This is a genomic window from Burkholderia sp. YIM B11467 (assembly GCF_052952715.1).
This window is the reverse complement of record NZ_JBQVSQ010000001.1, coordinates 851,959-909,629: the sequence shown is the minus strand read 5'-3', so window position 1 is coordinate 909,629 and position 57,671 is coordinate 851,959. Positions and strand designations below refer to the sequence as shown.

The window sequence follows — 57,671 nt, the reverse complement described above, 5'->3', positions numbered from 1 at the left end:
GACGTGCCGGAACTGCCGGCGTTCGCGGATGCGGTGCGCGGGTACGGATCGGCATCCGAAGCGGATGACGTGCTTCGCGCGACGGCGGGTTCCGAAGCGGGCACGCTGGCCTGGGACGACGACGAGGAGTCGCTGCGTGTGCTCGTCGCCGAGGATCATCCGGCGAGTCGCGCATTGCTGCGCGACCAGCTCGATGCGCTGCATTACGACGCCACGATCGTTTGCAACGGCGTGGAAGCGATGCGCGCGTTTTTCGAGCATCCGTTCGACGTCGTGCTGACGGATCTCGGCATGCCGGAACTCGACGGGTTTGCGCTGGCGAATTTCCTGCGGGAGCAGGGGACGACGGTGCCGGTGATCGCGATGACCGCGCACGCGACCGATGAGGATCGCCGGCGCTGTGAGCGGGCGGGGGCGGTGGAGGTCGTGTTGAAGCCGTTGTCGATCACGACGCTTGAAGCGGTATTGCGCAGGCATGGCGGGCGGCGGGGTGTGGCGAGCGGTGATGCACATGCGCCGGTGCATGGCGGGCCGCCAGTCGTGACCGACGAGATGCGGCAGACGTTACACGCGGCGACGCTGCATTCGCTGGCGGTGATCGGAAGCGCGCTGGCGGCCGGCGAGATCGATCTGATAAGGATCGAATTGCACTCGATGCGTGGCGGCTTTGCGCTGGCAGGCGACACCGAGGCGAGTGACGTGTGCGCGCGTGCCGAACGGACCGTGACCGAAGACGGCATCGAAACGATGAAGGCGGAATGGCAGGCGTTCGACGCGCGGATCGAATGCGCGCTGGCGCGGCTGTCCGGAAGTGGGTCGTGCGGCTCGCCGGAGCCGATCTGATTTACGACGGAGTGTGACGCGGCGTGGGCGCGCCACGATCGTCGATCCGCGGGCCCGTCGCGTGGCGTATTGCTCGAACAACGACAAAGCGCAGTGCCGGAGAGCCGAGATTTGACTGTTCGGTCGAGGCGTTTCGGCGCGTGACCCGTTTCACAGCCGCGCGGGTCGACTTCACCTTTTCACGGCTGTTCTGAAATCTTCGAACGTCGACCGCCGTGCATTCCGGCATCGCTCGTTGCCCGTCGGGTGCTTGCGCGCCCCATTTCCTTCCCTGAACTCGACACGCATGAACGCGTGATTGCGCACATCTGCGCGATGTGTCAGATGCCGACGCGTGCGCGGATGTCAGTTTCCGGCGTTACGCCGAACGGAACTCGCCGTGCGCCTTGCCGCTTCACTCCTTCTGTTGTCTTCCGATAACCGCCGCCATTGACCGTGAGGTGATCGCCATTCCCGATGCCCGGGCTTGCGTGATGCGCGTGGACGGGAACCTCGTCACCCGGTGCGATCAGGGGTTCAAGAGAGTAGTTAGGATGACTTGGCAATAAGTGGGGCCGGCTTGCCGAAAAGACGAGATTCGTACTCGTACTATTTGTTTGAAGCCGAATATAAAAATCGTCCTATTTCTCGCTTTGAGAGATTTCTTGAAAATATTGTCAGTGGAAATGATCTTCCACGCGGCGAATGCGGGTTTAAACCTTGCATTCATTATCGCAATAATCCTTTAAAACTGAGCGAAACCGAAATGAAAAAGATTGCAATGATGATGTCGGCTGCCGGCCTCGCATTCGCGGCGATGAGCGCTGCCCATGCTGCGGATGGCACGATCAACTTCACGGGCGAGATCGTCGCTGCGTCGTGCGGCATCACGGGCGGCAACGGCACGTCGGTGACCGGCGGCAAGGGTGACCAGTCGATCGACGTCAAGATGGGCAAGGTCAGCGTGGACGCGCTGGGCAGCACCGCCGGCGGCGGTATCGCGGCCGGTACGGCGATCAACCTCAATCTCGATTGCGGTGCGACCGGCAAGGGCCTGAACACGGTCAAGGTGCGTTTCGACCCGGCCAGCGGTTCGGGCGTGGACAGCAACAACAACAAGCTGCTGAAGACCACCGGCACGGCCAAGGGCGTGGGCATCGGTATCTACAACACCGATGGCTCGCTGCTGAACCTGAACGCCAACGAAACGTTCGACGCACCGCTGGTCCAGGGCGGCACGCCCGAAGCGCCGACCTACACGGCCGACCTGGCGCTGCGCGCCGGCTACGTGAAGGCTGGTAACGACGTCGAGGCCGGTACCGCCAACGGCACGCTGCCGTTCACGCTGACCTACGAGTAATCCACCTCCGGGCGGGGGAGTGCCCTCGCCCGATCAACAAGATCCCATTCGACATGAAACGATTCCACTTTGCTGGGCTGGCCCTGGCCGGCTCGCTGTTGTTGTCTTCGGGCGCTTCGCTCGCTGGCGTCACGCTCGACGGAACCCGCGTCGTGCTGGCCGCGCCGAGCAAGGAGGCGTCGATTCTGGTCCGCAACCGCGCGCCGGCCGACGTGATGATCCAGTCGTGGATGGACGCGAGCGACGGGAAGGCGGATGTGCCGTTCGCGATCACGCCGGCGCTCAACCGCCTCGGCGCGGAGAAGCAGCAGACACTGCGCGTCCTCTACTACGGTCAGGGCCTGCCCGCCGATCGCGAGTCGGTGTTCTGGCTCAACGTGCAGGAGATCCCGCAGAAAGCCAAGGGCGACAACACGCTTCAAATTGCCGTGCGTCAGCGCATCAAGTTCTTCTACCGGCCCGCCGGCCTGCCCGGCAAGGTCGAGGAGGCGCCCGCGCAACTCCGCTGGAAGCTCGTGCAACGCGACGGTCGCACGCAGCTCGAAGTCAGCAATCCGTCGGCTTACTTCGTGTCGCTGGCATCGATCAACGTGCGTAGCGGCGGCCGGGACTATGCCGCGGCCGCCGAGATGGTGCCGCCGTCCGCCACCCGCCATTTTGCCGTGAAGGATTTGCCGGCTGGCGCCGCCGCAGCGGGCGTCAAGGTTCACTTCGAATCGATCAACGACTACGGCGCAGTCGAACCGCACGACGGTACCACCGCTGGTTGACGCGACCAGCTCGACACATCGCATTCCTCTTCATCTTCATTTTCCCCGGGCCGGTGCCGCGGGGCGGGGCACGTTCGCGCTTGCGATTTCGCTCAGGAGGTGAATCAACATAGAGAAAGGGTATGGAGAACGTCAGAAAGGAAGTGGATATCTGGACGCCCGCGCAGATCGGTGCGCCGTGCCTTGCGTTGCTCGGGCTGGTGCTGCCGGCGCAGGGCCACGCGGTGGAATTCAACGAATCCTTTCTGCGCAAGGGCGAAGCGCCCGTCGAGCTGAGCTATTTCGAGAAGGGCAGTTCGGTGCTGCCCGGTAGCTACGACGTCGATGTCTACCTGAACCATACCCTCGTCAAGCGCCAGGACGTCGTGTTCCGTGCGGATGCCGGCGGCGCCGTCAAGCCGGCGGTGACCCTCGGGTTGTTGCGCACCGCCGGCGTCAACGTCGCGCGGCTGGAGAAGGACGGGCGCATTGCCGCGGATGCGGACGACGCGACGATCGTGGACCTGCCCGCCGTGGTGGACGGTGCTTCGGTAGAGTTCGAATCCAATACGCTGTCGCTTAACATCAGTTTTCCGCAGTTGTACGTGTCCCGAACCTCGCGCGGCTATGTGGACCAGTCGCTGTGGGACGACGGCGTGCCCGCGTTGTACAGCGACTATCAGGTCAGCTACAGCCGCAACGATAGCCACGGCCGCAACAACGAGTATTACTTCGTCGGTTTGCGCAACGGCTTCAATGCCGGCGGCTGGCGTTTCCGCAACGAATCGTCGCTCACCGGCACCACGGGTGCGGGCAGCCGCTTTTCCAGCAACCGTACCTACGTGGAACGCGACATCCGGCGCCTGCGCAGCAAGGTGGCGGCCGGCGAGCTGTATACGTCGGGCGACATCTTCGACAGCGTGCGCTTCGTTGGCGCGCAGATCGGCACCGACCTCGGCATGCTGCCCGACAGCGAAGTCGGCTTCGCGCCGGTCGTGCGCGGGATTGCCGAGAGCAATGCAATCGTGGAGGTGCGGCAGAACGGCTATGTGATCTATTCGACGCCGGTGCCGCCGGGCGCGTTCGAGATTTCCGACATCTATCCGAGTGGCTCGAACGGCGACCTTGAGATTCGGATCACCGAGTCGGACGGGCGCGTGCGCCGGTTCACCCAGCCGTACTCGTACCTGCCGGTCATGGTTCGTCGTGGCAGCCTGCGTTACGCGTTCGCTGCCGGCCAGTATCGCGTGCAGGGCCAGTCGAGCCCGAAGTTCACGCAGGGCACGCTGGTGTACGGCGTGTCCGACAACTTCACCGGCTACGGCGGGATTATTGCCGCCGACAACTACGTGGCGGCCGCCCTCGGCATCGGCATGAACACGCGCATCGGCGGCATGTCGCTGGACGTCACGACGAGCCGGTCGCGCACGTCGACGGGCGCGCGGCAAGGGCAGAGCTTGCGGTTCCTGTATTCGAAGACGCTGTATCCGACCAACACCACGTTCACGATGGTCGGCTACCGCTATTCGACGGACGGCTACCGTACGTTGAGCCAGCACGTGGAGGACACGGACCATACGTATGGGCCGCGCCTCATGCGTCAGAAGAGCCGCCTGGACGTGAACGTCAACCAGCCGCTCGGCAGCGGCTCGATGTTCGCCGGCATCGGCGACACGACCTACTGGAACGGTGAAGGACACAGCCGGCGCTTTCAGGTCGGCTACAGCAACAGCTACAGGAACGTCAGCTACAGCGTGTCGGCATCGCACATCCAGGAGTCGGGGCCGTTCGCGCGCCCGGACACGCAGTTCAGCGTGTCCGTGAGTATTCCGCTGGGCAAGGCGTCGAGTTCGCATCGCCTGTACGCGAACGCGGTGTCGTCGACCCGCGGCGACTTCAACGTGCAGACCGGCGCGTCGGGTTATCTGAACGACAGCAATACCGTCAACTACGGCGTGCAGGCCGGCTACAGCCGGGACGGCGGCGGCTCGGGCGGCGTCAGCGCGGGCTGGGATACGCCGAACGCGAAGCTGGCCGGCAACTTCACGCAGGATCGCTCGGGCCGGCATTTCGATGCGAGCGCATCGGGCTCGGTCGTCGTGCATGGCGGCGGTGTCACGCTCGGCCAGCCGCTCGGCGAGACGTTCGCGGTGGTTCAGGTGCCGAAGGTGAGCGACGTGACGTTCGGCGGAGCGCCGACAGTGCGCACCGACCGGCGCGGCTACGCGATCGTGCCGTATCTGCAGCCGTACCGTCAGAACTGGCTGAACATCGATCCGTCGAGCGTCGGCACGCATACGGAGATCACCGACAACGCGAAGATGGTGGTGCCCACGCGTGGCGCGATCGTGAAGACCCGCTTCGAAGCGGAGTCGGGCCGGCGCGTGCAGTTCGAGCTGAGTACGGACGAGGGCGGCAAAGTGCCATTCGGCGCGCAGGCGTACGACGCGAAGGGCAAGCTGCTCGGCATGGTGGACAACCAGTCGCGGCTGCTTGTGTTCGGTGTCGCAGACCAGGGCAGCATCGACGTGAGCTGGGGCGACAAGCAATGCACGATCGGCTACGCGCTGAAGCCGCAGAACAAGGAACTGGCCTATGAGCGACAGGCAGCGAGTTGTGTACGCGCCGGGACAGTCACCAGCGTCAAGTGAGCATCATTCGGCGCGCGTGCTGGATTGATGCCACGCTTTGCTGATAGCCGCTCGTACGAGCTGCACATCGTGCGGCTCAGGCGGTGAGCCTGATGGAAAACCGGTCCCGCCTGCGGGTGCTCGGCATCGGGAATCACGGGCCGTATCGATGTGTGCTGGAGCGACGGCGCTTGCGCACGAATTGAATGGTGGGCGCGAGGCGCGACGCTGCCCTGCGGTCGCCGCGTCCTGCCGTTACCGAATTACAGAGCCGCAACTCTGACAGCTATGGAGCCGATGCAATGATCCTCAATACCATGCGCAAGCTGATTCTGTTTGGCTTGACGCTTTCCGCCAGTCTGGCGTGGAGCAACGCTTTCGCCGCCTGCACCCTCCTCAAGCCATCCACAACGATGGAGAAAACCATCACGTTTCCTGCAAAGATGTCCATCAAGGCCGCCAAGATTGGCGAGGTGATGGCATCGACTTCATTTACCCTCTGGGATATGAGTGAAGGCTATAACTGCGATAGTTACACTGCACACTACACCAAGTTCGATAGCGGGCTCGAACTCTCTAGCTACCAGAATGTCTACAAGACCAGCATTCCGGGCGTCGGGATCAGGGGCAAATTAAGCTCGGTTTATCTGCCCTACACGGCTTACGGCGGTCCCGAAAGCAATCCATACAGCCCTACGCTGAGGAGCCTTACCTTCCAACTGATCCGCATCGATACCGGCGTAGCCTCCGGAACTTTGTCCACCAACTTCAAAGTAACGCATTCTGCGGGTGGAGTGACTTACACCGTAAAGTCCACCGGCAGCACCGAGGTGGTCAACGATGTGATGTTCACCGGTTGCGAGGGGGTCGATACCATGGTCAATGTGCAGATGGGCAGGGAGGCCATCGCTCACATCAAGTCGGGGCAGGCCGCGGTGCACCCGTTCAATTTCGATGTGCGCTGCACTGGACTGAAACCCACCACCACTGCCCCGGTAAAAGTCTATTTCGCCGGCGATTCCAGCACCGACGGGCTGCTTGCGCTTTCAGGCAAGGGGAAGGAAGGCGTGGCCAGTGGTATAGGTATTTCCCTGGTCAACGACAAGGGCGTGAAACTGCCCTTCGACCAATCGCGTTCGATCAAGATCGATCACTTCCGGTCGGATGTGGAAGGCGAGATCTACCGATTCTCCGGTGTTGCCAAGTACGTTCTGACCACGGGCGCAGTCAAGCCGGGCAAGGCCGATGCCACCATGACTTATGTGATCGAGTACAACTAGGCCGGGTGTTGGGCGACAACGCGGTGGCCTGCCGCGGGCGGAGTGACTCGGTCCACCATCGACACCCATACCGAGATCACCGACAACGCGAAGACTGTGGTGCCTACGCGCGGGGCGATCGTGAAGACCCGCCTCGAGGCCGAATCGGGCCGGCGCGTGCAGTTCGAGCTGAGTACGGACGAAGGCGGCAAGGTGCCGTTCGGCGCGCAGGCGTACGACGCGAAGGGCAAGCTGCTCGGCATGGCGGACAACCAGTCGCGGTTGCTGGTGTTCGGTGTCGAGGACGAGGGTTGTATCGATGTGTGCTGGGGGATAGCTGCAAGGTCGACTACTGGCTGCAGCCGCAGAACAAGGCGTTGTCCTCGGAGCGGGTGCCGCTCACTTGCCGCCAGCCGTCTGGCACAGGGGGACAAGTTGCGCCGCGCTGCAATTTGCTTTCCCGATGAAGCCGGGCGGACGGCTGCCAGACCCCGTAGCCAACACACGTTGGAAAGCCGGAAAACACGAAATCAACCATGGACACGGAAAAATGAAATTCATCGGTTTTTTGATTTTGGTTCTCTTGTCAAATTTTGCCCATGCGAAATGCACGGTCACAAGAAACGATAACGTCGTCGTGGATAATCTCGTCATCACGCTGCCGAAATTCTCTCCGCCTGCATTTGATCCCAATATCGCTGAGGGAACGGTGATCTACACGTCATCGGGGACGTCAACTGGATTGGGAGGCATGGTGAAATGCGACTCACCCGTTGGTCTTGTCGGCTATTTCGGAACGACAAGCGTTGCTCCCGGGAAATACGAAACGTACCCCACACCAGTTTCCGGAGTGGGAATTAGAATAAGAGGGGGTATCAATACGGATCTGTGGTGGCCGCAATCGATTACCTCGGCCAACACCAGCTATGGGCTGGACGGGGCATCGAATTTTACGATTGAGCTCGTAAAAACTGGCGATATCACGGCGGCAGGCGTTTTGAGTGGAGAGATTGGTATGACTTATTTTATTGCGCATGAAAAGAAAGTTCGATCAATTGTGACGAATGGCTCGATAAATATCATCCCAAAAGTGCCGACCTGCAATGTGTTAACCAAGAATATAGCGGTCGACCTCGGGAAGGCATTAGTCGGTGATATGAAAAACATCGGCGCAACGTCATCACCAAAATCATTCGAGGTGCGTCTCAAGTGCTCTGGTGGGAATCCGGGTACGTCGACGAAAATGTTCATGACGCTGACGGATTCGGCAAATCCCGCTAACGAGTCCGATACGCTCTCCCTTGCGCGCGGCTCACAAGTCAAAGGCGTCGGCATTCAGATACTTCATGGTTCGGATGACACGCTGGTCAGTTACGGTCCGGACTCTGCGGCGGTAGGCAATCCGAATCAATGGAGCATCGGGAGTTTCGGCAATGTCGACGTGACCATTCCGTTCAAGGCTCGTTATGTGCGAACGTCTTCCACGGTATCGCCTGGCAAAGCGGATGGCGCCGCCACGTTCACCATGAGCTATCAATAAGCGGGACGTGCTTCCGGACTGCCGAAAGCGGGCTCGCATCGGGGGCCGGAGCGGTATCGCTACGCGCCGATGATCGACACTTCGAATCCGCTGAATTCAGCCGATACGCTGGGCCTTGGAGTCGATTCGACTGCCAGCGGTGTCGGCATTCGGATCTGCTGCGACAATGAAACGACGCCTGTCAGCTATGGGCCGGATTCGGCGGCAAGCGGAAATTCCAAACAATGGTAGGTCGGTACGGCCGATCGAATGGCGTGGCAATCATCCGATGAACCGGGGGAAAGCGCACTGGTCGCTGAATCGGTTTCGAGCTGGTTCAGGCAGATGCGGCGCGGGGGTGCGACGTTTCGGGTGCAATTACGGAGAACGCTTCGAGAAGCGCGACTGTCGGAGCCATCGATTCAATACTGACACGATCGGCCGTTCAATCCAGATATGGCAAACCTGTCCGGACAGGAAGATCACGCCGAGCATTGCGCACGCGGTAGCGACGCCGGGCCACGTGTGAAGATTCGCGCGCACGCCGACGATCTTCTCGGCGACCCCGATGACATACGGATGGATCAGATAGATCGAATAACTGGCGGCTCCGAGCGAAGCCACGATGCGGTTCGAGATCGTCCGGTTCAGCATGTCGAGCGCGACCAGCGAGACGATCAGCACGCATGCCGGCATGCCCCACAGCACAATACGCGCGAACGCTTGTGGTGTGCCGTGCGCGGCATGAGATAACGGAATCGCCACGACGGCGCCGATTGCTGCGAAGGCCCAAGCCGGCGCGGCGATTCGGCGCACGATTCCGGTTTGCAGGACCCGGTACGCCAGGACACCCAGGCCGAACTCCAGCACGAACGGTTGCCCGAGACGGTGGGCGACGGTGCCAGGCGTGCCATCGATTGCCGCCCACAGGCAAAGCGACGCGAGCATCAGCGCCGCGAATGCAGTCGCGTAGCGCGTGCGGACGACCCCAAGGCTTGCCGCAACGGCGAGATAGAACAGCATCTCGTACTCGAGGGTCCAGCCGTTCAGGTTCAGCGGGCCCCAATGGCCGTTTTCCTTGACGTAAGGCACGAACAGCAGCGATTTGACGAGGTATTCGGGCGCTGCCGTCGTCGTGTTCAGCCAGTGCGGATGCAGCACGGCGATCGCGTAGATGCCGAGCGTCGTTACCCAGTAGAGTGGCACGATCCGGACCAGGCGCTTGCGGAAGAACGCACGACCTTCGTCCGGCGCGACCCACGACATGATGAACCCGCTGATCACGAAGAAGACGTCGACACCTGCCTGGCCGAACGGAAGCACGTGCATGTGATACGCGACTACCGCGAGGGCCGCGAACGCGCGGGCAGCCTGGATATTAGGGAAGAACGCGCGTTGGCGCACGGTGTCATGCATGGCGATCTCCCGACGGGACTGCTCGCGATACCGCAGGACGGTCGCGGTGGCCGGCGGCGATGTCGGATGCGCCGGACGTACCGGATCTCCGCCCCGGCCGATGCGCCGCACGCGCCGCACCCGCGAACTGCACCGCGCACAGCAACGACACGCTCGACAAATGGCGCGTATAGCTGCCGAGATCGGGCTCGAACAGCATCGATACGACAACATGTCCAATGACGAGGGCTGCAAGCACCTCGCGGCCGGGACCGCCATCGCCCCGCGCACGTCGCCACACGGCGGCCAGCGCGATCCACACGAACACCTGCATCGCGATTTCCTTCGGGCCGGGCGAAAACAGTACCGGCAGATTCAGGCGGAGCACTGCGTACAGGTAGTTGACGCAGAACGCGATGAACGAAACCGGTTCCGCCGGGTTGCGGAAGCTGGTGCGAGCGCCGAACGGTGAGCCGTATTCGAGATAGTCCGCGGCCATGTCGCGCGGATGCTGCAGCAGGTAGTACACATCGTTCGGCAGCAGGAAGATCGCCAGCAGCACGGCAAGCATCAGCACCATCCTGCGCGACCACGCGCCTCGCCGAAACAGCAGCACGCCGAACGCGATCGCGGGAATCAGCGCGAAATAGCTGCGTACAAAGGCTGCATAGGCGCTGTACAGCACGACGGCGGCCGCGATCGCAACAAGCGCGGCGCGACGCTGCGCGATTCGCGCGAGCACGATGGCCATCAGCACGACGAGCGTGTCCTTGCTCGCGACGAACAGGTTGAAGAACACACACGGCGCGAGCAGCACCATGCAGGCCGCCATCGAGCCAACGCGCTTGCCATGGTGGAGCACAAACCAGATGCAGAGCGCGCCGACCGACGCGACGAACAGATGCGTACCGGTCGCGCCGAGCGCCGCGTAGAGCCGCGCGACCGCATCGAACGACGTGCCTTCGTAGGTGCTGGCGCCACCGATCTGGCTCTGGATCTTCTCCGCATCGCGGAAGATGAACTCGGGCAGAACCGCACCGGCTTTCGCATAGATGCCCCAGTAAGCCAGCACGGCCAGCGTGGCGACGGCGCGTATCAGGCCGTGGCTGAGCCGCGGGCCCGCGCAAATCAGCCTATCCAGCATGATGCGGCTCCGTGGCGGGCGGGATGTGTCGATGTCGGCGCGCGAGTCGCGCGACGCTCAGCGCGAGCATCGCGGTGACCGCGACGCTCGTCGCCAGATGGGCGAGCGCTGCGCCCATGACACCGTCGCGCGCGATCAGTTGCGACGCAACCGGCAGGTACAGCAGCGCGATTATCGTCAATGCGGCCAGCACGACACCGCCGCCGCGCAGCGCGATCGCTGCGGCCCACAGCACGTCTGCCACCGCGCGCAGGACGAACGACACGAGCAGCACCGCGAGCAGCGCGGCATGGCCGGTGTCCGCCGGCTCGTGCGCGAACGCGAACAGGTCGCGGTACACGACGGCGATGGCGGCCGATGCGAGCAGCGTCACGCCCACGCTGGCCGCCGCCGCATGGCGTACCTGATGCAGAAACGCGCCGGGCGTATCGGCCAGCGTTCGCACGAAGCGCGGGCCGGCCGTCGCGACGACCGTCGCGAACGCGACCGTCTGCACGGCGTTGGCGAGCGACCATGCGAATACGTACTGGCCGAGTACATCCGCGCTCACATGGCTGCCGGCGATGAAGCGTTCCGCGTATTGCAGCACCACGAGGAGCACGCCGGCCGCGTAGAAGGGCAGCCCGTGCAACCAGACCGGGAACACGCCGCCCGAATCGGCCGCGCTCCCGGGGAAACGGATGCCGCGCGCGCGGTGCGCGAACGCATCGATCCGGCGCAGGCACGCGATCACGACGAGTATGTTGGTCATGACCCAGATCGCGAACACCGTCTCGATCGATTGCACGACGCCCGCGAGCAGCCCCGCGCACGCGATGCCAGCCCACGCGCCGGTGCGCGCGAACAGCAGCAGCGACGCGGCACGCGGCCGGTGCAGCGAGAACAGCCATCCGTTCGTCTCGAATGCCGCGTGCTCGGACAGCGCGACGAGCAGCACGCTCCACGCGAGCGACATCGGCAGCCCGAAGCGCGCGAGCAGCGCGGCGGCGGTTTCGTTCAGCGTCGCCACGGCAAGCGCGGCGGCGAGCAACAGGTAGAGCGCGCCATAGACGACGCACAGCCGGCGCGCATTGCCGATGGCCGCTAGCGGGTTGGCTTCGCTCAGGCGCCGATTGAGCTCGGGGCTGAAGCCGAGGCCCAGCACTTTCGACGCGATCACCGACGCGGCGACCGCCAGCCCGTACGCGGCGATCGCGTCGAAGCCGAGCGTACGCGCAACGACGATCGCGAGCGCGAATTTGAGGCCGAGCGCCGAGAACCGCAACAACAGGCGCGTCAGCATCGTTCGCCCTTGTCGGTATCGAGCGCGGCGCGCAGCGCATCGATCACGCGCAGGCGCGCCGCGCGAATGCGGGCGAAGCCGGTTTGCGCGGTGTCCCAGAACGCCGCCGTCGCGCCGGGCGCGAAGATCGTGTCGGCGACGGACGCGGGATCGAAGTCCGCGCCGTTGACGACCCAGTCGCCGAGCTGCATGTCCGCATAGGCGCCGAAGCCCTTGCGCTCGTAGCTGACGTGGAATGCCGGCACGCCGTGCAGGATCGATTCGAGCGCGCCGTGCAGCCGCACCGACACCGTGACGTCGGGCCGGTCGTGCTCGAGCAGCGCCCTGAGCGGTACCAGTGCATCGCGGATGCCGAGGCGGTGGTAGTACGCCAGATCGTCGTTGCCGCGCCCGGTGCTCTGTACCGCGAAACTTACCCGGCATGATGCGCTTACCTGTTCGACGAGCCGCCGGATCGATGCGTCGTAGCGCGCGCGTTGCGCGGCGGACCATGCGGGTGCGCGGCGCAGCACGAACGCGACGTGCCGCACGTCGCGATCCGCGCGCGCCGCGCGCCGCAGGATCGCGTCCTGGCGATGCTCGAAATCGAGGACGGCGAGATCGGGGGCGCGCCGCGTATTCGGATTCGCGGCGAGGAAGGCCGCGGATCGGTCGTCGCGAACGAACACCGTGTCGAACGCGGCAAGCAGCGTGCGCAGGTGCGCGCCGACCGGGCCGGCCGACAGCGCGGGCCCGATGCTTTGCGGCAGATACACGGCCGGCTTGCCCGACGCACGCGCGGCGCGCATCTGCAGCAGGTGTCCGGCTTCGAGCTTGAGCGCCTCGAGGGGATTGCGCGCGCGCAGGTAGCCGCCGCCGACGCCGACGATCAGGTCGGCCTGGTCGAGCAGGTCGCCGAGCGGGCGCAGCCCGCCGTTCGCGGGCAAATGCAGCGCGGCGCCGGCAGCGGCGGCCAGCCGGCGCCAGCCGCCACCGGCGAGCACGGGGGCTGCGCGCACGTCGTCGTGGCCGGGAAACGACGCGGGATCGGCGGCGACGATCGACACGCGTGTCGCGTCGCCGAAGGCCTCCCGCAGCAGCGAGACGGACAGGTCGACCAGCAGGCCGTCGCCGGCGTTGCTGGCGCTGTACGCGTGCAGCAGCGCGACGTGGGGAGAGGAAGTCATGCGAGGTGTCCTTGAACGAGTGCGCGATACAGGTCGTGCGTGCGCCGGACCATCGTCGCGGCGGAGAAATGGTCGAGCGTCGCCGCGCAGTGCGTGCGCATCGCGAGGCGTCGTTCCGCGTCGCGGGCGAGCGCGACGACGGTGCGGGCGAATTGCGTCGTGTCGTCGTCGTTCGGCACGACGATGCCGATGCCGTGCGTGTCGACCAGTTCGGTCACGCCCGCGACACGCGATGCGACGATCGGCACGCGCGCGGCCATTGCCTCGAGGCAGACGTACGGAAAGCCTTCGTAGCGGCTCGGCAGCACGAACAGATCGAAGGCGGAGAAATAGCGGCTGGCGCGCTCGACGGGGCCGGCGACATGAAGATTGGGCGGCACGTCGTCGGCCTCAGGGCCGGCCGCGGCCGGGAAATCGCCCGGGCCGATCGCGATGAAGCGCACGTCGAGGCCGCATTGGCGATAGACGCCGCGCGCGATCCGCACGAGCCGATCGACGCCTTTCTGGTGGCTGAAACGCCCGACGAAACCGACGACGATCGCGTCGTTCGGCAGGCCGAGCGCCAGCCGCGCGTCGCGGCGCGGCAGCGTCGCGGTTGCCGGGACGCCGTTGACGATCGTCGCGACGCGATGCGCGGGGATGCCGAGCGCGTCGTGCAGATGCCGCGCTTCGTCGTGCGAGACGGCGACGATCCGGTGCGAGCGGAAGTGGCCGAGCAGCGCCTCGATCGCGCCGTACACGCAGTGTTGCAGGCCGCTCAGGGCCGGGTTGAGCGTGTAGATTGCATGCGGCGTGTACACGTGTTGCCACGGCCCGATGCACAGGCGCGCGATCGCGCCGGCCTTCGAGCTGTGGCTGTGCACGATGTCGGGGCGAATGCGCAGCAGGCATCGATACACATGCGCGACGGCCAATGCATCGCGCCAGCCGACCGCGCGCCGCATCGGCACATGGTGCACGCTCGCGCAAAGCGACAGCACGCGCGCGTCGAGGATCGTACCGTCGAAGCGCGGCCCGCGCGGCACGATCAGGTGCAGTTCGATGCCGCCGGCCTTGCTCAGTCCGTCGATCAGGTCGGCGAGATGGACGGCCACGCCGCCGCCCGCCGCTTCGACGACAAGCGCGACACGCAGCGGCGGCGTGCGGTTCGCGCGGAGCGTCACGGGTGTTCCTGCGGCGGGTCGTGCCGCGATGCGCGCGGCTTCGCCGGCGGCTGGACGTTCGAGATGACGGGTATCGTTCATCGCGGCGCACCTCGCCGCAAGCGTGCGGCGAACGCGCGCAGCGACTGTCCGATCGACGCCGCGATGCCGCAGCGCGATGGCGCATAGCGGTACTCGGTGTAGCGATACGCGCCGTAACGCGAGCCGTAGCCGCCGGAACGCGGATCGACGCCGTTGAGTAGCACGCCGCTCGCGTCGACGCCGTTGTGCGCGAGGCGCCGGATTGCTTCGCCGAGTTCGGCGACGCGGGTCGATGCCGCGCGGGCCGCGAGCAGCACGGTGCCCGCATGGCGGGCGAGCACGGCGGCGTCGGTGACGGCGAGGATCGGCGCGGCGTCGATCACGACGAGGTCGTAGCGGGCCGACAGCGTATCGAGCAGCGCGCCGACGCGATCGTCGACGAGCAGTTCCGCCGGATGCGCGGGGATCGCGCCGGTCGAAATGAAGTCGAGGTTCGGAATCACGTCGCGGCGGATCGCCGCATCCGGCTCGGCCGTGCCCGACAGCAGCTCGGCGAAACCCGGCTCGCGCCCGACGCCGAGCGCGTCGTGCAGGTAGCCGCGGCGCAGGTCGCCGTCGACGAGCAGCACGCGCTCGCCGTTGGCGGCCAGCAGCGCCGCGAAGTTCGACGCGACGAACGACTTGCCGGCGCCGGGCACCGGGCCCGTCAGCAGCAGTACGTTGTTGCGCGCACGCTGCATCGCGAAGCGGAGCGCGGTGCGCAGGCTCCGCAGACTCTCGACCGCCGGATCGTGCGGATGAAGCACGCTCAACAGATGCGGCCCGGGAACGCACTGTGCGATGCGCCGTGCGACCTGCCGCTGGCCGGTCGATTCCGGAACGGTCGCATAGACATCGATACCGAGCGGCCGCTCGATCTCGTCGGCGCTGCGTACGCCGCCGAACAAGGTGTCGCGCACGAACGCGAGCGCGACGCCGAGCGCGAGGCCGAGCAGCGCGGCGGCCGCGATCACGACGGGCCGGTTCGGGCGCACCGGGTCCTCGGGCGCGACCGGCGTGTCGACGAGCCGCACGCTGCCGGTCTTGCCTGCCTTGACCAGCTCGAGCTGCTGCGCGTTGGCGAGCAGCGCCGTGTAGAGATCGGTATCGACCTTCACGTCGAGCATCAGGCGCACGGCGTTCTGCTGCAGGTCAGGCAAGCGCCTGACCTGCTGTTCGAACGACTGCTGCTCGCGCGCGAGCGTCGCGATCTGCGTGTCGAGCGCGATCATGTCGGGATGGCCCGGCGCGAAGCGCGAGCCCATCGCATCGCGCTTCTGTTGCAGTTCGAGCCGGCGCGTCTGCGCGTCGGCCGATTGCTGCAGGATCAGCTTCGCCTCTTCGTCGAGGTCGATGGCGCCGTTCGCGTTGCGCATGTTCGTGTAGCGCTGTTCGGCGTCCTGCAATTGCTTTTTGAGCACCGGCAACTGCGCGTTGAGGAACGCGAGCGATTGCGCGGCATCGGCGGACTTGCGCTCGATGTGCTGGCGCACGTAGTGGTTCGCGATGGCTTGCAACTGCGCCTGCACGCGCTGCGGGTCAGCGCCGCGCAGCGTCGCGACGATCACGCCCGATTGCTTGATCTTTTCCTGGACGTCGAGCCCGCGGCGCAGCGCATCGATTGTGCCGGCGCGCGATTCGCGCACGAGCGTGAAGCGGGTGTCGGGATGCGCGTCGATGCGGGTGACTTCGATGGCGATCGGGCCGTAGGCGGTCGCGAACGTCTCCGGGTGACCGAACGTACCCGTGACCGGCTCCGGCAGCGCGGCACCCGTCAGCCGGTAGCGCCACGAGTCGAGCAGCGAGAGTTCGAAACGCTCGCCTTCGAGCGGCTTTGGCACATCGAAGCGCGCCAGTTCGGCGCTTTCGTCGCCCCATGCGTAGCCGCCGAGGCCCAGCAGGCCGGGGCGCGAGATTCCCGTGTTGAAGCGCGACACGAATTCGCCGACGACCGGGAAGCGCTTCGGTTGCGCGACGATGTAGCTGCGCAGCTCGTCGACCGCGCGCGTGATGACGAGTCGCGACGCGAGGATCTGCGCTTCAGCGGCCGCGCTCGACTTGATGTCGAACAACGACGACACGTCGCCGAGCACGCTCCTGGCGGCCGACGAATCGCCGCTGTCCTCGACTTGCACCATGATGTCGGCCTGGTATTGCCGCGGGGCGAGGAACGCATACAGCGTACCGGCGCCCATGCAGGCGGCGGTGACGATGGCGATCAGCCAGCGCCGGGAAACGAGCACGTCGATCGCGCCGGCAAGATCGAGCTCGCCGTCGCGGTCGTGCGGATGCTCGTGGGAAGGTGTGGAAGTCATCGGGTCGAATCGGAAAGGACAAGCGTGGAAGGGGCGGCCGGCGCGATGCGCGCGCACCATGCGTCGACACCGCGCTCGATGTGCCGCAGGCTGTGTTCGAAAGACGCGCGCGGGCCGAGGTACGGGTCCGATACGTCGAAGCCGCGTGTGCGGCCGTCACGCGGATCGGGCATGCCGAGCAGGAACACGCGGCCACGCAGCGCCGGCAGGCGGCGCTCGAGCCCGCGTTGCTGGTCGACATCCATCGTCAGGATCAGGTCGGTGCGCGTGGCGAGCCCGGGCGGCACGCGGCGCGCGCGGTGCGCGGCGATATCGAGACCGCGCTCGCGCATCAGGTCGACTGCATGCGGATCGGCCGGCTGGCCGTCACGTGCGCCGAGGCCGGCCGATTGCACGTCGACGCCCGGCAGCCGCGCACGGAACAGCGCTTCGGCCATCGGGCTGCGGCACACGTTGCCGATGCACACGACGAGCAGCGTGGCGACCGCGCTCATTTGACGGCGAGCGCCGCGGTGGCGCTGGTGTTGACGCCGGGCAGCAGCAGGCTGAGCACGCGGCTGAAGCGCACGAGGCCGCTGCCGTCGACGTAGACGATGTCCTTCGGCCGCAGTTCGAATTCGTTCGCGAGCACCATCGACACCGGCGAGCGCGCGTCGAGATGAAACACCTGCGGGCTGTCCGTGCCCGACCCGCGGATCACGAACATCTGGGCCGCGTCGGCCGTGCCCGCATTCACGCTGCCGGCCTGGGACAGTGCGTCGGACAGCGTCAGGCGTCCGTCGCGTTGCGGCACCGCGAGCGACGGCTTGTTGACTTCGCCCATCACGTACGCGCCGTAGTCGCTGCGGGCCGGCACGTGCAGGAGGTCGCCTGCGGCGAGCACGATGTCGGCCGGGTTGCGGCCGTGCCTGAGCATCCGGCTCAGGTCGAGCGGATAGGTCACGCCGCCGCGCACCAGCGTCATGCGGCTCTGGTCGGCGGCGGGGCCGAGGCCGCCCGAGCGACCCAGCGCCTCATAGAGCGTCATCGGCACGTCGTTGACGGGCTGCGCGCCCGGCGTACGAACCTCGCCGTCGATGTAGACCTGCTGCGAACGGAACGACGCGACGCGCAGCGTCACCTGCGGATTGCGATAGACGCGCGACAGTGCCGCGGCGATCCGCGCTTGCGCGGCGTCGGCGGTCAACCCCGCGACATGCAGCTTGCCCGCGAACGGGAACGACAGGGTGCCGTCCGGATCGACGACGAACCCGGACGCCGGGTCCGCTGCGCGCGGCGCGTTCTGCGGCGCGGCGCCTTGCGAAGCGGCGAGTTCGGGGTGATCCCACACGGTGACCTGCAATACGTCGCCGGGGCCGATCCGGTACGGGCCGGGCGGCGCGACGAGGCGGTCGGATTGCCCGGACTGTTGCCGGGCCGATTGCGCATCGAGTGCGCGAATCAGGCCGGCATCGATCGGCGTGATGCGGAACGAGGGGGCGCCGCTGCCAGCTTGCGTGTCGGCCGCGTCGGAGGGCGGGCTCATCCGCATGCCGGGCGCGAGCGCACAGGCCGACAGCGCGACGCTTGCGGCCATGGCCAGCAGCATGCGCGCGCAGCGCGGGCGGGCATGCTCCGTGCGGACGTCGTTTGGATTTGTCATAAGTAATCCTTATCAGGTGGCGGCGCGGAATGAATCCGGTGCCGCGTGCGTGTCAGTACGCGTTGCCGTGCATCCAGCCGCGTAAGACCGTGGCCGCGACGATGCGCATGTCGAGCGAGAACGACCAGTTGCGCAGGTAATGGAGATCGGCCTCGACACGGCGCTGCATCTTTTCGATGGAGTCGGTTTCGCCGCGCAGCCCGTTGATCTGCGCCCAGCCCGTGATGCCCGGCTTGACGCGATAACGGTGGATGTAGCCGTCGACGATCGGCTGATACAAGTTGTCGTGCTGGAGCGCATGCGGGCGCGGCCCGACGACGGACATCTCGCCGCGCAGCACGTTGATGAACTGCGGCAGTTCGTCGAGGCTCGTGCGGCGCAGGAACGCACCGATGCGGGTCACGCGGGGATCGTCGCGCGTGGCCTGCCGGATTTCGCGGCTGTCGTCGTGCAGCCGCATCGTGCGGAACTTGAGGATCGTGAAGGAGTTGCCGTTTGCGCCCTGGCGCTGCTGCCGGAACAGCGCGGGGCCTTTCGACGACAGCCGGACCGCCGCCGCGATCGCGAGCAGCAGCGGCGCCGTACCGATCAGGACGGCCGCGGAGAAGAACCGGTCGAACACGGCTTTCTGAAGCAGCGCTTGAGACGACAACGGCGACGCAACGAGGTTGATCGCCGGCGCGCCGACCAGGTTGACCATCCCGGTGTCGAACATCGACACGGTGCTGACGTCAGGCATGAGCCGGATGTTGACGAGATCGTTGCGGAACGCGTCGATCACGGCCATGACGGTGCGCGCGTCGCCGATCGGCAGCGCGAGCCAGACTTCCGGAATCGCATGCGTCCGCACATGATGCGCGAATGCGTCCAGCGCATCGAAGTGCGGTACGCCGGTGTGGCCTTCGCGGCATGCGACGCCGGGATCGAACGTGGCGGCGGCGCGGAAGCCTGCCGACGGCATCCCGGCGATCCGGTCGCGCACGGCGTCGCAATGCGCACCGGTGCCGACGATCGCGACCGGGTAGCCGCCTTCGGGCGGACGACCGATCCGGTCGAGCGTCCGGCTGGCGACGAGCCGCGCTACGCAGAGCGCGGCGCCGCTCGTCACCGTCCAGAGCAGATACCAGTTCGACGGCGTGCTCGAAGAGGGCGACAGCGCGCGCATCACGAGCGCCGCGCAGGCTTGCGCGAGCAGCCACGCGAGCGCGGTCAGGACGGTGGCGCGTCGTTTCGAACGGCCGCGCGGCATCCGGTAGATGCCGAATGCGGGGAACAGCACCAGGGCGAACGTTGCCGCGCATGCGACGGCGGTCAATTCGGGCGAACGGTCGATTCGCGTGTCGGGCAGGACCAGCGCCGCGGCGAGCGCGCCGATCGAGATCAGCGCGACATCGGACGCGCGTGCGATCGATCCCCCCGCGATTGGCGACACCTGCGTGTGCCGGACTTCGAATGACGTATCCATATGCCCCGTTGCTGTCGTTCTGTCGGATAGGTGGCGTCGGCCGTTGTCCCGACGCGGCGCAGCACGACACACCCGGACCGGGCCGGGTGTCGCTGCTGCTTCCAATGCGTGGGGTGGGCAATCGCTGGACGATGACGCTGCTTGATTGGCCGGACGGTCGCGCGTCTCGCATCGGCGGTTTCAACCGTGCCGTTGCGGGCGAATGTTTGCGAAACGTTGCAATCGACTCGACCGGGTCAATTTTCGGCAAGCAGGGGGGCGATTTAAATAGAACGCCTACTAAATGAGGCGCTCATAGACTCGGACAGGTACGAATGATTCAAGACTGCGTCGTAGGGTCAATGTGTCGACGCGGACGAGTCCCGTTCGGCGTGGGCATCCGTCGAGACGCGCGAAGCCGGTCGAACTCGGCGACGGAGGTAGTCGGATGAGCAGGGGAAAGGGGGAGCGTGACGCGACCGAACGGCGCGCGGCGAACGGCGGGCAGGCGGATGGCAGGGGGCGGGATATGGGACAAAGCGGCGCCGGCCCGACGTCGATGGTCGTCGATCGGGCCAGCTCGGCGACGGCGTGCGCAGTCGCGCGCGCCGGGCTGCGATCGGGCGGGCATCACCCGTTGCGGAAAATCTCCGCGTAAGCGCTCAACGCCGGCACCCCGCCCAGATGCGCATACAGCACCTTCGACCCCGGCTCGAATTCGCCGAGCCGGACCTTGTCGATCATGCCGTGCATCGACTTGCCTTCATAGACGGGGTCGGTCAGCACGCCCTCGAGCCGTGCGCACAGACGAATCGCTTCGAGCGTGCCGTCGTTCGGCAGTCCGTATTCCGGGCCTGCGTAGCGCGTGTCGAGCACGACGTCCTGTTCGTCGATGCGACGCCCGAGCTCGACGATTTCAGCCGTATGCCGTGCGATGCGCGTGATTTGCGCATGCGTCTGCTCCGGCTTCGCCGACGCGTCGATGCCGATCACGCGATCCGCGCGCCCGTCGGCCGCGAAGCCGACGACCATGCCGGCCTGCGTGCTGCCCGTCACCGAGCACACGACGATGTAGTCGAACTTGAAGCCGAGTTCGGCTTCCTGCTGGCGCACCTCTTCCGCGAAGCCGACGAAGCCGAGCCCGCCGAGCGGATGCTCGGAGCAGCCGGCCGGCACCGGATACGGCTTGCCGCCCGCCTGCCGCACGCTTTCCATCGCTTCTTCCCAGCTTCGGCGAATGCCGATGTCGAAACCGTCCGCGACGAGTCGCACGTCGGCGCCCATCATGCGCGACAGCTGGATGTTGCCGACGCGATCGTAGACCGGGTCTTCGTAGTTGACCCAGTGCTCCTGCACCAGCACGCATTTCATGCCGAGATGCGCGGCGACCGCAGCAACCTGACGGGTCTGGTTCGACTGGACGCCGCCGATCGACACCAGCGTGTCCGCGCCCTGCGCGAGCGCGTCGGGGATCAGGTATTCGAGCTTGCGGGTCTTGTTGCCGCCGAACGCGAGGCCGCTGTTGCAGTCCTCGCGCTTCGCATACAGCTCGACCTTGCCGCCGAGGTGCGCGCTCAGGCGCTTGAGCGGCTGGATCGGCGTCGGGCCGAACGTCAGCGGATAACGGGGGAAGCGTTGCAGGTTCATCGAAGCGGTCTCCGGTAAGGGGGGATGTGCATGGGAATCGGTGTGCTCGGGAGAGGCCGGCACGACGTCTCCCGATAGAAAAATGATAGGCATGCAGGCGAGAAATGAGCTTGCGAAATAAATGGCGTTGACCTACGTTGATGACGTTGAAATCGATGACAGCGCAATACGAGTTCTCCAAAACGGAGGAAAACGCAATGAAATTAAGCAGCAGATCGGCAGCGGCACCCGACGCCGCACCCGCGCTCGATCGCATCGATCGCGCGATCCTCAGGCAGCTTCAGCAGGACGCGTCGATCTCGAACGTGAGCCTCGCCGCGAAGGTGAAGCTGAGCGCGCCGGCGTGTCTGCGGCGCGTCGAGCGGCTCAAGGAGATGGGGATGATTCGCGGGATCGTCGCGCTGCTCGACCCGAAACCGCTCGGGGCCGGCATGCTCGTCGTGATCGGCTTCGTGCTCGACCGCTCGACGCCGGAAGCGTTCGCGGCGTTCGAGAAGGCCGCGCAGAAGGTGTCGGGGTGCGTGGAGTGCCACGTCGTGACCGGCGAGTTCGATTACTTCATGCTGGTGCGCACGCGCGACAACGAGAGCTTCAATCGGCTGCACGCGGAACAACTGATCTACCTGCCCGGCGTGCGGCAGGTGCGATCGTTCATGGTGCTCAAGGAGATTCTGTCGACGCACGCGCTGCCGGTGTAGCGTGGCGCGTTGGCGGTTCCCGGTGGTTACGTTTATGCCATTTGGTCGATTGAGAATTCTCGATTGGTTGTATACAATGGGAATTCAAATTAACCCATTTGGGAGTCGCAATGGCAGCAACCACACCTGCGGCCCGTCAGCCTGCCAAGCGGGCTGCCGCGCCCCGCGCCGCGACGCCGGCGGGCAGTTCGAACGGTCTGGGCGCCGGCAAGGGCGATTTCGACACCTTTCGCCGGATGGCGCCGATGTCGCAGCGGCGCACGATCGCGGAGGGTTTCGATGCGGTCATCATTGAGCGCGTCGCGCGCGAGTTGCTCGGCGTGCCGGTTCAGTCCCTCTTGAGTGCGCTGAGCCTTCCCAGCTCGACCATTCTGCGGAAAATCGCCAAACACGACCGGTTGTCGCAAGGCGAGTCCGATCGCGTTGCGCGCGTGCTCTATGTGCTGGATCTCGCGACCGATCTGTTTGAAGACCGCGAGCGCGCAGCGGTGTGGATGAGCCGGGCGAACGCGGAGCTCGACGGGTTGAAGCCGCTCGAAGTGCTCGACGTACAGCCCGGCTACGACCGGGTGCGCGACATTCTGAATCGTGCCCAGTTCGGGGTCGCCGCGTGAGGTTGTATCGTCTCGCGAAAGAACGAAAGGGGCACTACCTGGCCGACGACCTGAGCGGGAACGGCGCGGCGATCGCAGGTGGCCGCTGGAATCCTCGCGGCATGCGTGTGCTGTACACCTGCTGCCATGCGTCGACGTCGTTGCTCGAGGCGCTTGTCCATATGTCCGGCTTGCTTCCCGCTGGCGGATTTTTTCTAGTGACGCTGGAAGTGCCCGACATCGTTCATGACAACGCGTACCAGCCGGACCTGCCGGACGATTGGGCGGTCCTGTCGCAGGATCCGGAGTCGACCGCCCGGATCGGGCAGGTCTGGCTTGAAGCGGGCGAGCCGTTGGCGATGCGCGTACCGTCAGTCGTTTGCCCGACCGACTTCAACTTGTTGCTGAACCCGCTGCATGCGGATTTTGCTTCGAGTGTGAAAGTGATCAGCAAAGAAGCGTTCGCGCTGGATCCTCGCCTCTTTGGCTGATCGGTTGTATTGCCTGGATCGACGAACAGTCGTCGACTGCCGAGCGGTCGCGTCGCCCGATCAGCGCTGCCATGGCGCGACGCCTGGCTGCGCGGACTTGCCGAGACGCGCTCGCGCATCACGCACGACAGCCGCATCGAGTTCCCCATCATCCGCCAGCGCCTTCAGCGCGGCGAGCACGATGCTCGCGCGATCGACTTCGAAGAACGCGCGCAGCGCGTCGCGCGTGTCGCTGCGGCCGAACCCGTCGGTGCCCAGCGTCACGTAGCGGCGGGGCACGTACGCGCGGATCAGTTCCGGCACCGCGCGCACGTAGTCGGTCGCGGCAATCACGGGCCCGCGCGTTGCGGCGAGCGCGGCGGTCACGTACGGTGTTGTATCGGCATCCTCACCAAGTCGCGTGCGCCGTTCGGCTTCCATCCCGTCGCGCTGCAGTTCGGTGAAGCTCGTGACGCTCCACACGGCCGCGTCGATCCCCCAGTCGTCCTTCAGCATCCGTTGCGCGGCGAGCACCTCGCCGAGGATCGCGCCCGCGCCGAGCAACTGCACGCGCGCCGTCGCATTCGATTCGGCCGGCAGCAGATGAATGCCCTTCAGGATGCCGTCGCGCAGCGCGTCGGGATCGCCGTCCGGCGCGGACGGCTGCGCGTAGTTCTCGTTCATGACCGTCACGTAATAGAACACGTCGCGCTGCTGTTCGACCATCTCGCGCATGCCGGCGTCGACGATCGCAGCGACTTCGTACGCGAACGCCGGATCGTATGCGCGGCAGTTCGGAATCGTCGACGCGGCGAGATGGCTGCTGCCGTCCTGGTGCTGCAACCCTTCGCCGCCGAGCGTGGTGCGCCCGGACGTCGCACCGATCAGGAAGCCGCGCGAGCGCTGGTCGGCGGCGGCCCAGATCAGGTCGCCGATGCGCTGGAAGCCGAACATCGAGTAGTAGATGTAGAACGGCAGCATCGGCAGGTCGTGCACGCTGTACGACGTCGCGGCGGCGATCCACGACGAGATCGCGCCTGCTTCCGAGATGCCTTCCTCGAGGATCTGGCCGCGCGTGTCTTCGCGGTAATAGAGCATCGAGCCGAGGTCTTCCGGCTCGTAGCGCTGGCCGAGCGGCGAGTAGATGCCGACTTGCCGGAACAGGCTGGCCATGCCGAAGGTGCGCGCTTCGTCGGCCACGATCGGCACGACGCGCGAGCCGATGTCGCGATCCTTGATCAACGCGGCGAGCATGCGCACGAGCGCCATCGTCGTCGACATCTCGCGGCCGGCCGCGTCCAGCGCGAACGCTCCCCAGGCCGGCATCGAAGGGACGGTCAGCCCCTTCGATGCCGCCATCCGCCTTCTGGGCAGATAGCCTCCCAGGGCAGCCCGGCGGGCATGCAGGTAACGCATTTCCGGGCTGTCTTCCGCTGGCTTGTAAAACTTCAATTGCTCGACGTCGCTGTCCGACAGCGGCAACCGGAAGCGGTCGCGGAACGCCTTCAGATCGTCGACGTCGAGCTTCTTCTGCTGATGGGTCGTCATCCGGCCCTGGCCGGCCGTGCCCATCCCGTAACCCTTCATCGTCTTCGCGAGGATCACCGTTGGCTGGCCGCGGTGCGCAAGTGCGCGCGCATACGCGGCGTGCAGTTTGCGCGCGTCATGGCCGCCGCGGCGCAGGCGGTCGATCTCCGCATCGGTGAGCTGCGCGGCGAGCGCTTCGAGTGCGGGATCCTGGCTGAAAAAACGCGCGCGGTTGTATGCACCGTCGTTCGCGGAGAAGGTCTGGAACTGCCCGTCGACGGTGTCGGCGAAGGCGCGCGCCAGTGCGCCCGCGTGATCGCGCGCGAACAGCGGATCCCAGTCGGAGCCCCACAACACCTTGATGACGTTCCAGCCTGCGCCCGCGAATTGTGCTTCGAGCTCGTCGATCACGCGGCCGTTGCCGCGCACGGGGCCGTCGAGCCGCTGCAGGTTGCAGTTGATCACGAACACGAGGTTGTCGAGCCCCTCGCGCGCGGCGAGCGACAGCGCGCCGAGCGACTCGGGTTCGTCCATCTCGCCGTCGCCGAAGAAGCCCCACACGGTGCGGCCCGCGGTGTTCGCGAGGCCGCGATGCTGCAGGTAGCGCATGAAGCGCGCCTGGTAGATCGCGTTGATCGGGCCGATCCCCATCGAGCCGGTCGGGAATTGCCAGAAATCGGGCATCAGCCACGGATGCGGATACGAGCACAGGCCCGGGCCGGCGATTTCGCGGCGATAGTGCTTCAGGTGATCCTCGCTGAGGAAACCTTCGAGATACGCGCGCGCATAGACGCCCGGCGACGAATGCGGCTGGAAGTACACGAGATCGCCGCTGGCCGTGTCGGTTGCGTCGCCGTTCGCGGGCGACGCCGCGCGGAAGAAGTGGTTGAAACCCGTTTCGAACAGGTCGGACGCCGACGCATAACTCGCGATGTGGCCGCCGAGCTCGCCGTACGCGCGGTTCGCACGCACGACCATCGCAAGCGCGTTCCAGCGCAGCGCGGCCGACAGCCGATCCTCGAGGTCGAGGTCGCCCGGATACGGCGGCTGCTCGGCGAGCGCAATCGTGTTCAGGTAGCGCGTGACGGGCGTGCGCGACGACGCGAGGCCGGTCGCGCGCGCATGCTCGGCAAGCCGGTCGAACAGGTACTGCGCGCGGTCGCGACCGACATGCGCGACCACCGCGTCGAGCGCCTCGAGCCATTCGGCGGTTTCTTCCGGGTCCGCATCGACGCGCGCGAGGGCCGCGCGCTGCGCGTGTTCGATACCGTTCGACAGATCCGTCATGCCAGTCTCCCCGCGCGCCGGCGGCGGCACGCATCAATGGGACTCATGCTACGCGCCGATCCGCAGAATATGCGTCTGATTTCATTCAGAATTTGTCGCTGTATAGTGTAAATATTCTGGAATCGTTACGAGAGAAGGAATATTCAGACCATGAGCACTTCCCCGAAGCGGCTCGACCGCATCGACATCAGCATCCTGAACCAGCTTCAGCAGAACGCGCGGATCACGAACGCGGAACTGGCGCGCGCGGTGAACCTGTCGACGACGCCATGCTTCAACCGCGTGCGTGCGCTCGAAAAGCTCGGGTTGTTCCGGCAGCAGGTGACGCTGCTCGATCCCGAGCCGCTCGGCCTGCGGATCAACGTGTTCATTCAGGTCAGCCTGGAGAAGCAGGTCGAGGACGCGCTGCAGCGTTTCGAGGAGGCAATCTCGCAGCGGCCCGAGGTGATGGAGTGCTACCTGATGTCGGGCGACGCCGACTATCTGCTGCGCGTCGTGATGCCCGACATGCGCACGCTCGAACGTTTCATCATCGAGCGGCTGACCACGATTCCGGGCGTGTCGAACATCCGGTCGAGCTTCGCGCTGAAGCAGGTGCGCTACAAGACCGCGTTGCCGCTGCCGGCGGCGGGGCTCACGCTCGTCGATCCGGACGAGTCGGCGTCCGACTGGAGCTGAGCGCACGACCTGTCCGCCTGTCCGTTCGCTGACGGAACCATGACGCCGGCCGCAGCGGATCGAGCCCGTCGCGCGCCTGCGCGTCCTACGGCAGTCGGCCCGCCTTCACCGTCACGACGCGGCGCGGACCAATCGCGTATGCTCGTTTGGTCGCTGCCGGCTGCGCATGCACGTCCGGCTCATGCGTGTCTCGATCCATCAACAGCGAGGGCATCATGGCAAGACAATCCATGGCGGAATACCTGGCGAAGACGCTCGCGGCGGCGGGCGTCGAGCGCATCTGGGGTGTGACGGGCGACAGCCTGAACGGCCTGTCGTTCAGCCTGGCCCAGATCGGCTCGATCCGCTGGATGCACACGCGGCACGAGGAAAGCGCCGCGTTCGCGGCCGGCGCGGATGCCGCGTCGACCGGGCGGCTCGCGGTGTGCGCGGGCAGTTGCGGGCCCGGCAACCTGCACCTGATCAACGGGCTGTACGACTGTCACCGCAATCACCAGCCGGTGCTCGCGATCGCGGCGCACATCCCGTCGACCGAAATCGGTCTCGGCTACTTCCAGGAAACTCATCCGCAGGAACTGTTCCGCGAGTGCAGCCATTTCGCGGAACTCGTGACCAATGCGTCGCAGTTCCCGCGCGTACTGGCGCGTGCGATGCGTACCGCGATCGAGGAGCGTGGCGTCGCGGTGATCGTGCTGCCGGGCGACATCGCGCTCGGCGACGGACCGGAAGAAGCGCCGGCGTGGAGCGCATCGGCGCCGCCGTCGATCCTGCCGGCCGATACCGATCTCGACCGGCTCGCGGCGCTGCTCAATGCGTCCGACGCGGTCACGCTGCTGTGCGGCAGCGGCACGCAGGGCGCGCACGACGAAGTGGTCGCGCTGGCCGACACGCTCGGCGCGCCGGTCGTGCATGCGCTGCGCGGCAAGCAGTTCGTCGAATGGGACAACCCGTTCGACGTCGGGATGACGGGGCTGATCGGCTTCAGCTCGGGTTATCACGCGATGGAATCGTGCGACACGCTGCTGATGCTCGGCACGGACTTCCCGTACCGGCCGTTTTATCCGTCGAACGCGAAGGTTGCGCAGATCGACTGGAAGGGCTCGCAGCTCGGGCATCGCGCGCCGCTCGCGCTCGGCCTCGTCGGCACCGTGAAGGAAACGATCGCGGCGCTGCTGCCGCGCCTTACGCGCAAGACGCAGCGGCGCTTCCTCGAGAATGCGCTGAAGCACTATGCGGCCGCGCGCAAGGGGCTCGACGATCTCGCGGTGGCCGAGCCGCCGGGCCGCGCGATCCATCCGCAATACCTGACGAAGATCGTCGACGAAGTCGCGGCGGAAGACGCGATCTTCACGGCCGACGTCGGCACGCCGACGCTGTGGGCCGCGCGCTACCTGACGATGAACGGCAAGCGGCAACTGCACGGCTCGTTCAATCACGGCTCGATGGCGAACGCGATGCCGCAGGCGCTCGGCGCGCAGGGCGCGCATCCGGGGCGGCAGGTGGTGTCGCTGTCCGGCGACGGCGGGCTGTCGATGCTGCTCGGCGACCTGCTGAGCGCGCGCCAGCTCAAGCTGCCGATCAAGATCGTCGTGTACAACAACAGCCTGCTCGGCTTCGTGTCGATGGAGCTGAAGGCGGCCGGTTATCTCGATACCAACGTCGACCTGAGCCCGACCGACTTCGCGGCGATCGCGAAGGGCGCCGGCATCTTCAGCGTACGCGTCGAGCATTCGGAGAACGTCGAGGAAGCGCTGCGCATGGCGTTCGAGCATGACGGGCCGGCGGTGGTCGACGTCGTCACGTCGAAGTACGAGCTTGCGATGCCGCCGAAGATCGAGCTCGCGCATGCGAAGGGTTTCAGCCTGTTCATGCTGCGCGCGATCCTCAGCGGTCGCGGCGACGAAATCGTCGAACTGGCGAGAACCAACCTGCGGTAACGCAGTGCCGCGCGCGATGCGCCATGTAGCGCGCGCGGCTTGCCTTGTGTTCCCGATCGGTCAATCCGGCGCTGCTTCGCGCGCGCCGGCCGCCCATTCGCGTACAGCCTCGACAAAAAGTCGCAACGCGGCCGGCGGATGACGGTTCGCCGGATAGTAGAGGCACATGCTGTCGAAGGTCTGGCCCCACTCGGGCAGCACACGCACCAGTCGTCCGGCGGCCAGATGGCCGGTGACGTGCGCTTCCGCGACCCACGCGATCCCGATACCGGTCAGTGCCGCGTCGACCATCAGGGTCTGGTTGCCGAGCGTCAACGGCCCGTCGACGTCGACGCTCACGCGCTTGCCGTCGCGCATCAGGTCCCAGCGATAAAGCGCGCCGCTTTCGAAGCGGAAGCGGATGCACGGGTAACGCGTGAGGTCGTGCGGGCTCTCCGGCGGCGCGTGCCGCGTCAGGTAGTCGGGCGATGCCACCGCGACGAAGTGCATCGGGCCGCCGAAGCGCACGGCGATCATGTCGCGCGGCACGTCTTCGTGAACGCGGACGCCAGCGTCGAAACCGTGCTCGACGATGTCGATCAGCCGCGAATCGACGACGAATTCGACGTGGATGTCCGGGTAACGGGCGACGAAGGCCGGCAGCACGTGCCGGATCAACGGACGCGATCCGGCCTCCGACGCGCTGATCCGGATCTGGCCGGACGGCCGGTTGCGGGCGGTCGCGGCGTCGTTCAGCGCGTCCTCGAGATCGGCCACCGCGGGCCGCACGCGCAGCAGCAACTGTTCGCCGGCCTCCGTCAGCGCGACCGAGCGCGTCGTGCGGTTGAACAGCCGCACGCCGAGCCGCGCTTCGAGGTGGCGGATCGTATGGCTCAGCGCCGACGGCGACACGCCGAGAATCCGGGCCGCGCCGCTGAAGCTGCGCTGCTCCGCGATCGTGATGAAGGTCGTCAGTTCGCCGATGTCGGTGCGCCGCATTTGTGAAATTTCCTCAATAACGCATGAAATGGTACGCCGATTGTTGAGCGGTATCCATCAACCTACACTGGCTTCCTCGGCATCCCGTCGATCGTCTTCATCTTTCTGCAGGAGAAATTCATGCAAACGCGCGTGCTTGGAAAGAGCGGCCTCGAAGTCTCGGCAATCGGGCTCGGCTGCATGGGATTGAGTTTCGGCCTCGGCCCCGCCATCGACAAGGCGAGCGGCATCGCGCTGATTCGCGCGGCGTTCGAACGCGGCGTGACGTTCTTCGATACCGCGGAAGCGTATGGCCCGTTCGTCAACGAGGAACTGCTGGGCGAGGCGCTGGCGCCGTTTCGCGACCAGGTCGTGATCGCCACCAAGTTCGGTTTCGAGAACGCCGAGCCGATGAAGGGTGTCGACAGCCGGCCGTCGCATATCCGTGAAGTGGCCGACGCGGCGCTGAAGCGGCTCAAGATCGACCGCATCGACCTGTTCTACCAGCATCGCGTCGATCCGAACGTGCCGATCGAGGATGTCGCGGGCACGGTCAAGGACCTGATCCGCGAGGGCAAGGTCGCGCACTTCGGGCTGTCGGAAGCCGGTGAGCAGACGATTCGCCGCGCGCACGCGGTGCAGCCGGTGGCGGCGCTGCAAAGCGAGTATTCGCTGTGGTGGCGCGAGCCGGAGGAGCACATCCTGCCGACGCTCGAGGAGCTCGGCATCGGCTTCGTGCCGTTCAGCCCGCTCGGGAAGGGCTTCCTGACCGGCGCGATCGATGCGAGCACGACGTTCGCCGCGAACGACTTCCGCAATATCGTGCCGCGCTTCTCGGAGGAAAACCGCAAGGCGAACGCGGGCCTCGTCGATCTGCTCGGCCGCATCGCGACCGACAAGGGCGTGACGCGCGCACAGATCGCGCTGGCATGGCTGCTCGCGCGCAAGCCGTGGATCGTGCCGATTCCGGGCACGACGAAGCTGCATCGGCTCGATGAGAACGTGGGCGCGGCCGCCGTCGTGCTGACGGCCGACGATCTCGCCGCGATCGAGGTGGCGCTCCAACAGGTCAGGATCGTCGGCGAGCGTTATCCGGCGAGCTTCCAGCAGCGCGTCGATCGTTGATCCGTCGCGGGGTATTAGGGACAATCTTCACGTCGCCTTAAGTTTGCGTTTCCTAGAATCCATTTGATCGTCGCGCTTCCTGCGACGGAGCGATTCGTACAGGAGGATGCACGTGAAAGAATCCCGCATTGCCGTTGCCCTGCCCCGCGAAGTCAGCGGCACATCGAGGCTGAACGCGCAACCGATCGGGGCGTGCCGATGATCTGGCCGAACGCGTGGCGTGTCTCGGCACTGTTCGTGCGCGAGTGGGTCGGCCGTCCGGCCGCGGTGGGCGCGTTGTGTCCCAGTTCGCGGCATCTGGCGCGCGAGATGGCCGATGCAGTGCCGGACGGAGACGGACTGGTCGTCGAACTCGGCGGCGGCACCGGCGCGATCACCGCGGCGCTGCTCGAACGCGGCGTCGCGCCACGGCGCCTCGTCGTGGTCGAGCGTTCGCCGGCGTTCGTGCAGCACCTGCGGCGGCGTTTTCCGGATGTGTCGGTCGTGTGGGGTGACGCGCGCCAGCTCGAACGGCTGCTGCCGCCCGCCGCGCGGGTCGATGCGATCGTGTCGTGCCTGCCGTTGCGCACGCTGCCGCGCCAGGACGTGACGGCCATCGTCGATCAATGCCGCCGCGTGCTGTCGGTCGACGGCGTGATGATTCAATTCACCTACGATTTGCGATCGCCCGGCCGTCATCCGTTGAGCGATTCGGCATTTGTTGCGTGCGGCAGCCGGATCGTCTGGGCAAATATTCCGCCCGCGCGGGTCGTGACCGTGCGCAACGCCACGGCCGAAGCCGAGCGTTGACGCCGCCGTACGCGTGGCGTCAACGCTCGACGCCGCGGCGACTTCTTTCATAATCCATACCAATCCTTCCAAACACCATTCATATTGCCGTCACATCAGGTTCCTAACATCGCCTTTCATTTCGAAAGCATCAACACCGGGGGGAACCGGCAACATGAATCGAATCAAAATGGCGGCGCTGCTGTGTGCCGGCGCCTTTGCGCTTGCCGGATGCAACAGCGACGACGGCCCGACCAGCTCGACGCCCGCGCCCGTGCAGGCGGCGGCGCGCAACGTGATCTTTTTCCTCGGCGACGGCATGGGGATGACGACGCTGACCGCCGCGCGCATCTATGCGGTCGGTGAAGACGGCGCGCTCACGATCGACACGCTGCCCGAATCCGCGTTCGTGAAGACCTATTCGAACGATGCGCAGGTCACGGACAGCGCGCCGTCGATGTCGGCGTACATGACCGGCATCAAGACCAACAACGAAGTGATTTCGATGTCGCCCGACACGAAGGCGATCGAGCCGACCGCCGGCCTCACCGGCAACTGCGGCGCGAACAACGGCAAATCGGCGACGACGCTGCTGGAGATCGCGAAGGCGAAGGGGATGGCCACCGGGGTCGTGACGACCACGCGCGTCACGCACGCGACGCCCGCCGCGACCTACGCGCACGTGTGCCATCGCGATGCCGAGAACGACATCGCGGCCCAGCTCGTGCCGGGCGGCGCGGGCTACAACGGCGCGCTGGGCGACGGCGTCGACGTCGTGCTCGGCGGCGGCACGCAATTCTTCGTACCGAAGGACGGCGGCGGCAAGCGCACCGACGGACGCAACCTGGTCAACGAACTGAAGGCCAAGGGCTACGCGTTCGCGCAGAACCGCGACGACCTGCTGGCCGCGGATGCGACGAAGAGCGGGAAGCTGGTGGGCCTGTTTTCGTCGAGCCACATGAGCTACGACCTCGATCGCGGCGCGACGAAGGAGCCGAGCCTGTCCGACATGGCGACGCGTGCGCTCGACGTGCTGCAGAACAACCCGAAGGGCTATTTCCTGATGGTCGAGGGCGGCCGGATCGATCACGCGCTGCACGACACCAACGCAAAGCGCGCATTGCAGGACACGGTCGCGTTCGACAACGCGATCAAGGCGACGCTCGACAAGGTGCGCAAGACCGATCCCGACCTGAAGAACACGCTGATCGTCGTCACGGCCGATCACGATCACACGCTGGTGCTGAACGGTTATGCGGCGCGCACCGGCAAGACCGAAGCGGGCAAGCCCGGCGTGCTGGGCGTGCTGCGCAGCTACCAGACGGGCGCGGTCGCGAAGGACGCGGACGGCGCGCCGTACACGATCATCGGCTTCGGCAACGGCGAGAACCGCGTGCAGGGCAGCCGCGCGGGCACCGCGCTCACCGACGCGGTGACGGGCGCCGACGATTATCGCCAGGAGGCGGTCGTGCGAATGGACAAGGGCAGCGAGACGCACGGCGGCACGGATGTGTTCCTCGGTGCGATCGGCCGCGGCGCGGATGCGTTCCACGGTGTGATCGAGAACAACAAGGTCTTCGAGCTGGTGCGCAACGCGGTGCAGCTTTGAGCGCCGACAACACGGGTACAGGGGAATACAGGATGTCGACCATCAAATGCATCGCGGCGGCGCTGGCCGTCGTGGGTTTCGCATGCGGCCCGGCGCAGGCCGCCGGCCAGGCGAAGAACGTGATTTTCTTTCTCGGCGACGGCATGGGGCCGACGACCGTGACGGCGAGCCGGATCTACAAGGTCGGCGAGTCGGGACAACTGACGATGGAGAAGCTGGCCCGCACCGCGCGCGTCAAGACCTTCTCGAACGACGCGCAGACGACCGACAGCGCACCGTCGATGGCCGCGTACATGACCGGCGTGAAGATGAACAACGAAGTGCTGTCGATGTCGTCCGACACGCGCGCGGTCGCGCCGGGCAACGACGTCAACGGCAACAAGACCATCAACAACTGCGCGCCGGGCAACGGCCAGCCGGTCGCGACGCTGCTGGAACTGGCGAAGGCGCGCGGCAAGGCGGTCGGCGCGATCACGACGACCGAGCTCACGCACGCGACGCCCGCCGCGACCTATTCGCACATCTGCCATCGCGATGCGCAGTACGACATCGCCGCGCAGGCGGCACCGGGCGGGGCCGGCTACAACGCGGCACTCGGCGACGGCGTCGACGTGCTGATGGGCGGCGGCCGCAACCACTGGACGCCGTTCGATCCGGTGGCCAACAAGCGCGGGCGCGCGGACGGGCGCAACCTGCTCGACGAGATGAAGGCGAAGGGCTACACGGTCGTGGCCAGCAAGGATCAGCTCGCGCAAGCGGGTAACGGCAAGCTGGTGGGCCTGTTCAGTTCGACGAGCCATCTCGAGTACGAACTGGACCGCGTGGCGGGCAAGGGCGAAGGGCCGTCGCAGCCGAGCCTTGCCGACATGACGTCGAAGGCGATCGACGTGCTGTCGAAGAATTCGAACGGTTATTTTCTGATGGTCGAAGGCGGCCGGATCGATCACGCGCTGCACGGCACCAACGCGAAGCGCGCGCTCGAAGATACGGCGGCGTTCGACGAAGCGATCCGCGTCGCGCTGTCGAAGGTCGACCTGTCGAATACGCTGATCGTCGTGACGGCCGACCACGACCACACGATGACGATCAACGGTTATTCGAAGCGCGGCAATCCGATTCTCGACATCAGCCGCAACTATCGCGACGGCCAGCCGAGCAAAGATGCCGACGGCAATACCTACACGACGCTGGTGTTCGGCAACGGCGCGAACCGTCCGAACGTGCGCGCATCGGTCGATTCGGCCACGGCAATGAACGAGGCGTATCTGCAGGAAGTCGGCGTGCGGATGGGCAGCGCGGGCTCGGAGACGCACGGCGGCGGCGACGTGATGCTGTTTGCCGACGGTGCGGATGCGAAGGCGTTCAAGGGCACGATCGACAACACGAAGGTGTTCGGTCTCGTGCGCTCGGCGTTCGGTTTCTGATGCCGGTGGCTTCCTTCATGACGAACGGGAATCCTCGATGAAACGCCAGCTTCTCGGTGCGCTCGCTTGCGGGTTGATCGCGTTGCCCGCCTTCGCGGCGGCGGATCTCGACGCCGTGCTGCTGCACGAAAGCCGCACGGTGACGACCGACGGCGTGACGCGCACCACGATGTACCGCGAACGGATGGTGCGGCGCGACGGCCACGTGTGGGTCGAGCGCGTGCCGCCCGTCGCGGCGGCGGGCGGCGGTCATGGCGACGATCACGACCATGATCACGACGCTGGCGGCGCGCGCCAGGATCCGCCACGCGCCGGCGTGCAGCCGGCCGCTGCGCACGCCGGCCACAAGCACTTCAACTTCCAGGCGGCCGCACGGCACGTCACCTACGACGGCAAGACGGCGCGTATCGAGTACGTGGATGCGGCGAACCGGACGGTCGTCGGCGTGCCGCCGGCCGAGTACGAAACCACGGGTTTCGACGGTTCGTGGGACAACGCATACTACGTGACGCCGCCGTCGCAGCTGAAGCGGCTCGCGATCGGGAAGCGCGGCGATGCGCCCGGCACCCGCTGGTACGAGCAGGCGGTCGAGTCGCCCGGCGCGCGCGGCGTGAACCGGATCCTGTGGAGCGAACGGCTGCAGGCGCCGCTGTCGGTCGAATACCGCAGTGCCGACGGCCGCGTCGTGCGCAAGCTGACGCTGACCCCGGAGCCGGCTGCGCGACGGGCGCCGTTGCCGTGGCAGACGCTCGCCGGTTACACGCGCAAGGAATACGCGGACTACCTGGATTGACTGACGCGCGACTGATGACGCGGTCGCGCGGTCTCGACATTTGGTAAGCGGGGCTTGCGGTCAGGCCGGCCGGTATCGTCGCGCGATACGGCCGGGCCCTGGCCGTTTTTTTGTCCCGCCGCGCGGCAGGGATTGCCGACGAATCGCTAGTAGTGCGCACCGTCCGGCACGCGCACCGCGGGCCGCGATGCGACCCGTTTGATCAAACGATCGAGCGGTGTTGCATAGCCTCGCGCGATGACCGCGCTCAAGCCGGCCGACAGCGCCAGATACACGACCAGCAACCCCAGCTTGCCGTCGCCGTGCATACCCGACGGCGGCCAGAACGTGCGCAGCGCGCCGAGCACGATCAGGTGAAACAGATACAGCTCGTAGCTGAGCCGGCCGCTCCAGCGCAGCGGCGCGAGCACGCGGAGGGGCGCGCGTTCGCGTTCGGCATGCGCGCCGATCAGCAGCACGGCCGTGCCGAGCGCCATCGCGGAGACGCCGATCACATGACTTTCCGCGATCGGCCACGCGAGATACAGCACCGTCATCGCCGCAGCCGCGAGCCACTGCACGGGCGCGGCCGCGAGCACCTGCCAGCGCGCGCGTTCGGCCAGCAACGCGGTGCAGCAGCCGATCGCGATCCCGTCGAAGCACGCGAAGTACGCATAGAGGAAACCACCTTCGTCGCCCGGATGCGTGAAGCGGTACACGGGGCCGATCGCGGTTATCAACAGCCAGAACGCGAACAGCCGCGTGTCGCGGCGCAGTGCGATGCACAGCAGCGGAAACGACAGATAGAACACCTCTTCGACCGACAGCGACCACAGCACGCCGAGCGCGTAGTTGACCCATCCGTATGCGCCGATCAGCACGTTCATCCAGAACGTGAGCGACGCGAGATTCACGAGCCAGAACGACACGGCGATGCCCTGCGGTGCGTGGTTGGTAAAGATCGGTACGCCGGCCGCCGCAAGGCCGTTGACGAGCGCGAGCAGCAGGAGCAGGCACGGGACGATGCGCGCGACGCGCGACACGTAGAACGCGCGCACGTCGAGCGCGCCGAGGCTGCCCCAGCGGCGGCGCGCATTCGACGTGATCAGGTAGCCCGAGATCGCGAAGAACATCGTCACGCCATAGTTGCCGTTGCGCACGATCGCATGGACCGTGTCCCAGCCGAGCACGCGCGCAAGCGCCGTGTCGCGCAGCGGATACGCGATGTTGAAGTGATGCAGCAGGACGAGCACGATCGACACGCCGCGCAGCAGGTCGATCCGCGCGTTGCGCGGGCCGGTGCTCATTGCGGCCTTGCCGGTTCGGCGAGCGCCGGCAGCGCGTCGAGGAGCGTGTCGCGCGCACGCAGCCCGGCGTTCGGCGCCTGCCGCTTGTCGTCCTGGATCAGGTACGCGAACGCGAGCTTGCGCGGCCCCTTCGCCGCCCAGCCGACGAACCAGCCGTATGCGTGCGACGCGTCGTACTTGAGCCCCGGCGATCCCGTGCCGGTCTTGCCGTGCACGATCCAGCCGTCCGGCTGCCTGTCGATCAACGTGATCCGCTCGGTCATGTCATACGCGTGCGCGCTGACCGGCAGCGTCCGGTTCGCGATCCCGCGCATGAAAGAGACTTGTTCGAGCGGCGAGATCTGCAACGACGAATTGACCCAGGCGCCCATCACACCGCTGGATTCGCCCTGTTGGCGGGTGACGTCCGTGTTGCCGTAGCCGAATGCGCTGGTGTACTGCTGGAAACGCGCTTGCCCGAGCGCCTGTGTGATCTGCTGCGAATACCAGAAGATCGACAGCTTCATCCAGCGCGCCGGGTCGGTCGGTTCGCGCCAGGGCGCACCGCCCCAGTCGGGGTAGCCGGCGTGGAAGTCGAGCGTCGGCGTGTGGTCGTCTTTCAGGATGCCCGCATCGAAACCCATCAGGCTGATCGCGACCTTGAACGTCGACGCGGGCGTGACGCGAGTCGTGCAATCGCCTTGCCGCACGAGGATCTGGCCGGTGCTTGCATCGGCGACCACAGTGCAGACGGGGCGGGCCTGAATGGAAGCGGCGGCCAGCAGGCCGACGGCGAAGGCGAACAGCGTGCGGCGCCAGGGATTCAAGCGAGGCTCCTACGGGACAGGGGGCGAACACGCGCCGATTACGCAGGACCGATGCCATGGATGGCGCGCGCGGGAATCGCACAGTGTATCGGCGGATCGATGCCGGTTGACCTGTCACGGTTGCGGGGCCGCTCCCCATGAAAAAGCCCGCCGGCAGGCTTGCGCTTGCGGGCGGGCAAAGACACCTCGGCGGATTCGCGCGGGTGTCGCGTGAAGTCTGGAGAACCGCGTGGCGTCAGAACTTGTGACGAAGCGCGAGACGCACGGCCACCTGGTTCGACGTCGACGACGGCGCGTCGGTGCCGGGGATGAACGCCTGGTCGAGGATCGAGTTCGTCTTGTCGCCGGCGATGTGCTGGTACGCGGCCTGCACGTACACGTCGGTGCGCTTCGACAGGTTGTAGTCGGCCATCAGCCCGACCGAGTGGATCTTCGGCTTCGCGTCGCCGGTCGATGCGTCGTACTTCTCGAGTGACAGCACGTATTGCGCGCCGACCATGAACGCCGGCGTGATCTGGTACGAACCGTTCAGTTCGAAGTTCTGGTACTTGATCGCGCTGACCGTCGCTCCCGGCGCGATGATCGCGCCCGGCGTGCCGAGGTAGCCGTTGCCCGTCGGGTTCTTGTAGTTCGAGTTCGTGTACGCGAAGCCGACCGTCGCGGGCCCGAACGTGTAGTTGATGCCCGCACCGAACACGCGCATGCGCTCGGCGATGAAGCTCGCGTCGTTCGCGGTGATCGCGCCCGCCGAACCATCACCCGGATGGTTCGCCTGCAGGTACGCGGCGCCGATCAGCAGCCCGTTGTTCTGGTACTGCGCGCCGAAGCTGTACGCGCGGTTGTCCGAGAAGTTCGTGCTGTTGCTGAAGCTGTAGGCGCCGCCGAACTGGAAGCCGCCGAAGTTCGGGCTCGCGTACTTGACGGTGTTGTCGAGGCGGAACGAGTTGTCGGTGTTGTCGTTGTCGAACGGGTGCGCGAGCAGGTAGCCGCCCCAGTTGCCGTTGGCGGTGGTCGGTGCGAGATAGTCGACGACCGAGTCGTACTGGCGGCCGAACGTCAGCGTGCCGTACTGTGCCTGGCTCAGGCCGACGTAGGCCTGGCGGCCGAACATGCGGCCGCCCTGGTTGAGTCGGCCGGTGTTCACGTCGAAGCCGTTCTCGAGCTGGAAGATCGCCTTCATGCCGCCGCCGAGATCCTCGCTGCCCTTCAGGCCCCAGCGGCTGCCTTGCGCGTAGCCGCTTGCCATTTCGTAGACGTGGCCGGTGCCGACGTTGTTCGTGTAGTTCAGGCCTTCGTCGATCACGCCGTACAGCGTGACGCTGCTTTGCGCGAACGCGGGGGACGCGAAGGCGGTCGTTACGGCCAGCGCCGTCAGGGTCTTTTTCATTGAGATCTCCGGGATATCCAGCTTGTATCGGTTGTCGTGAGCGCGTCCGGCGAGGCGCGCCCCGTCATCCGGGGCGATCCGGCGCAGCGCGCGCGGCGCCGGAAACGCGCAATGCGCGGCGGCGCGGCGACCGGCAGCGTCGGGTCGTGTCTCCTCCGATGACACCGCGCATTCTTCCCAACCCTAAAAAGAACCGAAAGCGAGTAATTTCGATGGATGGGATCGGGTTCGCCGATGGGGGCGCGACGGGCGGTTTCGACAGTCGAAACGGCACGCGTGGCGCTGGAGTGCAATGCCGGCCGAACAACCGCCGGGCGTGGGCGCGACACGGCTCGCGCCGGGCCGCGATCGGCCTCGGGAAATCGGCCGAGAAGCCCGTCCGGCGGGCCTGACGGGGTATCCGGCGATCGATTGGCGCTGCCGATTGCAATGATCGGAATTACTCGTTTCCCTAAACAAATTGGTGGCTCAAAGATGCAGACTGACCGGACGTGGATGAATTCGCGATTCGCCGGTCGCCGCGCATGCCGCGACGCACAAACTACAGATTCAATTTGGAGACGACCCACCATGCAGATTCGACGACTGAAAACGGTCCTTCTCGCCGCCGCGGCGATCCTGTCCGCGCCCGCCGCCCATGCGGCCGGCGGCGCGTGTGCCGACGGCAAGACGGTCCATTTCGCGGGCATCACGTGGGAGAGCGGGTCGTTCGCGACCGAAGTGCTGCGGCAGATCATGGAGAAGGGCTACGGCTGCAAGACGGACGTCGTGCCGGGCAGCACGGCCGCGACGGAAACGGCGCTCGCGCGCAACGACCTGCAGATCTGGGCCGAGCAGTGGACGGGCCGCAGCGAGATCACCGCGAAGGCCGTCGCGTCGGGCGCCGTGAAGCTGATCGGCGACACGCTGCCGGGCGGCACGACGGAAGGCTGGTTCGTGCCCGAATACGTGGTGAAGGGTGATCCGGCGCGCAACATCAAGCCGGTCGCGCCGGGGCTCGTGTCGGTCGAGGATCTGCCGAAATACAAGCAGGTGTTCGCCGACGAGGAGGAACCGGACAAGGGCCGCTTCCTGAACTGCCCGACCGGCTGGGACTGCGAGCGCGTGAACTCGCGCCTGCTGAAGGTGCTGAAGCTCGACCAGTCGTACACGAACTTCCATCCGGGCACGGGCGCGGCGCTCGACGCGGCGATTGCTTCCGCGTACCAGCGCGGCGCGCCGATCGTGTTCTATTACTGGGGCCCGGCCGCGCTGATGGCGAAATACAAGTTCGCGGCGCTGAAGATGCCGGCCTATAACGAAGCATGCTGGAAGACGCTGCGCGACGAGAGCAGCACGCACCAGTGCGCGTCGTCGTACATGGTGTCGCGGCTGACGGTCGGCGTGTCGAAGCCGTTCGCCGATGCGAACCCCGATCTCGTCGGCGTGTTCGGCAAGGTGCGTTTTCCGATGGACTTCCTGAACCAGACGATCCTCGAGATGACGACGAAGAAGATCGACGGTGCGGCCATGGCCACGCAGTTCCTGAAGACCCGCCAGGACATGTGGAAGCAGTGGGTGCCGGCCGACGTCGCGCAGAAGATCGCCGGCAACCTGAAGGGCGCGTAACCTGCGCGCGGCGGCGGGCTCGCGCCCGCCGTCGCCGTCACGCGCCTTCGCGGCGCGACGGAGAATCAACATGAACGGCTTCTTTCTGCACCTGTCGATCGCCGACTGGGTCAACAGCGCGCTCGAGACTTTCGTCGCGCAATACGGCGACAGTTTCCATCACTTCAGCACGATGCTGCTGCGCTACCTGCTCGTGCCGCTCGAAGGCGCGCTGCGCGTGGCGCCGCCGTGGCTCGTGCTGCTGGTCGTCGGTGCGATCGCGTGGAATGCGACGCGCCGCATCGGCCTCGGCGCGCTCTTCATGCTGCTGCTTTACGCGATCGGCTGCTTCGGCCTGTGGGACAAGCTGATGCAGACGCTCGCGCTGATGCTCGTCTCGACGGTGCTGTCGGTCGCGATCGGCGTGCCGCTCGGCATCCTCGCTTCGCGCAGCGCGTGGCTGCGCCGGATGCTGCTGCCCGTGCTCGACGTGATGCAGACGCTGCCGAGCTTCGTGTACCTGATCCCGGTGCTGATGCTGTTCGGCCTCGGCAAGGTGCCCGCGATTCTCGCGACGATCATCTACGCGTTGCCGCCGCTGATCCGCCTGACCGATCTCGGCATCCGCCAGGTCGATCCGGACGTGACGGAAGCCGCGCGCGCGTTCGGCACGACGCGCTGGCAATTGCTCGTCAACGTGCAGATACCGCTGGCGCGGCCGAGCATCATGGCCGGCATCAACCAGACGACGATGATGGCGCTGTCGATGGTCGTGATCGCGTCGATGATCGGCTCGCGCGGGCTCGGCGAGGACGTGCTCGCGGGCATCCAGACGCTCGACGTCGGCAAGGGCACGCAGGCCGGCCTCGCGATCGTGATTCTCGCGATCGTGATCGACCGGATCAGCCAGGGCTTCGGCCAGGAGCGACGCGCACGCCGCCGGCTTGCGCAGCAGCGCCGGCAGAAGGGCGCGTCGCGCGTACCGTACCGGCTGCCGCGCAAGGCGCAGTCGGCAGGCGTCGATTCGAATCAGGCGACGCAATCGTCGCGCGCATAGGAACGGAGACAGACATGGCGACCATCGACGTCAAACACGTGTACAAGCTGTTCGGGCCGCAGGCCGCGCATGCGCGCGTGCTCGACCTGCTGCGCTCCGGCAAGCGCAAGGCCGACGTGCTGGCCGAAACGGGCTGCAACGTCGGGCTCAACGACGTGAGCCTCGGCATCGAGTCGGGCGAGATCTTCGTGATCATGGGGCTGTCGGGTTCCGGGAAGTCGACGCTCGTACGGCACTTCAACCGGCTGATCGAGCCGACGGCCGGCGAGATCGTGATCGACGGCAGCGACGTGATCAAGCTCGACGCGCATGGGCTGCGCGAGCTGCGCCGCTTCAAGGTCAGCATGGTGTTCCAGAACTTCGGGCTGCTGCCGCACCAGACCGTGCTCGACAACGCGGCGTATGCGCTGCGCACGCGCGGCGAGAAGCGGCACGACGCGGCCGAAGCGGCGCGCAACTGGCTGACGAAGGTCGGGCTCGACGGCTATGGTGATCATTACCCGGACGAGCTGTCGGGCGGGATGCGGCAACGCGTCGGCCTCGCGCGGGCGCTGGCCGCGGATACCGACGTGTTGCTGATGGACGAGGCGTTTTCGGCGCTCGATCCGCTGATCCGCACCGAGATGCAGGATCAACTGCTCGAACTGCAGGCGACGCTTTCCAAGACGATCGTGTTCATCACGCACGATCTCGACGAGGCATTGCGCATCGGCGACCGGATCGCGATCCTGCGCGACGGCACGCTCGTGCAGGTCGGAACGCCGGACGACATCCTGTCGCGTCCCGCCGACGATTACGTGCGCAGGTTCGTGGAGAAGCGGTCGAGCGTGAACTGAGCCGGCGCGAGAACGGCCAGCGAAGCACGGGGTGTCTCGCCTGCGTTTTGAGCGGCAGCCGGCGAGCACCCGCACATGATCGAGCCTCAGGCGGTCCGCGGGTTCCGTGCGGTGCACCGCAGCGGGATTGGCGTCGCCACGCCATCGCGCCTGCCGGCCGGAATCCTCATTCCGGCCGATATCCCGACCCGCGCGCGCCAACGCTCGCCGCGGACAGAATTCGAAGAAAAAGCGACCTATCACAGTCGAAACATTTCCGAATGGCGTTCCATGCGGGCTTTTGACGCCTTGGCGGAATGAATTCGGCGAGCGTCCTTGCCGGGCTTGCGTTTGCGATCGGGATCGAATACTCGGCGCTATGGGCATACCCGGATGCGCCAGACGCGGCAGGCTCAAAAGTGAAACATTCCGCGCTTGCAGGGCCTGCGTTCGGAATGTCAGGCAAGTGTATGAATGCAAAGAGGAAATCCATCCGCATATCGCGGATGTCCCGGCGCCATGCCGATCCACGCGTTTCAGGCTTGAAACATAAACCGCGTGCCGGGATCGGGCAGTCACGCCATGGCGCGTGAAGAATCCAACGGTCTCTTTGTGTTCATGCCGCATGCAGGATTGGCATCGCCGATGCGTGGTGTCGTCCGGATTGGTGCGGTCGGCCAACCGTTCCTCGTTACTTCAGGAGGATTTCATGCGTAAAACTTTATTGGCGTCCGCTGCGTTTCTCGCCTTGGGATGCAGCGGCTACGCGATAGCGAATCCATGCAGCAGCGATACCAGTTCGACATGCAGCCAGAAAGCCGATGACGGTTCGAACACTCTCACCAACACCGTCAACTCAAGCCAGACCAGCACCACCGGGTCCAATGCGAATGAAGTTTCGCCCGGCGCGAGTGTCTATCAGGATTCGTACAACAGCACCAAGGTCGTCGCGCTCAGCAAGCTCGACGGCTACGTCAGCAACGTCCAGGTCTGGGGCATCGGCAACCACGCGACCAACTCGGGCAGCGCGGCCGGCGGAGGCGGCGGCAAGGGCGGCAACGGGTCTGGCTACGGTGGCACGGGCGGTAACGGCGGCGGCGGCGGCGCGGGCGGCGACGGCGGCAAAGGCGGCAGCGCGCATAACGGCAGCGCGACGGCGGGCAACGCCAGCAATGGCAGCGCAACGGCCGGCACCGGAAATGCCGGCAAGGGCGGCAACGGCGGTTCATCCGTGGCCAATGGCGGGACAGGCGGCTCCGCCACGGCGAGCGGCGGCTACGGGTCCGGCAAGGGCGGCGGCGCAGTCGCGGCTTCGGTCGGCGTAGGCGGCGACGGCACGGGCAGCGGCACCGGCTGGGGCGGTGGCACCGGCACCGCCAATCCTGGTTCCGCGTGGGCCAGGAATCATGGCAGCGGAAGCGCGTCGGCATCGGCCGGCAGCGGCACCGGCACCGGCACGGGGACCGGCAGCGGTACGGGTAGCGGCACAGGCGGCGCAGGGTCGGCGGGTACGTCGACCGCTTCGGGCGGATCGGGCTCGGGCATGGGTGGCGCAGGCACGTCTTCGGGCGGAGCAGGCGGCTCGGGCGCGGCCGTTGCGGGCAACGGCGCTGCAGGCGGCGCAGGCACGGGCGGCAGCGCGACGAATGGCGGCGCGACGACGACGGCCAGCAACGGCAGCGCAACCGCGGGTAGCGGCGCAGTGGGCGCGATGGGCGGCGCGGGCGGCGCAGGCGGCATCGGCGCAGGCGGCACCGGTAACGGTGCGGTCGGCGGCGCGGGTGGCGCAGGCGGAGTCAATACGGTCGACGCGGGGACGTTCAACATGTCCAACGCGATGACGAGCGTCGGCCAGACCGCGGCGGGCATCATGGTCGCCAACCAGAACAGCGGCATGGCGTCGCTCATTCAGCAGGCCGTGACCGTGCAGGCGAACCTGACCGTAGGACGTTAGAAGGCCGGTTGGTCCTGGCGAGTCGAATGCATGGACGCGGGCGCATGCGATCCCGCGGCTTGCGTTCCATCGCCGGACGGAAGGACTGCCGGCGAGGGCGGGATGGCTGAACGGCCGTCTCGCTCCCGTTGGCGCAGGCCGGGCTGATTTCCGTCGATCGACGGTCACGCGGATTCCGCTCCCTGTGCGTCGGGTTCGAGCCGACTCGCGCAGGGACCAAGGAGACAGCCATGCGAATCCGAACGGCACTTTCGCTGGTGATATTGCCTGCGGCGCTGCTGCCGGGCCTGACGGCCCATGCCGCGGATGACGGGGCACGAACCGTTGCGGTGGAGGCAGCCGCCGGCGTGGCGCCGCCAGCCGTACCTTCCCCACCCACCGCGCGCGCGGATCAGGCCGCTCCGGCCGAGGCCGCCGCACCCCCTGCGACCGGCGCCGCGACCGCGCAAGCGGGCAGCTTCGGCGTCGCGATGACGCCCGACCAGCTCGACGAGCATCGGGGTGGCGATGCGCTGATCGGCCAGAACTATCTGACTGGCGCGGTGACCGACAACGTGGCGAACCGGGTGTCGACCGGCTCGAATTCGATCGCCGACGGCTCGTTCGCCAATTCGAGCGGTCTGCCGACAGTCATCCAGAATACCGGCGCCAACGTGTTGATTCAGAACGCGACGGTGCTCAACGTGCGCTTCGGGAACTGAGCGATGAGACAGGTTGCCGCAGCGTGCATCGCGGCGCTCGCGTACGCGCTATCCGGCCCGATTGCACGGCCGGACGAGATGACGGTCGTCGATCCGACGGGCGCCGGCTATGCGATGCACGTCACGAGTCTCAAGGAAGCGCGCTTCAAGCGCACCGTCAAGCAGCAGTTCGATTTCAGCTGCGGGTCGGCTGCCGTCGCGACGCTGCTGACTTATCAGTACGACTATCCGATGACCGAGCAGACCGCCTTCGCCCAGATGTGGGAGAACGGCAATCAGGAGAAGATCCGCCGGCAGGGCTTCTCGCTGCTCGACATCCGGCGTTTTCTCGGCGCGCACGGCTTCGTCGCGGACGGCTACGAGCTGCCGTTGCAGACGCTCGCCAAGACGCACACGCCGGCGATCGTGTTGATCACCGAGCACGGCTACCACCATTTCGTGGTCGTGAAGGGGCTGCGTGACGGGCGTGTGCTCGTCGGCGATCCGGCCACCGGCACGCGGCCGATGTCGCTGGCGAGTTTCGAGCAGAAGTGGGAAGACCACGTGATTTTCGTGATTCACAACCGGCCCGAGCTGGCAGTGTTCAACGACCCGCGTGACTGGCGCGTCGCGCCGAGCGCGCCGCTCTACACCGGCATCGCCCGCGACGGCCTGTACAACGTCGTGATGCCGAAGCATGGCCCGAGCGACTTTTGAGGACCGTCATGAGATCCGAGACCAGGAAGATCGCCGGCATCGCCGCGATGGTGTGCGGCGGGGTGACGTCCGTGAGTGCGGCAGCGATGCAGGACGGCGTGCCGTCCGCAACCGTCGAGCCTGTCGCGCAGACGAGCGGTGTCGTGCCGGCAGCCGGCACGAACGCGGGCGCCGATATGGCGCCCGCGGAGTCACGAGCCGGGGGGGCGCCGGGCCTGCGTGCCGAGCCGCTCGGGATGGCGGCGTGCGCGGCCGGGCCGCCGGCCTCGGAACCGGGCGCCGCACAGGAACGGAGCTGGCCGGCAGCCGACGCGATCGCGCTCAGCGACGCGCGCCTCGATGCGATGCGCGGCGGCTTCGATATGCCGAGCGGCCTGAAGGTTTCGTTCGGCGTGTCGCGTGTCGCGTTCGTGAACGGCAATCTGGTCGCGTCGACCAGCTTCAACATCCCGGACATCAGTCATATCACGGCGCAACAGGCGCAGGCGCTGGCGGCCGCCAATGCGGGCGGGCTGATCCAGGTCGGCGCCGGCAACACCGCGCAGCCCGCCGCGCTGCCGGCGCTGACCGGCGCGGTGATCCAGAACACGTTGAACAACCAGCAAATCCAGGCGATGACGACGATCAATACGACCGTCAACACACTGTCGATGTTCAAGAACCTGAACGTGATGTCGACGCTGAGCCATGCGCTGCTCGGCGCGTTGCCGGGACGATGACGGCTCGGCGCGCGACCGATGAATGGCTGATAAGCGGGCAGCGGCCCGCCGTCGGCGCCGTCCGGCGATCAGAACGCAATCGGCACGCGTAGCGTCATGACCACGTCCGGCGTGTCGCGCGTGAGACCGGCGCCGATCGAAAGATTCAGCGTGGTCTTCGGCGACAGCCGGTACGAGTAACCGACGAGCAACGTGCCGAGTATCACGCGCACCGAGCTGGGGACCGTCTGGCCGTTCTGTTTCGTGGGCAGCACGATACTCTGGTCGTAGCCGAGGCTCACCGACGCTTTCTCGTTCAGCGCGAGGCCCATGCCGATATTGAAACCCCAGATGTCGCCGGGCTGCACCTTGCCGACGAAGTCCTTCTGGCCATCGAGAATCGTGAGGCTGAGATTGTCGCGGCTGAAGCTGTGCAGATAGCTCACGTTGCCGAAGAACACCACCGGGTCGGACGGAAAGAGCCACGTGAGGCCCGGCTGGATCGCGTAGAAGCCGGAGCCCGTCGGTTGCTCGAGCGGCAGGCCGGTGCCGGTCGCATTGCCGACGCAGCGCGTGACGCAGTCGGTGACGACGTCGAACGGGCTCTTGCCGGTGGCCGTCTTGAAGCGCAGCCAGCCGATGTAATAGAACTTGTCGGGGCCGCCGGTATTGAACTGGTAGCGCAGCGTCATTTCGACGTCGCCGAGGCCCTTGCCGTGGCTGTTGAACGCGTTGTCCTGGGCCGTACCGGTGAAGATCTCGCGGCTGATCGTGTCGTTTGTCGAGTACACATAGGGGATACGGACTTCGACTTCCATCCGGTTGGTGATCCCGTAGCGCACCGCGACCGCAGCCGTCAGCGTGGTGGTCTTGACTTCCCGCACGTCGACCAGGCCGATCAGCAGCGCCGGGATGATCGTGTAGCCGACGAGTGCGACGCGGTCCGACGACGAATAGCTGAACTGAAGCGATGGCTCGACGACGAACTTGTGCTTCGGCGTCAGCACGCCGGGCTGATCGAAGATCGGCGCGACGGGTGGCGGCGCGGTGTCCGGCACCGGCGCCTGGCCGACCGGCTGGCTTGGCGGCGCGGCGGACCCGGCCGCGGATTGCACGTTGCCGGGGGCATTGCCTGCCGTGCCGCCCGGGGCGCCGGTATCGGGCTGCGGCGCTGCGTCGCCGGAGCCGCCGGCGTCCCCGGGGCCCGTGCCGCGCCGGGCCGCGAGTTCCCGGTTGTCCAGCGCCCGGCTCAGGCGCGAGAGACTGGCTTCCTCGTTGGCCAGCCTGCGCTTGAGCGCGTTCAGTTCCTGCTGATGGTGATCGACTTCCTGGCGCAGTGCGGAAATGTTCTCCTGCGTCGACTGGGCGTCCAGCGACTGGGCCTGCGTTTCGGCCTGAAAGAGCAGCACGCTTGCATAGCTGATGGCTTGGATGCAGCGAAATGGCATGCGCTTCACGGTGCGCCTCCACGATCGGGCCCGCGGTTCTCTCCCCGGTGCACGCCGACGGCAGGCCGCGCGCGCGTTGCCCCGGATCGCTTCGCTTCGCGTCACGTCACGCGAGCGCTGAACGCGCGTCACATCGCACGCGAGCCAAAGGATCTCTCCGGCCGCATCGATGTGCGTGATCGAACGCAATGAAACTTCGGCAGCGAGGCCGCGCGCCGACACTGGTTTGTCGTGTGCACAACGTCCCCACGACGTCACGTCCCGCCGGCCGAACGACACGGCGACACCTGTTTCGCGGGGACTTCCGTCAAACCGAATGCACGTTTCGAGCCTGTGCGCACGGGCCGAGCGGCATGTTCATGGGGGTGTTTTCCCGTGTACCGGCGGGCATTGTTCCGACCAGACGATGCACGGGGCCGGCCGACGTCGCCGGAGACGCGGTCGCGTCAGTGCGGGACGGATTCGCGGGTGGGCATCCGCGTGCCGGCGGTTTCCGCGCGTTGTGCATCCGCCAGGATCAGATCCGCGCCTTTCTCCGCGACCATCATCGTCGGCGCGTTGATGTTGCCCGACGTGATGTTCGGGAACACCGACGCATCGACGATCCGCAGCGCCTGCAGCCCGTGCACGCGCAGCGATGCATCGACAACCGACGTCGCCGCATCGGGCCCCATCGCGCACGATCCGCACAGGTGGTAGATCGAACCCGATTGTTCGCGGAAATACTGCAGCATCGCTTCGTCGGAGTCGACCTGCGGCCCCGGCGAGATTTCCTCGACGGTCATCGACTTCAGCGCCGGCGCGCGCATCAGCGCACGGATCACCTTGCTGCCCTGCACGGCTTCGTCGAGATCCTTCTGCGTGGTGAGCGCGTTGATGCGGATCTTCGCGGCGTCTTCCGCGCGGTTCGACGCGATCTCGATCGTGCCGCGGCTGGTCGGCCGGCACGGGTTGAACGCGATCAGGAAACCCGAATACGGCTCGGGCTTGATGCTCGCGCGGTCGCTCTTCGGAATCCGGTACGACAGCGGGTTGAAGTAAAGCTGGATGTTCGGCTCCTGCGTGTCGGCCGTGCCGCGGAAGAAACCGCCGGCCTGGTTCACGCTCATCGCGAGCGGGCCGCGCTTCGTCAGCAGGTAGCGCAGCCCGATCTTCATCTTGCCGAGCAGCGTGCCCATCTCGTCGTTCAGCGTCGGCCGGTTTGCCTTGAAGTAGAAGCTCACGCACAGGTGGTCCTGCAGGTTGCGGCCGACCGCCGGCAACGCATGCACGAGCGGCACGCGCTCGCGCGCGAGCAGCGCCGGATCGCCGACGCCCGACAATTGCAGCAGCTTCGGCGTATCGACCGCGCCGGCCGCGAGGATCACCTCGCGCGCGGCGACGAGCGTTTCGTCGCCGTGCTCGCCCGCGACGACCACGCCGGTCGCGCGCGTGCCGTCGAACGTCACGCGCCGCACGAGCACACCCGAGCGCAGCGTGAGGTTCGCACGGCCCAGCGCGGGCCGCAGGTACGCGAAGCTGCTCGAACAGCGTTCGCCGTTCTTCGTGTTCAGGTCGTAGATGCCCGCGCCTTCGAACTGCGCGCCGTTGAAATCGTCGGTGCGCGGCAGGTTCAGCTGCGCGCAGCCGTTCAGGAACTCGTGGACGATCGGATGCACGTCGGCCTTCATCGACGTGATGTGGATCGGCCCCGTTGCGCCGTGATGCTGCGGATCGGTCGCGCCGGCCGCGTGGGTTTCGAGCTTGCGGAAGTACGGCAGCACGTCGTCGTACGCCCAGCCCGGATTGCCGGCATGGGCCCAGTCGTCGTAGTCGCTGCGCTGGCCGCGCACGTAGACCATCGCGTTGATCGAGCCCGACCCGCCGACCACCTTGCCGCGCGGGCAGTACAGCTTGCGATCGGCGAGCTGCGCTTCGGGCTCGCTGTAATACATCCAGTTGTAGCGGCGGTTGTAGTAGGTCTTCGTGAAACCGACCGGCACCTTGAACCAGAACGACGCGTCGCGCTCGCCCGCTTCGAGCAGCAGCACCGAATGCCGGCCCGATTCGCTGAGGCGGTTCGCGAGAATGCAGCCGGCCGAGCCCGCGCCGACGATGATGTAGTCGTAAGTCATGGTCGCGTTGTTCCTGGTCAGCCCTTCGCGGGGGCGAGATCCTTCACGTCGACGGGTTTGTCGCCCATCTGCAGGTGCAGCCGTTCGCCGGTGTAGGGCGTGTGCCGCTTCACGACGTCCATGTCGAGCTCGATGCCGAGGCCCGGCTCGTTCGACGGGATGATGTAGCCGTCTTCCCAGCGGATCGGCGTCTTCACGACCTCCGAATGGAACCCGCCCCACGTCATGATGCTTTCCTGGATCAGGAAGTTCGGCGTGCAGGTCGCGAGCTGGATGCTCGCGGCCGCGCCCACCGGCCCGTTGTACAGGTGCGGCGCGATCTGCGCGTAGTGCACTTCCGCGAGCGTCGCGATCTTCTTCGCTTCGAGCAGGCCGCCCACGCGCGCGACGTTCAACTGCAGGATCGACGCGCCGCCCGCCTGCAGCAGCTTGTGGAATTCGTACTTGGTCGTCAGGCGCTCGCCGGTCGCGATCGGAATCGACGTGTGTTTCGCGACTGCGGCGATCGCTTCTTCCTGGCCCGGCGGCACGGGTTCCTCGAACCACAGCGGATCGTATTTTTCGAGCCGCTTCGCGAGCCGGATCGCCGACGACGGCACCATCTGCCCGTGCGTGCCGAACAGCAGGTCGGCCTTGCTGCCGACCGCTTCACGCACGCGACGGCAGAACAGCTCGCAACGGTCGAGCACTTCGAGCGACAGCTGGTGGCCCGAATACGCCGTGTACGGGCCGGCCGGATCGAACTTGACGGCCGTGAAGCCGAGCTTCACGTTCTCGGCCGCGCATTCGGCCGCGAGGTCGGGATCGTCGTAGTCGTATTCGCCTTTCGCGTTCTTCGGGTACAGGTACGTGTACGAGCGCAGCCGTTCGTGGATCCTGCCGCCGAGCAGTTCGTACACGGGCTTGCCGGCGGCCTTGCCGATGATGTCCCAGCACGCCATCTCGAGGCCGCTGACGACGCCCATCATCGTGAGGTCGGGCCGCTGCGTGAAGCCGCTCGAATAGGTCTGGCGGAACAGCCGCTCGACGTGGTGCGGATCGTGGTTCAGCAGGTAGCGGTCGAACACGTCGTCGATGATCGGGCCCATCGCCTTCGGATGGAACGTCGCCGAGTAGATCTCGCCGACGCCTTCGATGCCGTCGTCGGTCTTCAGCTTCACGAAGATCCAGTACATCCCGCCGATATGCGGCGGCGGCACGGCGACGATGTGGGTTTCGAGCGAAACGATCTTCATGCGGACTCCTTGAGGCGGTTGAGGCGGTATTTGAGGAACGCGGCGGCACCCGCGCCGCAGAGCGCGATGGCCGCGATATAGCCGAAATAGAGCTGGTAGCCGTGCGCGCCCGGGTAGGTCTGCGTCACGTAGCCGTTGATCAGCGGCACGAACACGTCGGGCGAATAACCGAGCACCGAGATCAGGCCGATCGCGAGGCCCGCGCAATGCGTGGGCACCTTGCAGTCGTCGAGCAGCGACCAGTACAGGCCGCGGATCGCATAGGTGAGGATGCCGATGAACAGCACGAGCACGACGAGCATCGCCTGCGGGCTGTGCGGCGGCGCGGCGATCAGCCCGACGAGCGACAGCGCGGCGAGCACGAGTGCCCAGAACAGCACGGACACCTTCGATACGCGGTCGCCGAGGAAGCCGCCGCCGATGCCGCCGACGGGACGCATCCACAGCTTGAGCGTCGTGATGAAACCGGCCGCCGTCGCGCTAAGCCCGAAATTGCCTTCGTGCAGGTACGCGGAGAAGCTGTAGGTCGCCCAGAACACCTGATAGCCGCAGAACACGATCGCCGCGACGAGCCACAGCTCGGGAATCGCCGCGAGTGTCTTCAAGTCGGTCAGCACGCTGCCTTTGCGGCGCTCGGTGGCCGCCGCGCGATCGTTCGCGCGGGACGGATCCTTCACCAGCGCAAGCAGCACGCCGAGCGCGATGCAGAAGAACGCATACAGGTGCACGACGAGCTTGAAGCCGGCCGCATCGGTGCCGCCGCGCGCTTGCGTCACGTACGCGAACAGCGTGATCGCGATCGTCGCGAGCAGCGCCTCGACGAGCCCGCGGCCGCCGTCGAGCAGCCCGAAGAAGCGGCCCTGTTCGTCGGGGCCCGCGATCATGTTCACGCGCTTGATCACGGCCGCCCAGAACGTGAGGCCGGTGGTCAGCCCCCAGCCGCCAAAGATCAGCACGAGCAGGTTGAACGACGGCCCGGTCGCGTAGACGAGCCCGAGCGCGCCCGTCGCCAGCAGCGAGAAGCAGATCAGCCAGCGCGGCGACAGGCGGTCGGCGAGCCAGCCGCTCGGCAGGTAGCTGACGAGAAAGATCGTGCCGAGCGACGAATACAGGTAGCCGAGCTGCACGTCGTCGATACGGAAGAACTGCAGCATCGTCGGCTGATACACCTGCCGCAGGTACAGCATCGGGTAGATCGCGCCTGCGGCGATCACGAGCAGCAGCAGTTGCAGGTAGCGTTGCGCGCGCGAGTCGGGCGACGCGTGCGTTTTGTCGTGCAACGCGAGCGACGCGGCGGGCGTCGACGGTTGGGTCGGCATGATGTCTTCCTCCATCAGACTTCCTTCAGGCGGAGTCTGCAGATTTGTTTTGTGTTCGATCGGATCAGGGGCGGCGCGCGCGGCGTGGTGTCGGGATGCGCGCGCCGGAAACGGAGCGTCGGTGCGGCGTCAGTACTTCATGACGACGAGGCGCGTCTGCGTGAATTCGAGCATTCCGTGCTTGCCGTCGTCGCCGCCGAGGCCCGAGCGCTTCCAGCCGGCGTGGAAGCCCTGGTACGGATCGGCCGGCGTGCGGTTCACGTACAGCTCGCCCGCCTCGATCGCGTTCGCGACGGTCATCGCGGTGCGGTATTGCTCGGTGTAGAGCACCGACGACAGCCCGAACTGGTGGTCGTTCGCGAAGCCGATGGCCTCGTCGATCGTCGAGTAGCGCAGCACGGGCATGATCGGGCCGAAGGTTTCCTCCTGCACGATCTCCATGTCCTGCCGGCAGTTCGTCAGCAGCGTGGCCGGGTAGAAGAAGCCGGGGCCGTCGGGGATCGCGCCGCCGGTTTCGAGCGTCGCGCCTGCCGCGATCGCGCGTTCGACCATCCCGTGGATGTGCGCGCGTGCCGATGCGCTGACGAGCGGGCCCATGTTCGACGGATCGGCCGCGCGGTTGCCGCTGCGTACGGCGCCCATCTTTTCCTTCAGCAGCGCGACGAAGCGGTCGTGCACGCTGTCGTGCACGTACACGCGTTCGATGGCCGTGCACAGCTGGCCGCAGTGGGTCGTCTTCGATGCGACGAGCGCGGCGGCCGCGCGTTCGAGGTCGGCGTCGGGCTCGATGATCGCGGGCGTCTTGCCGCCGAGTTCGAGCGACGGTTTCGCAATGTTCGCCTTGCAGTAGTCGAGCACCTTGCGGCCGGCGTTCACGCTGCCCGTCAGCGTGATCATCCCGACCGCCGGATGCGTGCACAGCGCCTCGGCCGTCGCGTGGTCCATCGTCAGGATGTTGATGACGCCGGGCGGGAAGCCCGCATCGTCGGCGGCCTTCGCGATCTCGAACGCGGACACCGGCGTGTGGTTGCTCGGGCGCACGACCACCGTGTTGCCGGCGATCAGCGCGGGCGCGATCTTGCGCAGCAGCGTGTAGACGGGATAGTTGAACGGGATCAGGCACGCGACGACGCCGATCGGCTCGCGCTGCAGGAACAGGTTCTCGTCGGGCGTGTCGCTCGGGATGATCTCGCCCTCGATCCGGCGTGCCCACTCGGCGTGGTAGCGCGTGATCTGGCCGGCGTAGACGGCTTCGTTCGACGCGTCCTCGACGCTCTTGCCGGATTCCTGCGCGAGCGCCGCGCCGATCTCCGGCGCGCGGGCGGTCAGCGCGTCGGCGAAGCGGTGCAGGTAGGTGGCGCGCTCGGCGCTCGGCAGCTTGCGCCACGCCTTCTGCGCGGCGGCCGCGGCATCGACGGCGGCGAGCGCGTCGGCCGGCGTCGCGGCCGGCACGCGCGCGAACGGCGCTTCGGTGGCGGGATTGTGGACGACGATGAACGCGTCGTTTTCCGGGACGGCGAAACGGCCGTTCACATAGTTGCGTTCGGTGCGCATGAAGTGACTCCTCCGATGGATGCGGGCGGATCGCTTCGAGTGGCGACACGCGCGTAACGGGATAGAGGCCATTCTCTTCATGCGTTTAGCGCACGACAAACGACTTATTTTCGCGCCGAGCATGAGAAAAACGCACGTTACTTGGCGAATCGGCCGGAATCGCCCGTCCGGCAAGGCGGGTATGGCGGTGGCGGGATGCGGCGCGGGCGGTGGTCAGGCCGCGTTTTCCGACTGGTCCGAATGCGGGCGGGCGCGGAAGGCGCTAAGGTGTCGCCCGCGGGCGCCGGCCGGGGCGGAGCGTGTGCTAGGCCAGCGGCACCTGCGGCAGCGGCGACGACGGTTCGAGGTGGCGCTTCGCGAGCCACACTTCCTGCTGCAGCCAGTCGCGAAACTGCACGATGTGGGGCAGGTTCGTCTGCTCGGGCCGCGTGACGAACCAGTATGACTGGTGGCCGTCGACGTGGACGTTGAGCACCTGCATCAGTTGCCCGGTCGCGAGTTCGCGCGCGACCATGTGGCGGTCGGCGATCGTGATCCCGAGGCCGTCGATCGCAGCGCGGATCGCATGGTCGAGCAGGTCGAATTCGTAGCCGCCGCGCGTGTCGACGTCGGTGATGCCGGCTGCCTTCAGCCAGTGTTGCCAGGTCAGGTAGCGCTGGTCGTCGGTCGCGAGCACGTGCAGCAGCGTGAAGCGGTTCAGGTCGATCGGCGCGCCGTCCTGGCGCAGCCGCGCATACAGCGCGGGCGCGCAGACGGCGATATGCTGCTCCTGCATCAGCAGCGCGTTGTCGAAGCCGTCCCATTCGCCGTCGCCGAAGCGGATCGCGCAGTCGAGCACGCGCGATTCGCCGAGGCTGTCGTGAATGCGGGTCGTGAGGCTCAGTTCGAATTCGGGATGCGCATCGCGCAGCCGGCCGAGACGCGGCATCAGCCAGCGCGCGGCGAAGGTCGGCGGCACGTTCGCGCGCAGGCGGTTCAGGTGGGTTTTTTCCTGCAGGCTGCGCACGGTCAGCTCGATCTTGTCGAACGACTGCTGCAGCGCGCGCAGCAGCACGCGGCCGGCTGCCGTCAGTTCGAGCTGGTGATGGCGGCGCTCGAGCAGGGTTTCGCCGAGCTGGCCTTCGAGCTGGCGGACCTGGCGGCTCACCGCGCTCTGCGTGACGTTGAGCAGTTCGGCCGCGCGCGTGAAGCTGCCGGTGCGGCCGGCCATCTCGAAGGCTTTCAGCGCATTCAGCGCCGGCATCTTGCGTCTCACGGGGCGGTGTCGTGTCGGGTGCGGGATGGTTATTGTAGGCGGGACGGGGCGACGCGTGATGCAGTGGCGGGCCGGGCCTCGGGGTTTTCACGGTGTGACGGCCGGCGCGCTTTTCTGCGATAAAGCTGCCCGCACGATGGCCGGCGGTGCCGGCCGGCAACAGAACGAACGAGAGGAACACACATCATGCGACGCCTGCCATCGTTGATCGCGCTGCGATTTTTCGAGGAGACCGCGCGTCACCTGAGCTTCAATCGCGCGGCGGTCTCGCTGTGCGTGACGCAGGGCGCGGTGAGCCGGCAGATCCGGCTGCTCGAGGAAGCGCTCGGCGCGCGCCTGTTCGAGCGCGATCACAAGGGTGTGCGCCTGACCGATGCCGGCCAGCGGTTGCTGCCGTTCATCGGGCAGGCGTTCGACACGATCGAGCGAGGCGTCGGCGAAGTTGCCGCCGCGCGGCCGGGCGCGAAGCGGCGCCTGACGGTGTCGCTGCCGCCGACGTTTGCCACGCAGTGGTTTTCGCCGCGACTCGGCACGCTCGCGGAGGCGCTGCCCGACGTCGAGCTGTCGATCCGCACCGAGCCGGCCGACGATTGTCATTGCCACATCCGCTTCGGGCGCGCGGCGCGGCCCGGGATGCAATCGGAACTGCTGATGATGGAGCGGCATGCGCTCGTCGGCGCACCGCGTTATCGCGGCGATGCGCTCGACGTGTTGCTCGGCCGGCTGCCGTCGCTGCATGTGCTGCACGAGGGCAAGCGCCTGACGCTGTGGGCCGACTGGTGCGAGCAGGCGGGTGTGCCGGTGGCGCGGATCGGCGACGGCATCGAGTTCTCGACGCTCGAACAGGCGATCCGCGCGGCGCGCAAGGGCGCGGGGCTTGCCGTGGTCGACCTGAACATGATCGAGGAGGAGATCGGCGAAGGCAGCCTCGTGCGGCTGTCGCCGGTGCAGCCGATCGGGCCGTTCGGCTATTGGCTCGATGTCGAGCCGGAGAGCGTCGCGGTCGAGCATGTGATCGCGTTTGCCGCGTGGTTGCGGGAGCAGGCGGTGAGGCGGGGGTAGGGGTGGACGTTGACGATGAGACGTGGCTGACCAGGTCGTGGAAACAGTCGGATCAGTCTGCGCTTGTCTTGCCGTGCTTCCGGTCGCTGTATCTGTCAACGATCGTTACTGAGAGTGGAGATCGGCACGATCGCCAACGACTCGAGGCATACGCTTTCTTTCCATCGTTGCCGATTACGAGTCGGGATCCAGCCCGAAATGCATGAGCGTTTCGCGGCGGGCCATGGCTTCTGCTTCGGCGTCCGTGAAGATCGGCAACTGACACTTCAATGGATCGATGCGCCCCACGTTGAAGACGGCTCGCTGCGGCGGAGATGCGGCTGCGGCGGCTGCAGCCGCCGCTCGTGCGTCGTGCTCGACGGCGGACTTGCGCATGACGCGTGCCAGGCTGTGATGGAGTTCGCGCGTGACGAACGTGTCAAGGAGTCGGCGGGCTTCCGAGAGGCGAACGGGACGATGCTCGCTCATCGGGCGGCCACGCGTCGCTGCGGGCCGCGTAATCCGGAATCCGGTGATAGGCGTGTGCTTTGCGGTCATTCGTAAATCTCCTTTTCAATCAAGTATTCCTGCAACGTCTGCATGGACTTGCCGTGCGGTGTAACGTCGAAAGTCATCCAGCGATGTGATCCCGCTACGCGCCAGAAATCTCGCCCGAATCGCGTTGAGTAGAGCGCACGCAGCGTCCGTAGCGATCCGTCGGCCAGACCGGCCGGGTTCTCCTGGAAATACTGAAACAGTGCCGCTTCGTCGCCGTGCGGGGCGGGAATGGGTGCATCGAAGCCGAATCGCGGCCACGCGTAATAGCCAAACAGTCGGCGCCCGCCAGGCTTCGGTGCGACCTTGCGCCCGCCCGCCGCAAGTGTGCGGATCTGGGCGATCCCCAACGTATCGCATGCCCGAACGATTCGCCATAACATCACCGCGCCGAGTCCGGCGATCGCATGATCGACGAGATCGATTGTCCTGAGTTCGAGTGCGGATACGTCCGATTTTCGAACGACGGATACGCGATTCTCGGATCGGATCAACGCAGGGTGCGTGACGCTCAACGTCAACCTGTCCGCGCTGTCGAGATACGCTTGAATTTCCGATCCGGCCGGCGCTCCGCACAACGAAACGAGCAATTCGTCCGAAACGTCGCCGTCCACGCCTAGCAACGCAGCGATATCCAGATCGTTTCGATCGATCGCGAGCCGATCGTCGAAATACGTCGTCTCGTACGGCAGGACATGAC

49 protein-coding genes (2 of these 49 only partly in view) are annotated in these 57,671 nt (G+C 66.4%); 26 read left to right on the top strand and 23 right to left on the bottom strand.

Annotation, left to right across the window (positions count from 1 at the left end):
- The 7 genes from ACTRWB_RS04075 to ACTRWB_RS04045 form a co-directional block, all read left to right on the top strand.
- Positions 1-843, top strand: partial view of an ATP-binding protein gene (locus ACTRWB_RS04075; RefSeq protein ID WP_446901024.1) — the final stretch only. Its footprint begins 2,235 nt before the window's first position; 843 of the gene's 3,078 nt are visible here — the last part of the coding sequence; its start codon lies beyond the left edge, outside the window; it ends in the stop codon at positions 841-843.
- A gap of 745 nt (positions 844-1,588) precedes the next feature.
- Complete coding sequence (locus ACTRWB_RS04070) at positions 1,589-2,182, top strand: fimbrial protein (protein ID WP_446901023.1); 594 nt, start codon at positions 1,589-1,591, stop codon at positions 2,180-2,182.
- A gap of 53 nt (positions 2,183-2,235) precedes the next feature.
- Positions 2,236-2,952 (top strand): fimbrial biogenesis chaperone, encoded by a 717-nt coding sequence (locus ACTRWB_RS04065; protein ID WP_129516346.1) that lies wholly within the window; start codon positions 2,236-2,238, stop codon positions 2,950-2,952.
- Between the two features lie 122 nt (positions 2,953-3,074).
- On the top strand, positions 3,075-5,582 hold the full coding sequence (locus ACTRWB_RS04060) for a fimbria/pilus outer membrane usher protein (protein WP_446901022.1): 2,508 nt from the start codon (positions 3,075-3,077) through the stop codon (positions 5,580-5,582).
- Between the two features lie 281 nt (positions 5,583-5,863).
- Positions 5,864-6,841, top strand: coding sequence for a fimbrial protein (locus ACTRWB_RS04055; RefSeq protein WP_446901021.1), 978 nt, complete (start codon positions 5,864-5,866; stop codon positions 6,839-6,841).
- Between the two features lie 42 nt (positions 6,842-6,883).
- Complete coding sequence (locus ACTRWB_RS04050) at positions 6,884-7,450, top strand: FimD/PapC C-terminal domain-containing protein (protein WP_446901020.1); 567 nt, start codon at positions 6,884-6,886, stop codon at positions 7,448-7,450.
- A complete protein-coding gene (locus ACTRWB_RS04045; RefSeq protein ID WP_446901019.1) occupies positions 7,371-8,360 on the top strand; it encodes a fimbrial protein in 990 nt (329 codons plus the stop codon). Before ACTRWB_RS04050 ends, ACTRWB_RS04045 begins: the two co-directional genes overlap by 80 nt.
- A gap of 357 nt (positions 8,361-8,717) precedes the next feature.
- Here the strand turns inward: ACTRWB_RS04045 and ACTRWB_RS04040 are convergent, their stop codons facing one another.
- The 10 genes from ACTRWB_RS04040 to ACTRWB_RS03995 all read right to left on the bottom strand — a co-directional run bounded on the left by ACTRWB_RS04040 (position 8,718) and on the right by ACTRWB_RS03995 (position 21,597).
- Positions 8,718-9,866, bottom strand: coding sequence for an acyltransferase family protein (locus tag ACTRWB_RS04040; protein WP_446901018.1), 1,149 nt, complete (start codon positions 9,864-9,866; stop codon positions 8,718-8,720).
- Positions 9,748-10,878: a hypothetical protein gene (locus ACTRWB_RS04035; protein ID WP_446901017.1), complete on the bottom strand. Its 1,131-nt coding sequence runs from the start codon at positions 10,876-10,878 to the stop codon at positions 9,748-9,750. The genes ACTRWB_RS04040 and ACTRWB_RS04035 overlap by 119 nt, the downstream gene beginning before the upstream one ends.
- Positions 10,868-12,160, bottom strand: coding sequence for a lipopolysaccharide biosynthesis protein (locus ACTRWB_RS04030; protein ID WP_446901016.1), 1,293 nt, complete (start codon positions 12,158-12,160; stop codon positions 10,868-10,870). The genes ACTRWB_RS04035 and ACTRWB_RS04030 overlap by 11 nt, the downstream gene beginning before the upstream one ends.
- A complete protein-coding gene (locus ACTRWB_RS04025; protein ID WP_446901015.1) occupies positions 12,154-13,326 on the bottom strand; it encodes a polysaccharide pyruvyl transferase family protein in 1,173 nt (390 codons plus the stop codon). Before ACTRWB_RS04025 ends, ACTRWB_RS04030 begins: the two co-directional genes overlap by 7 nt.
- Complete coding sequence (locus ACTRWB_RS04020) at positions 13,323-14,570, bottom strand: glycosyltransferase family 4 protein (protein ID WP_446901014.1); 1,248 nt, start codon at positions 14,568-14,570, stop codon at positions 13,323-13,325. The genes ACTRWB_RS04025 and ACTRWB_RS04020 overlap by 4 nt, the downstream gene beginning before the upstream one ends.
- Positions 14,567-16,864 carry a polysaccharide biosynthesis tyrosine autokinase gene (locus ACTRWB_RS04015; protein ID WP_446901013.1) on the bottom strand — a complete coding sequence of 766 codons (2,298 nt, stop codon included), beginning with the start codon at positions 16,862-16,864 and terminating at the stop codon, positions 14,567-14,569. Before ACTRWB_RS04015 ends, ACTRWB_RS04020 begins: the two co-directional genes overlap by 4 nt.
- Positions 16,861-17,358: a low molecular weight protein-tyrosine-phosphatase gene (locus tag ACTRWB_RS04010; RefSeq protein ID WP_446901012.1), complete on the bottom strand. Its 498-nt coding sequence runs from the start codon at positions 17,356-17,358 to the stop codon at positions 16,861-16,863. Before ACTRWB_RS04010 ends, ACTRWB_RS04015 begins: the two co-directional genes overlap by 4 nt.
- Entirely contained in the window at positions 17,355-18,506 is a 1,152-nt protein-coding gene (locus ACTRWB_RS04005) for a polysaccharide biosynthesis/export family protein (RefSeq protein ID WP_446901011.1), read from the bottom strand. Before ACTRWB_RS04005 ends, ACTRWB_RS04010 begins: the two co-directional genes overlap by 4 nt.
- A 52-nt stretch (positions 18,507-18,558) precedes the next feature.
- Positions 18,559-19,971, bottom strand: coding sequence for an undecaprenyl-phosphate glucose phosphotransferase (locus ACTRWB_RS04000; protein WP_446901010.1), 1,413 nt, complete (start codon positions 19,969-19,971; stop codon positions 18,559-18,561).
- 609 nt (positions 19,972-20,580) lie between these two features.
- Complete coding sequence (locus tag ACTRWB_RS03995) at positions 20,581-21,597, bottom strand: 1-aminocyclopropane-1-carboxylate deaminase (protein WP_048249818.1); 1,017 nt, start codon at positions 21,595-21,597, stop codon at positions 20,581-20,583.
- A gap of 197 nt (positions 21,598-21,794) precedes the next feature.
- Between ACTRWB_RS03995 and ACTRWB_RS03990 the strand changes: the two genes are divergently transcribed.
- The 3 genes from ACTRWB_RS03990 to ACTRWB_RS03980 all read left to right on the top strand — a co-directional run bounded on the left by ACTRWB_RS03990 (position 21,795) and on the right by ACTRWB_RS03980 (position 23,379).
- Positions 21,795-22,295: an Lrp/AsnC family transcriptional regulator gene (locus tag ACTRWB_RS03990; protein ID WP_129516359.1), complete on the top strand. Its 501-nt coding sequence runs from the start codon at positions 21,795-21,797 to the stop codon at positions 22,293-22,295.
- A gap of 110 nt (positions 22,296-22,405) precedes the next feature.
- Positions 22,406-22,909 carry a type II RES/Xre toxin-antitoxin system antitoxin gene (gene parS / locus ACTRWB_RS03985; RefSeq protein WP_446901009.1) on the top strand — a complete coding sequence of 168 codons (504 nt, stop codon included), beginning with the start codon at positions 22,406-22,408 and terminating at the stop codon, positions 22,907-22,909.
- On the top strand, positions 22,906-23,379 hold the full coding sequence (locus tag ACTRWB_RS03980; protein ID WP_446901008.1) for an RES family NAD+ phosphorylase: 474 nt from the start codon (positions 22,906-22,908) through the stop codon (positions 23,377-23,379). Before parS ends, ACTRWB_RS03980 begins: the two co-directional genes overlap by 4 nt.
- A 60-nt stretch (positions 23,380-23,439) precedes the next feature.
- Here ACTRWB_RS03980 and mdeB read toward each other — a convergent pair whose 3' ends face one another.
- Positions 23,440-26,172: an alpha-ketoglutarate dehydrogenase gene (mdeB, locus tag ACTRWB_RS03975; RefSeq protein ID WP_446901007.1), complete on the bottom strand. Its 2,733-nt coding sequence runs from the start codon at positions 26,170-26,172 to the stop codon at positions 23,440-23,442.
- Between the two features lie 150 nt (positions 26,173-26,322).
- On the opposite strand from mdeB, the gene ACTRWB_RS03970 reads away from it, so the two are divergent.
- Positions 26,323-26,850, top strand: a complete 528-nt coding sequence (locus ACTRWB_RS03970) for an Lrp/AsnC family transcriptional regulator (protein WP_446901006.1) — start codon at positions 26,323-26,325, stop codon at positions 26,848-26,850.
- Positions 26,851-27,065: 215 nt separating this feature from the next.
- Positions 27,066-28,787, top strand: a complete 1,722-nt coding sequence (gene poxB / locus ACTRWB_RS03965; protein WP_446901005.1) for a ubiquinone-dependent pyruvate dehydrogenase — start codon at positions 27,066-27,068, stop codon at positions 28,785-28,787.
- A 60-nt stretch (positions 28,788-28,847) separates the two neighbouring features.
- Here poxB and ACTRWB_RS03960 read toward each other — a convergent pair whose 3' ends face one another.
- Positions 28,848-29,765, bottom strand: a complete 918-nt coding sequence (locus ACTRWB_RS03960; RefSeq protein ID WP_193101597.1) for a LysR family transcriptional regulator — start codon at positions 29,763-29,765, stop codon at positions 28,848-28,850.
- A gap of 120 nt (positions 29,766-29,885) precedes the next feature.
- Between ACTRWB_RS03960 and ACTRWB_RS03955 the strand changes: the two genes are divergently transcribed.
- The 5 genes from ACTRWB_RS03955 to ACTRWB_RS03935 all read left to right on the top strand — a co-directional run bounded on the left by ACTRWB_RS03955 (position 29,886) and on the right by ACTRWB_RS03935 (position 35,463).
- Positions 29,886-30,869, top strand: a complete 984-nt coding sequence (locus ACTRWB_RS03955; protein ID WP_446901004.1) for an aldo/keto reductase — start codon at positions 29,886-29,888, stop codon at positions 30,867-30,869.
- A 198-nt stretch (positions 30,870-31,067) separates the two neighbouring features.
- On the top strand, positions 31,068-31,658 hold the full coding sequence (locus tag ACTRWB_RS03950) for a class I SAM-dependent methyltransferase (RefSeq protein ID WP_129517368.1): 591 nt from the start codon (positions 31,068-31,070) through the stop codon (positions 31,656-31,658).
- 154 nt (positions 31,659-31,812) lie between these two features.
- Positions 31,813-33,246, top strand: a complete 1,434-nt coding sequence (locus ACTRWB_RS03945) for an alkaline phosphatase (RefSeq protein ID WP_419688052.1) — start codon at positions 31,813-31,815, stop codon at positions 33,244-33,246.
- A gap of 32 nt (positions 33,247-33,278) precedes the next feature.
- Positions 33,279-34,670 (top strand): alkaline phosphatase, encoded by a 1,392-nt coding sequence (locus ACTRWB_RS03940; RefSeq protein ID WP_446901003.1) that lies wholly within the window; start codon positions 33,279-33,281, stop codon positions 34,668-34,670.
- Between the two features lie 37 nt (positions 34,671-34,707).
- On the top strand, positions 34,708-35,463 hold the full coding sequence (locus tag ACTRWB_RS03935) for a hypothetical protein (protein WP_446901002.1): 756 nt from the start codon (positions 34,708-34,710) through the stop codon (positions 35,461-35,463).
- A 146-nt stretch (positions 35,464-35,609) separates the two neighbouring features.
- Here ACTRWB_RS03935 and ACTRWB_RS03930 read toward each other — a convergent pair whose 3' ends face one another.
- The 3 genes from ACTRWB_RS03930 to ACTRWB_RS03920 form a co-directional block, all read right to left on the bottom strand.
- Positions 35,610-36,749, bottom strand: coding sequence for an acyltransferase family protein (locus tag ACTRWB_RS03930; RefSeq protein ID WP_446901001.1), 1,140 nt, complete (start codon positions 36,747-36,749; stop codon positions 35,610-35,612).
- Positions 36,746-37,555 carry an OXA-1043 family class D beta-lactamase gene (gene blaOXA / locus ACTRWB_RS03925; protein ID WP_446901000.1) on the bottom strand — a complete coding sequence of 270 codons (810 nt, stop codon included), beginning with the start codon at positions 37,553-37,555 and terminating at the stop codon, positions 36,746-36,748. The genes ACTRWB_RS03930 and blaOXA overlap by 4 nt, the downstream gene beginning before the upstream one ends.
- Positions 37,556-37,790: 235 nt before the next feature.
- Positions 37,791-38,942 (bottom strand): porin, encoded by a 1,152-nt coding sequence (locus tag ACTRWB_RS03920; protein WP_048249800.1) that lies wholly within the window; start codon positions 38,940-38,942, stop codon positions 37,791-37,793.
- Positions 38,943-39,512: 570 nt separating this feature from the next.
- On the opposite strand from ACTRWB_RS03920, the gene ACTRWB_RS03915 reads away from it, so the two are divergent.
- From ACTRWB_RS03915 to ACTRWB_RS03880, 8 genes are all read left to right on the top strand, one after another.
- Positions 39,513-40,550, top strand: coding sequence for an ABC transporter substrate-binding protein (locus ACTRWB_RS03915; protein WP_412025420.1), 1,038 nt, complete (start codon positions 39,513-39,515; stop codon positions 40,548-40,550).
- A 70-nt stretch (positions 40,551-40,620) separates the two neighbouring features.
- Positions 40,621-41,586 carry an ABC transporter permease gene (locus tag ACTRWB_RS03910; protein WP_129516372.1) on the top strand — a complete coding sequence of 322 codons (966 nt, stop codon included), beginning with the start codon at positions 40,621-40,623 and terminating at the stop codon, positions 41,584-41,586.
- A gap of 14 nt (positions 41,587-41,600) precedes the next feature.
- Positions 41,601-42,422 carry a quaternary amine ABC transporter ATP-binding protein gene (locus ACTRWB_RS03905; protein ID WP_053077708.1) on the top strand — a complete coding sequence of 274 codons (822 nt, stop codon included), beginning with the start codon at positions 41,601-41,603 and terminating at the stop codon, positions 42,420-42,422.
- A 75-nt stretch (positions 42,423-42,497) separates the two neighbouring features.
- The gene (locus ACTRWB_RS03900; RefSeq protein ID WP_446900999.1) at positions 42,498-42,722 is read left to right on the top strand and encodes a hypothetical protein; all 225 of its coding nucleotides are present in this window, start codon (positions 42,498-42,500) and stop codon (positions 42,720-42,722) included.
- A 388-nt stretch (positions 42,723-43,110) separates the two neighbouring features.
- Positions 43,111-44,355, top strand: coding sequence for a hypothetical protein (locus ACTRWB_RS03895; RefSeq protein WP_446900998.1), 1,245 nt, complete (start codon positions 43,111-43,113; stop codon positions 44,353-44,355).
- A 230-nt stretch (positions 44,356-44,585) separates the two neighbouring features.
- On the top strand, positions 44,586-45,056 hold the full coding sequence (locus ACTRWB_RS03890) for a hypothetical protein (RefSeq protein WP_446900997.1): 471 nt from the start codon (positions 44,586-44,588) through the stop codon (positions 45,054-45,056).
- Between the two features lie 3 nt (positions 45,057-45,059).
- Positions 45,060-45,752, top strand: a complete 693-nt coding sequence (locus tag ACTRWB_RS03885; protein ID WP_446900996.1) for a C39 family peptidase — start codon at positions 45,060-45,062, stop codon at positions 45,750-45,752.
- 8 nt (positions 45,753-45,760) lie between these two features.
- On the top strand, positions 45,761-46,471 hold the full coding sequence (locus ACTRWB_RS03880) for a hypothetical protein (RefSeq protein WP_446900995.1): 711 nt from the start codon (positions 45,761-45,763) through the stop codon (positions 46,469-46,471).
- A 68-nt stretch (positions 46,472-46,539) separates the two neighbouring features.
- Here the strand turns inward: ACTRWB_RS03880 and ACTRWB_RS03875 are convergent, their stop codons facing one another.
- From ACTRWB_RS03875 to ACTRWB_RS03850, 6 genes are all read right to left on the bottom strand, one after another.
- Positions 46,540-47,907: an acetate kinase gene (locus ACTRWB_RS03875; protein WP_446900994.1), complete on the bottom strand. Its 1,368-nt coding sequence runs from the start codon at positions 47,905-47,907 to the stop codon at positions 46,540-46,542.
- 437 nt (positions 47,908-48,344) lie between these two features.
- Positions 48,345-50,012: a GMC family oxidoreductase gene (locus tag ACTRWB_RS03870; protein ID WP_446900993.1), complete on the bottom strand. Its 1,668-nt coding sequence runs from the start codon at positions 50,010-50,012 to the stop codon at positions 48,345-48,347.
- Positions 50,013-50,029: 17 nt separating this feature from the next.
- Positions 50,030-51,247 (bottom strand): mandelate racemase/muconate lactonizing enzyme family protein, encoded by a 1,218-nt coding sequence (locus ACTRWB_RS03865; RefSeq protein ID WP_419688038.1) that lies wholly within the window; start codon positions 51,245-51,247, stop codon positions 50,030-50,032.
- The gene (locus ACTRWB_RS03860; protein ID WP_446900992.1) at positions 51,244-52,566 is read right to left on the bottom strand and encodes an MFS transporter; all 1,323 of its coding nucleotides are present in this window, start codon (positions 52,564-52,566) and stop codon (positions 51,244-51,246) included. The genes ACTRWB_RS03865 and ACTRWB_RS03860 overlap by 4 nt, the downstream gene beginning before the upstream one ends.
- A 129-nt stretch (positions 52,567-52,695) precedes the next feature.
- A complete protein-coding gene (gene aldA / locus ACTRWB_RS03855; protein WP_446900991.1) occupies positions 52,696-54,120 on the bottom strand; it encodes an aldehyde dehydrogenase in 1,425 nt (474 codons plus the stop codon).
- 304 nt (positions 54,121-54,424) lie between these two features.
- Positions 54,425-55,363, bottom strand: a complete 939-nt coding sequence (locus tag ACTRWB_RS03850) for a LysR substrate-binding domain-containing protein (RefSeq protein WP_111938505.1) — start codon at positions 55,361-55,363, stop codon at positions 54,425-54,427.
- 198 nt (positions 55,364-55,561) lie between these two features.
- Here ACTRWB_RS03850 and ACTRWB_RS03845 point away from each other — a divergent pair, with 198 nt between their 5' ends.
- Complete coding sequence (locus tag ACTRWB_RS03845; protein ID WP_446900990.1) at positions 55,562-56,437, top strand: LysR substrate-binding domain-containing protein; 876 nt, start codon at positions 55,562-55,564, stop codon at positions 56,435-56,437.
- Between the two features lie 174 nt (positions 56,438-56,611).
- Here ACTRWB_RS03845 and ACTRWB_RS03840 read toward each other — a convergent pair whose 3' ends face one another.
- Together ACTRWB_RS03840 and ACTRWB_RS03835 are read right to left on the bottom strand one after the other, a co-directional pair.
- Positions 56,612-56,974 carry a hypothetical protein gene (locus ACTRWB_RS03840; RefSeq protein WP_423382233.1) on the bottom strand — a complete coding sequence of 121 codons (363 nt, stop codon included), beginning with the start codon at positions 56,972-56,974 and terminating at the stop codon, positions 56,612-56,614.
- Positions 56,971-57,671: the 3' portion of a hypothetical protein gene (locus ACTRWB_RS03835; protein WP_446900989.1), read on the bottom strand. It continues 214 nt past the right edge of the window; 701 of the gene's 915 nt are visible here — the last part of the coding sequence; the start codon falls outside the window, past its right edge — the gene reads right to left on this strand; it ends in the stop codon at positions 56,971-56,973. Before ACTRWB_RS03835 ends, ACTRWB_RS03840 begins: the two co-directional genes overlap by 4 nt.

Bases quoted from the DNA above. Each gene is read 5' to 3' on its own strand.
- ACTRWB_RS03915 (WP_412025420.1), top strand. From the start codon at position 39,513: ATGCAGATTCGACGACTGAAAACGGTCCTTCTCGCCGCCGCGGCGATC.
- ACTRWB_RS04070 (WP_446901023.1), top strand. From the start codon at position 1,589: ATGAAAAAGATTGCAATGATGATGTCGGCTGCCGGCCTCGCATTCGCG.
- ACTRWB_RS03860 (WP_446900992.1), bottom strand. From the start codon at position 52,566: ATGCCGACCCAACCGTCGACGCCCGCCGCGTCGCTCGCGTTGCACGAC.
- ACTRWB_RS03935 (WP_446901002.1), top strand. From the start codon at position 34,708: ATGAAACGCCAGCTTCTCGGTGCGCTCGCTTGCGGGTTGATCGCGTTG.
- ACTRWB_RS03850 (WP_111938505.1), bottom strand. From the start codon at position 55,363: ATGCCGGCGCTGAATGCGCTGAAAGCCTTCGAGATGGCCGGCCGCACC.
- poxB (WP_446901005.1), top strand. From the start codon at position 27,066: ATGGCAAGACAATCCATGGCGGAATACCTGGCGAAGACGCTCGCGGCG.
- ACTRWB_RS03930 (WP_446901001.1), bottom strand. From the start codon at position 36,749: ATGAGCACCGGCCCGCGCAACGCGCGGATCGACCTGCTGCGCGGCGTG.
- ACTRWB_RS03960 (WP_193101597.1), bottom strand. From the start codon at position 29,765: ATGCGGCGCACCGACATCGGCGAACTGACGACCTTCATCACGATCGCG.
- ACTRWB_RS03905 (WP_053077708.1), top strand. From the start codon at position 41,601: ATGGCGACCATCGACGTCAAACACGTGTACAAGCTGTTCGGGCCGCAG.
- ACTRWB_RS03865 (WP_419688038.1), bottom strand. From the start codon at position 51,247: ATGAAGATCGTTTCGCTCGAAACCCACATCGTCGCCGTGCCGCCGCCG.
- parS (WP_446901009.1), top strand. From the start codon at position 22,406: ATGGCAGCAACCACACCTGCGGCCCGTCAGCCTGCCAAGCGGGCTGCC.
- ACTRWB_RS03840 (WP_423382233.1), bottom strand. From the start codon at position 56,974: ATGACCGCAAAGCACACGCCTATCACCGGATTCCGGATTACGCGGCCC.
- ACTRWB_RS04020 (WP_446901014.1), bottom strand. From the start codon at position 14,570: ATGAACGATACCCGTCATCTCGAACGTCCAGCCGCCGGCGAAGCCGCG.
- ACTRWB_RS03950 (WP_129517368.1), top strand. From the start codon at position 31,068: ATGATCTGGCCGAACGCGTGGCGTGTCTCGGCACTGTTCGTGCGCGAG.
- ACTRWB_RS03995 (WP_048249818.1), bottom strand. From the start codon at position 21,597: ATGAACCTGCAACGCTTCCCCCGTTATCCGCTGACGTTCGGCCCGACG.
- ACTRWB_RS04015 (WP_446901013.1), bottom strand. From the start codon at position 16,864: ATGACTTCCACACCTTCCCACGAGCATCCGCACGACCGCGACGGCGAG.
- ACTRWB_RS03945 (WP_419688052.1), top strand. From the start codon at position 31,813: ATGAATCGAATCAAAATGGCGGCGCTGCTGTGTGCCGGCGCCTTTGCG.
- ACTRWB_RS03890 (WP_446900997.1), top strand. From the start codon at position 44,586: ATGCGAATCCGAACGGCACTTTCGCTGGTGATATTGCCTGCGGCGCTG.
- ACTRWB_RS03900 (WP_446900999.1), top strand. From the start codon at position 42,498: ATGATCGAGCCTCAGGCGGTCCGCGGGTTCCGTGCGGTGCACCGCAGC.
- ACTRWB_RS04000 (WP_446901010.1), bottom strand. From the start codon at position 19,971: ATGGATACGTCATTCGAAGTCCGGCACACGCAGGTGTCGCCAATCGCG.
- ACTRWB_RS04025 (WP_446901015.1), bottom strand. From the start codon at position 13,326: ATGACTTCCTCTCCCCACGTCGCGCTGCTGCACGCGTACAGCGCCAGC.
- aldA (WP_446900991.1), bottom strand. From the start codon at position 54,120: ATGCGCACCGAACGCAACTATGTGAACGGCCGTTTCGCCGTCCCGGAA.
- ACTRWB_RS03895 (WP_446900998.1), top strand. From the start codon at position 43,111: ATGCGTAAAACTTTATTGGCGTCCGCTGCGTTTCTCGCCTTGGGATGC.
- ACTRWB_RS03990 (WP_129516359.1), top strand. From the start codon at position 21,795: ATGAAATTAAGCAGCAGATCGGCAGCGGCACCCGACGCCGCACCCGCG.
- ACTRWB_RS03940 (WP_446901003.1), top strand. From the start codon at position 33,279: ATGTCGACCATCAAATGCATCGCGGCGGCGCTGGCCGTCGTGGGTTTC.
- ACTRWB_RS03885 (WP_446900996.1), top strand. From the start codon at position 45,060: ATGAGACAGGTTGCCGCAGCGTGCATCGCGGCGCTCGCGTACGCGCTA.
- ACTRWB_RS03870 (WP_446900993.1), bottom strand. From the start codon at position 50,012: ATGACTTACGACTACATCATCGTCGGCGCGGGCTCGGCCGGCTGCATT.
- ACTRWB_RS03920 (WP_048249800.1), bottom strand. From the start codon at position 38,942: ATGAAAAAGACCCTGACGGCGCTGGCCGTAACGACCGCCTTCGCGTCC.
- ACTRWB_RS04060 (WP_446901022.1), top strand. From the start codon at position 3,075: ATGGAGAACGTCAGAAAGGAAGTGGATATCTGGACGCCCGCGCAGATC.
- ACTRWB_RS03845 (WP_446900990.1), top strand. From the start codon at position 55,562: ATGCGACGCCTGCCATCGTTGATCGCGCTGCGATTTTTCGAGGAGACC.
- ACTRWB_RS03880 (WP_446900995.1), top strand. From the start codon at position 45,761: ATGAGATCCGAGACCAGGAAGATCGCCGGCATCGCCGCGATGGTGTGC.
- ACTRWB_RS04010 (WP_446901012.1), bottom strand. From the start codon at position 17,358: ATGAGCGCGGTCGCCACGCTGCTCGTCGTGTGCATCGGCAACGTGTGC.
- ACTRWB_RS04005 (WP_446901011.1), bottom strand. From the start codon at position 18,506: ATGACAAATCCAAACGACGTCCGCACGGAGCATGCCCGCCCGCGCTGC.
- ACTRWB_RS04030 (WP_446901016.1), bottom strand. From the start codon at position 12,160: ATGCTGACGCGCCTGTTGTTGCGGTTCTCGGCGCTCGGCCTCAAATTC.
- ACTRWB_RS04055 (WP_446901021.1), top strand. From the start codon at position 5,864: ATGATCCTCAATACCATGCGCAAGCTGATTCTGTTTGGCTTGACGCTT.
- ACTRWB_RS03970 (WP_446901006.1), top strand. From the start codon at position 26,323: ATGAGCACTTCCCCGAAGCGGCTCGACCGCATCGACATCAGCATCCTG.
- mdeB (WP_446901007.1), bottom strand. From the start codon at position 26,172: ATGACGGATCTGTCGAACGGTATCGAACACGCGCAGCGCGCGGCCCTC.
- ACTRWB_RS04065 (WP_129516346.1), top strand. From the start codon at position 2,236: ATGAAACGATTCCACTTTGCTGGGCTGGCCCTGGCCGGCTCGCTGTTG.
- ACTRWB_RS03955 (WP_446901004.1), top strand. From the start codon at position 29,886: ATGCAAACGCGCGTGCTTGGAAAGAGCGGCCTCGAAGTCTCGGCAATC.
- ACTRWB_RS03910 (WP_129516372.1), top strand. From the start codon at position 40,621: ATGAACGGCTTCTTTCTGCACCTGTCGATCGCCGACTGGGTCAACAGC.
- ACTRWB_RS04045 (WP_446901019.1), top strand. From the start codon at position 7,371: ATGAAATTCATCGGTTTTTTGATTTTGGTTCTCTTGTCAAATTTTGCC.
- ACTRWB_RS04035 (WP_446901017.1), bottom strand. From the start codon at position 10,878: ATGCTGGATAGGCTGATTTGCGCGGGCCCGCGGCTCAGCCACGGCCTG.